Source organism: Cupriavidus sp. 8B, from assembly GCF_054589115.1.
This window is the reverse complement of the sequence record NZ_BAAILO010000101.1, coordinates 36,782-90,836: the sequence shown is the minus strand read 5'-3', so window position 1 is coordinate 90,836 and position 54,055 is coordinate 36,782. Positions and strand designations below refer to the sequence as shown.

The 54,055-nt window shown below is 64.6% G+C and carries 60 protein-coding genes and 3 pseudogenes (1 of these 63 only partly in view); 25 read left to right on the top strand and 38 right to left on the bottom strand.

Annotated features, from left to right (window positions below; translation table 11 throughout):
- Positions 1–779: the 5' portion of an alpha/beta hydrolase gene (locus ACYP5B_RS11465; RefSeq protein ID WP_400102900.1), read on the bottom strand. 145 nt of this gene lie to the left of the window's left edge; only the first 779 of its 924 coding nucleotides appear in the window; the start codon lies at positions 777–779; its stop codon lies off the left edge, out of view.
- 161 nt (positions 780–940) lie between these two features.
- On the opposite strand from ACYP5B_RS11465, the gene ACYP5B_RS11460 reads away from it, so the two are divergent.
- On the top strand, positions 941–1,918 hold the full coding sequence (locus tag ACYP5B_RS11460; RefSeq protein ID WP_400102902.1) for a LysR family transcriptional regulator: 978 nt from the start codon (positions 941–943) through the stop codon (positions 1,916–1,918).
- Between the two features lie 3 nt (positions 1,919–1,921).
- Here ACYP5B_RS11460 and ACYP5B_RS11455 read toward each other — a convergent pair whose 3' ends face one another.
- The 3 genes from ACYP5B_RS11455 to ACYP5B_RS11445 all read right to left on the bottom strand — a co-directional run bounded on the left by ACYP5B_RS11455 (position 1,922) and on the right by ACYP5B_RS11445 (position 3,920).
- Positions 1,922–2,488 (bottom strand): TetR/AcrR family transcriptional regulator, encoded by a 567-nt coding sequence (locus ACYP5B_RS11455; RefSeq protein ID WP_459569673.1) that lies wholly within the window; start codon positions 2,486–2,488, stop codon positions 1,922–1,924.
- A gap of 292 nt (positions 2,489–2,780) precedes the next feature.
- Complete coding sequence (locus ACYP5B_RS11450) at positions 2,781–2,993, bottom strand: hypothetical protein (RefSeq protein ID WP_400103832.1); 213 nt, start codon at positions 2,991–2,993, stop codon at positions 2,781–2,783.
- 342 nt (positions 2,994–3,335) lie between these two features.
- Entirely contained in the window at positions 3,336–3,920 is a 585-nt protein-coding gene (locus ACYP5B_RS11445; RefSeq protein WP_459569710.1) for a TetR/AcrR family transcriptional regulator, read from the bottom strand.
- A gap of 136 nt (positions 3,921–4,056) precedes the next feature.
- Here ACYP5B_RS11445 and ACYP5B_RS11440 point away from each other — a divergent pair, with 136 nt between their 5' ends.
- The 5 genes from ACYP5B_RS11440 to ACYP5B_RS11420 all read left to right on the top strand — a co-directional run bounded on the left by ACYP5B_RS11440 (position 4,057) and on the right by ACYP5B_RS11420 (position 7,622).
- Positions 4,057–4,941 (top strand): NmrA family NAD(P)-binding protein, encoded by an 885-nt coding sequence (locus ACYP5B_RS11440; protein ID WP_459569672.1) that lies wholly within the window; start codon positions 4,057–4,059, stop codon positions 4,939–4,941.
- 101 nt (positions 4,942–5,042) lie between these two features.
- Positions 5,043–5,567 (top strand): MarR family winged helix-turn-helix transcriptional regulator, encoded by a 525-nt coding sequence (locus tag ACYP5B_RS11435; RefSeq protein ID WP_459569671.1) that lies wholly within the window; start codon positions 5,043–5,045, stop codon positions 5,565–5,567.
- 108 nt (positions 5,568–5,675) lie between these two features.
- Positions 5,676–6,176 carry a YybH family protein gene (locus ACYP5B_RS11430; RefSeq protein ID WP_318232132.1) on the top strand — a complete coding sequence of 167 codons (501 nt, stop codon included), beginning with the start codon at positions 5,676–5,678 and terminating at the stop codon, positions 6,174–6,176.
- A gap of 13 nt (positions 6,177–6,189) precedes the next feature.
- Positions 6,190–6,495, top strand: coding sequence for a hypothetical protein (locus ACYP5B_RS11425; RefSeq protein ID WP_400098759.1), 306 nt, complete (start codon positions 6,190–6,192; stop codon positions 6,493–6,495).
- Between the two features lie 65 nt (positions 6,496–6,560).
- The gene (locus ACYP5B_RS11420) at positions 6,561–7,622 is read left to right on the top strand and encodes an alkene reductase (RefSeq protein ID WP_459569670.1); all 1,062 of its coding nucleotides are present in this window, start codon (positions 6,561–6,563) and stop codon (positions 7,620–7,622) included.
- Positions 7,623–8,040: 418 nt separating this feature from the next.
- Here ACYP5B_RS11420 and ACYP5B_RS11415 read toward each other — a convergent pair whose 3' ends face one another.
- Positions 8,041–8,604: a PadR family transcriptional regulator gene (locus tag ACYP5B_RS11415; RefSeq protein ID WP_400098756.1), complete on the bottom strand. Its 564-nt coding sequence runs from the start codon at positions 8,602–8,604 to the stop codon at positions 8,041–8,043.
- Between the two features lie 276 nt (positions 8,605–8,880).
- Between ACYP5B_RS11415 and ACYP5B_RS11410 the strand changes: the two genes are divergently transcribed.
- The 4 genes from ACYP5B_RS11410 to ACYP5B_RS11395 all read left to right on the top strand — a co-directional run bounded on the left by ACYP5B_RS11410 (position 8,881) and on the right by ACYP5B_RS11395 (position 11,986).
- The gene (locus ACYP5B_RS11410; protein ID WP_459569669.1) at positions 8,881–9,786 is read left to right on the top strand and encodes an NmrA family NAD(P)-binding protein; all 906 of its coding nucleotides are present in this window, start codon (positions 8,881–8,883) and stop codon (positions 9,784–9,786) included.
- A 25-nt stretch (positions 9,787–9,811) separates the two neighbouring features.
- Complete coding sequence (locus ACYP5B_RS11405; protein WP_400098753.1) at positions 9,812–10,168, top strand: YciI family protein; 357 nt, start codon at positions 9,812–9,814, stop codon at positions 10,166–10,168.
- Positions 10,169–10,249: 81 nt separating this feature from the next.
- Complete coding sequence (locus ACYP5B_RS11400) at positions 10,250–11,632, top strand: MATE family efflux transporter (RefSeq protein WP_459569668.1); 1,383 nt, start codon at positions 10,250–10,252, stop codon at positions 11,630–11,632.
- 144 nt (positions 11,633–11,776) lie between these two features.
- Positions 11,777–11,986, top strand: coding sequence for a hypothetical protein (locus ACYP5B_RS11395; RefSeq protein WP_400098750.1), 210 nt, complete (start codon positions 11,777–11,779; stop codon positions 11,984–11,986).
- A 109-nt stretch (positions 11,987–12,095) separates the two neighbouring features.
- Here ACYP5B_RS11395 and ACYP5B_RS11390 read toward each other — a convergent pair.
- Positions 12,096–12,443, bottom strand: a pseudogene (locus tag ACYP5B_RS11390) (LysR substrate-binding domain-containing protein); the annotation flags it as partial.
- 54 nt (positions 12,444–12,497) lie between these two features.
- On the opposite strand from ACYP5B_RS11390, the pseudogene ACYP5B_RS11385 reads away from it, so the two are divergent.
- The 3 genes and pseudogenes from ACYP5B_RS11385 to ACYP5B_RS11375 form a co-directional block, all read left to right on the top strand.
- Positions 12,498–12,884 (top strand): annotated as a pseudogene (locus tag ACYP5B_RS11385) (SDR family oxidoreductase); the annotation flags it as partial.
- 232 nt (positions 12,885–13,116) lie between these two features.
- A complete protein-coding gene (locus ACYP5B_RS11380) occupies positions 13,117–13,749 on the top strand; it encodes a glutathione S-transferase family protein (RefSeq protein ID WP_459569667.1) in 633 nt (210 codons plus the stop codon).
- Positions 13,750–13,800: 51 nt separating this feature from the next.
- Entirely contained in the window at positions 13,801–14,229 is a 429-nt protein-coding gene (locus ACYP5B_RS11375) for a nuclear transport factor 2 family protein (protein WP_459569665.1), read from the top strand.
- A 251-nt stretch (positions 14,230–14,480) separates the two neighbouring features.
- Here ACYP5B_RS11375 and ACYP5B_RS11370 read toward each other — a convergent pair whose 3' ends face one another.
- On the bottom strand, positions 14,481–15,065 hold the full coding sequence (locus tag ACYP5B_RS11370) for a TetR/AcrR family transcriptional regulator (RefSeq protein ID WP_459569664.1): 585 nt from the start codon (positions 15,063–15,065) through the stop codon (positions 14,481–14,483).
- Between the two features lie 181 nt (positions 15,066–15,246).
- Here ACYP5B_RS11370 and ACYP5B_RS11365 point away from each other — a divergent pair, with 181 nt between their 5' ends.
- The 3 genes from ACYP5B_RS11365 to ACYP5B_RS11355 all read left to right on the top strand — a co-directional run bounded on the left by ACYP5B_RS11365 (position 15,247) and on the right by ACYP5B_RS11355 (position 18,072).
- Positions 15,247–16,263 carry a zinc-binding dehydrogenase gene (locus tag ACYP5B_RS11365; protein ID WP_459569663.1) on the top strand — a complete coding sequence of 339 codons (1,017 nt, stop codon included), beginning with the start codon at positions 15,247–15,249 and terminating at the stop codon, positions 16,261–16,263.
- Between the two features lie 155 nt (positions 16,264–16,418).
- On the top strand, positions 16,419–17,396 hold the full coding sequence (locus ACYP5B_RS11360; RefSeq protein ID WP_459569662.1) for a zinc-dependent alcohol dehydrogenase family protein: 978 nt from the start codon (positions 16,419–16,421) through the stop codon (positions 17,394–17,396).
- Positions 17,397–17,472: 76 nt separating this feature from the next.
- Positions 17,473–18,072, top strand: a complete 600-nt coding sequence (locus ACYP5B_RS11355) for an NADPH-dependent F420 reductase (RefSeq protein WP_459569661.1) — start codon at positions 17,473–17,475, stop codon at positions 18,070–18,072.
- A gap of 263 nt (positions 18,073–18,335) precedes the next feature.
- On the opposite strand, the gene ACYP5B_RS11350 is transcribed toward ACYP5B_RS11355, so the two are convergent.
- The 9 genes and pseudogenes from ACYP5B_RS11350 to ACYP5B_RS11310 form a co-directional block, all read right to left on the bottom strand.
- Positions 18,336–18,767, bottom strand: a complete 432-nt coding sequence (locus ACYP5B_RS11350) for a hypothetical protein (protein WP_459569660.1) — start codon at positions 18,765–18,767, stop codon at positions 18,336–18,338.
- Between the two features lie 43 nt (positions 18,768–18,810).
- Positions 18,811–19,305, bottom strand: a complete 495-nt coding sequence (locus ACYP5B_RS11345; protein ID WP_459569659.1) for a DUF3237 domain-containing protein — start codon at positions 19,303–19,305, stop codon at positions 18,811–18,813.
- A 177-nt stretch (positions 19,306–19,482) separates the two neighbouring features.
- Positions 19,483–19,803, bottom strand: a complete 321-nt coding sequence (locus tag ACYP5B_RS11340; RefSeq protein WP_459569658.1) for an NIPSNAP family protein — start codon at positions 19,801–19,803, stop codon at positions 19,483–19,485.
- Positions 19,804–19,911: 108 nt separating this feature from the next.
- Positions 19,912–20,325: a DUF427 domain-containing protein gene (locus ACYP5B_RS11335; RefSeq protein ID WP_459569657.1), complete on the bottom strand. Its 414-nt coding sequence runs from the start codon at positions 20,323–20,325 to the stop codon at positions 19,912–19,914.
- Positions 20,326–20,488: 163 nt separating this feature from the next.
- Entirely contained in the window at positions 20,489–21,136 is a 648-nt protein-coding gene (locus tag ACYP5B_RS11330) for a glutathione S-transferase family protein (protein WP_459569656.1), read from the bottom strand.
- Between the two features lie 84 nt (positions 21,137–21,220).
- Positions 21,221–22,471: an MFS transporter gene (locus ACYP5B_RS11325; RefSeq protein ID WP_459569654.1), complete on the bottom strand. Its 1,251-nt coding sequence runs from the start codon at positions 22,469–22,471 to the stop codon at positions 21,221–21,223.
- Positions 22,468–23,217: an SDR family NAD(P)-dependent oxidoreductase gene (locus ACYP5B_RS11320; protein ID WP_459569709.1), complete on the bottom strand. Its 750-nt coding sequence runs from the start codon at positions 23,215–23,217 to the stop codon at positions 22,468–22,470. Before ACYP5B_RS11320 ends, ACYP5B_RS11325 begins: the two co-directional genes overlap by 4 nt.
- A gap of 27 nt (positions 23,218–23,244) precedes the next feature.
- Positions 23,245–24,096: pseudogene (locus ACYP5B_RS11315) on the bottom strand (alpha/beta fold hydrolase); the annotation flags it as partial.
- 164 nt (positions 24,097–24,260) lie between these two features.
- Positions 24,261–25,007, bottom strand: a complete 747-nt coding sequence (locus ACYP5B_RS11310) for an SDR family NAD(P)-dependent oxidoreductase (protein ID WP_400098724.1) — start codon at positions 25,005–25,007, stop codon at positions 24,261–24,263.
- Positions 25,008–25,200: 193 nt separating this feature from the next.
- Between ACYP5B_RS11310 and ACYP5B_RS11305 the strand changes: the two genes are divergently transcribed.
- The gene (locus tag ACYP5B_RS11305) at positions 25,201–26,100 is read left to right on the top strand and encodes a LysR family transcriptional regulator (protein ID WP_459569653.1); all 900 of its coding nucleotides are present in this window, start codon (positions 25,201–25,203) and stop codon (positions 26,098–26,100) included.
- Positions 26,101–26,128: 28 nt separating this feature from the next.
- Here the strand turns inward: ACYP5B_RS11305 and ACYP5B_RS11300 are convergent, their stop codons facing one another.
- Entirely contained in the window at positions 26,129–26,296 is a 168-nt protein-coding gene (locus tag ACYP5B_RS11300) for a hypothetical protein (RefSeq protein WP_400098721.1), read from the bottom strand.
- A gap of 110 nt (positions 26,297–26,406) precedes the next feature.
- On the opposite strand from ACYP5B_RS11300, the gene ACYP5B_RS11295 reads away from it, so the two are divergent.
- Complete coding sequence (locus ACYP5B_RS11295) at positions 26,407–27,228, top strand: CPBP family intramembrane glutamic endopeptidase (protein ID WP_459569652.1); 822 nt, start codon at positions 26,407–26,409, stop codon at positions 27,226–27,228.
- On the opposite strand, the gene ACYP5B_RS11290 is transcribed toward ACYP5B_RS11295, so the two are convergent.
- The 12 genes from ACYP5B_RS11290 to ACYP5B_RS11235 all read right to left on the bottom strand — a co-directional run bounded on the left by ACYP5B_RS11290 (position 27,181) and on the right by ACYP5B_RS11235 (position 37,712).
- Positions 27,181–27,627, bottom strand: a complete 447-nt coding sequence (locus tag ACYP5B_RS11290) for a GTP-binding protein (protein ID WP_400098719.1) — start codon at positions 27,625–27,627, stop codon at positions 27,181–27,183. The two genes, ACYP5B_RS11295 and ACYP5B_RS11290, sit on opposite strands and share 48 nt — an antisense overlap.
- A 204-nt stretch (positions 27,628–27,831) precedes the next feature.
- Complete coding sequence (locus tag ACYP5B_RS11285; RefSeq protein ID WP_459569651.1) at positions 27,832–28,905, bottom strand: FUSC family protein; 1,074 nt, start codon at positions 28,903–28,905, stop codon at positions 27,832–27,834.
- Positions 28,902–29,150, bottom strand: coding sequence for a hypothetical protein (locus ACYP5B_RS11280; RefSeq protein ID WP_400098717.1), 249 nt, complete (start codon positions 29,148–29,150; stop codon positions 28,902–28,904). The genes ACYP5B_RS11285 and ACYP5B_RS11280 overlap by 4 nt, the downstream gene beginning before the upstream one ends.
- A gap of 61 nt (positions 29,151–29,211) precedes the next feature.
- Entirely contained in the window at positions 29,212–29,700 is a 489-nt protein-coding gene (locus ACYP5B_RS11275; protein ID WP_459569650.1) for an SRPBCC family protein, read from the bottom strand.
- Between the two features lie 171 nt (positions 29,701–29,871).
- Positions 29,872–32,010 carry a 3-hydroxyacyl-CoA dehydrogenase NAD-binding domain-containing protein gene (locus ACYP5B_RS11270; RefSeq protein WP_459569649.1) on the bottom strand — a complete coding sequence of 713 codons (2,139 nt, stop codon included), beginning with the start codon at positions 32,008–32,010 and terminating at the stop codon, positions 29,872–29,874.
- A gap of 14 nt (positions 32,011–32,024) precedes the next feature.
- Positions 32,025–33,206, bottom strand: coding sequence for a thiolase (locus ACYP5B_RS11265; protein ID WP_400098711.1), 1,182 nt, complete (start codon positions 33,204–33,206; stop codon positions 32,025–32,027).
- On the bottom strand, positions 33,203–33,592 hold the full coding sequence (locus ACYP5B_RS11260; protein ID WP_400098709.1) for a Zn-ribbon domain-containing OB-fold protein: 390 nt from the start codon (positions 33,590–33,592) through the stop codon (positions 33,203–33,205). Before ACYP5B_RS11260 ends, ACYP5B_RS11265 begins: the two co-directional genes overlap by 4 nt.
- A gap of 30 nt (positions 33,593–33,622) precedes the next feature.
- A complete protein-coding gene (locus ACYP5B_RS11255; protein WP_459569648.1) occupies positions 33,623–34,636 on the bottom strand; it encodes a tripartite tricarboxylate transporter substrate binding protein in 1,014 nt (337 codons plus the stop codon).
- Positions 34,637–35,021: 385 nt separating this feature from the next.
- The gene (locus ACYP5B_RS11250; protein WP_400098706.1) at positions 35,022–35,396 is read right to left on the bottom strand and encodes a CzcE family metal-binding protein; all 375 of its coding nucleotides are present in this window, start codon (positions 35,394–35,396) and stop codon (positions 35,022–35,024) included.
- Positions 35,397–35,531: 135 nt separating this feature from the next.
- On the bottom strand, positions 35,532–36,458 hold the full coding sequence (locus ACYP5B_RS11245; RefSeq protein WP_459569647.1) for a LysR substrate-binding domain-containing protein: 927 nt from the start codon (positions 36,456–36,458) through the stop codon (positions 35,532–35,534).
- Between the two features lie 146 nt (positions 36,459–36,604).
- Positions 36,605–37,030, bottom strand: coding sequence for an organic hydroperoxide resistance protein (locus ACYP5B_RS11240; RefSeq protein WP_318232093.1), 426 nt, complete (start codon positions 37,028–37,030; stop codon positions 36,605–36,607).
- A gap of 184 nt (positions 37,031–37,214) precedes the next feature.
- Entirely contained in the window at positions 37,215–37,712 is a 498-nt protein-coding gene (locus ACYP5B_RS11235) for a MarR family winged helix-turn-helix transcriptional regulator (RefSeq protein ID WP_400098702.1), read from the bottom strand.
- A 92-nt stretch (positions 37,713–37,804) separates the two neighbouring features.
- Between ACYP5B_RS11235 and ACYP5B_RS11230 the strand changes: the two genes are divergently transcribed.
- Positions 37,805–38,038 carry an AbrB/MazE/SpoVT family DNA-binding domain-containing protein gene (locus ACYP5B_RS11230; RefSeq protein ID WP_400098763.1) on the top strand — a complete coding sequence of 78 codons (234 nt, stop codon included), beginning with the start codon at positions 37,805–37,807 and terminating at the stop codon, positions 38,036–38,038.
- A 329-nt stretch (positions 38,039–38,367) separates the two neighbouring features.
- Here the strand turns inward: ACYP5B_RS11230 and ACYP5B_RS11225 are convergent, their stop codons facing one another.
- The 5 genes from ACYP5B_RS11225 to ACYP5B_RS11205 form a co-directional block, all read right to left on the bottom strand.
- Complete coding sequence (locus tag ACYP5B_RS11225) at positions 38,368–38,772, bottom strand: nuclear transport factor 2 family protein (protein WP_400098700.1); 405 nt, start codon at positions 38,770–38,772, stop codon at positions 38,368–38,370.
- 60 nt (positions 38,773–38,832) lie between these two features.
- Positions 38,833–39,657 (bottom strand): hypothetical protein, encoded by an 825-nt coding sequence (locus ACYP5B_RS11220; protein ID WP_400098698.1) that lies wholly within the window; start codon positions 39,655–39,657, stop codon positions 38,833–38,835.
- 213 nt (positions 39,658–39,870) lie between these two features.
- On the bottom strand, positions 39,871–40,389 hold the full coding sequence (locus tag ACYP5B_RS11215) for a BON domain-containing protein (RefSeq protein ID WP_400098761.1): 519 nt from the start codon (positions 40,387–40,389) through the stop codon (positions 39,871–39,873).
- 151 nt (positions 40,390–40,540) lie between these two features.
- Complete coding sequence (locus ACYP5B_RS11210; protein ID WP_400098696.1) at positions 40,541–41,272, bottom strand: SAM-dependent methyltransferase; 732 nt, start codon at positions 41,270–41,272, stop codon at positions 40,541–40,543.
- A 196-nt stretch (positions 41,273–41,468) separates the two neighbouring features.
- A complete protein-coding gene (locus ACYP5B_RS11205; RefSeq protein WP_459569645.1) occupies positions 41,469–43,079 on the bottom strand; it encodes an IclR family transcriptional regulator domain-containing protein in 1,611 nt (536 codons plus the stop codon).
- Between the two features lie 187 nt (positions 43,080–43,266).
- Between ACYP5B_RS11205 and ACYP5B_RS11200 the strand changes: the two genes are divergently transcribed.
- From ACYP5B_RS11200 to ACYP5B_RS11180, 5 genes are all read left to right on the top strand, one after another.
- Entirely contained in the window at positions 43,267–44,088 is an 822-nt protein-coding gene (locus ACYP5B_RS11200; RefSeq protein ID WP_400098692.1) for an RraA family protein, read from the top strand.
- A gap of 27 nt (positions 44,089–44,115) precedes the next feature.
- Positions 44,116–44,568 carry a nuclear transport factor 2 family protein gene (locus ACYP5B_RS11195; RefSeq protein ID WP_400098690.1) on the top strand — a complete coding sequence of 151 codons (453 nt, stop codon included), beginning with the start codon at positions 44,116–44,118 and terminating at the stop codon, positions 44,566–44,568.
- Positions 44,565–46,070 (top strand): aldehyde dehydrogenase (NADP(+)), encoded by a 1,506-nt coding sequence (locus ACYP5B_RS11190; RefSeq protein WP_459569644.1) that lies wholly within the window; start codon positions 44,565–44,567, stop codon positions 46,068–46,070. The genes ACYP5B_RS11195 and ACYP5B_RS11190 overlap by 4 nt, the downstream gene beginning before the upstream one ends.
- Positions 46,064–46,369, top strand: a complete 306-nt coding sequence (locus ACYP5B_RS11185) for a Dabb family protein (protein ID WP_400098132.1) — start codon at positions 46,064–46,066, stop codon at positions 46,367–46,369. Before ACYP5B_RS11190 ends, ACYP5B_RS11185 begins: the two co-directional genes overlap by 7 nt.
- A gap of 144 nt (positions 46,370–46,513) precedes the next feature.
- Positions 46,514–47,614, top strand: a complete 1,101-nt coding sequence (locus ACYP5B_RS11180) for an SMP-30/gluconolactonase/LRE family protein (protein ID WP_459569642.1) — start codon at positions 46,514–46,516, stop codon at positions 47,612–47,614.
- 83 nt (positions 47,615–47,697) lie between these two features.
- On the opposite strand, the gene ACYP5B_RS11175 is transcribed toward ACYP5B_RS11180, so the two are convergent.
- The 4 genes from ACYP5B_RS11175 to ACYP5B_RS11160 form a co-directional block, all read right to left on the bottom strand.
- Positions 47,698–48,879, bottom strand: a complete 1,182-nt coding sequence (locus ACYP5B_RS11175) for an L-talarate/galactarate dehydratase (RefSeq protein WP_459569641.1) — start codon at positions 48,877–48,879, stop codon at positions 47,698–47,700.
- Positions 48,880–48,932: 53 nt separating this feature from the next.
- Positions 48,933–49,928 (bottom strand): Bug family tripartite tricarboxylate transporter substrate binding protein, encoded by a 996-nt coding sequence (locus ACYP5B_RS11170; protein WP_459569640.1) that lies wholly within the window; start codon positions 49,926–49,928, stop codon positions 48,933–48,935.
- Between the two features lie 272 nt (positions 49,929–50,200).
- Positions 50,201–51,751 (bottom strand): UxaA family hydrolase, encoded by a 1,551-nt coding sequence (locus tag ACYP5B_RS11165; protein ID WP_459569639.1) that lies wholly within the window; start codon positions 51,749–51,751, stop codon positions 50,201–50,203.
- A gap of 23 nt (positions 51,752–51,774) precedes the next feature.
- Positions 51,775–53,313, bottom strand: coding sequence for a UxaA family hydrolase (locus tag ACYP5B_RS11160; protein ID WP_459569638.1), 1,539 nt, complete (start codon positions 53,311–53,313; stop codon positions 51,775–51,777).
- 264 nt (positions 53,314–53,577) lie between these two features.
- On the opposite strand from ACYP5B_RS11160, the gene ACYP5B_RS11155 reads away from it, so the two are divergent.
- Positions 53,578–54,055, top strand: a 478-nt coding sequence (locus ACYP5B_RS11155) for a LacI family DNA-binding transcriptional regulator (protein ID WP_459569637.1), incomplete at its 3' end; no start/stop codon positions are given.

Here is a 54,055-nt window from a genome sequence, read left to right as displayed (position 1 = left end):
GCGAGTGCGGGAGCGTGGGTGGCAATCGAGCAATGCGAGGCTTCCGCGTAGCGCGTGGTCTCGGTCGGGACGCCCGCGGCGATCAACCCGCTCGCATAGGTTTCCGCTTCGATATGGCAGACGTCCTGCGCGGCGCTGACGATCAGCGTGGGCGGCAGGCGCGACAAGCGGCGCGATTCAAGTGGCGCCACATACGGATGCAGTTGCTGCAGCACGTCGGGCAGGTAGGCGCGGTACGCCATGGCGCAGTCGCTGGCTGACAGGTCCACGTCATGCAGGCGGGCGATATCGGCCAGCCGCGTCATGCTGGGGTCCAGCAACGGTGCCAGCAAGGCCTGCGCGCGCAGCGTGAAGTCCTTGCGGTCACGCGCCATGGCGGAAATGCCCGCGGCCAGGTTCCCGCCAGCATCGTGACCGGCGATACCCATGCGGCGCGCGTCGATGCCATATTGCCTGGCGTTGGCCTGTGTCCAGAGCGCGGCCAGATAGCCGTCTTCGAGCGGTACCGGGAACGGGAAGCGCGGCGAGAGCGAATAGCCCACGGCCACCACCACGGCCGACGTGGCGCGTGCAAGGGTCGAGGCAGCCACCTCGGCCCAGTCGAGGTTGCCCTCGACAAAGCCGCCGCCGTGCAGGTAAAGGATCACGGGCAACGCCTCGGTGATCCCGTCGGGGACGTGAACGCGCAGGGGAATGCGCTGCGCGTGGCCAATGATGCTCACGCTGTCCACGTGGACCGATGACGTGGAGGAGGATGCCTTGGATGCCTTCTGGGCCATGACTGATTGCGCTGACGTGCAAATGCTGCGATGCACGTAGTCTGGTACATTGCCGCCATCTGGTAAACGCCTATAATCCAGAACACAATTTGGCGTCACCAAACAATCCGCCGCGAAACAGGCTGCAGGTTCCGCGCGGCGCACTAAGGAAGGGCAGTACGATGGACAAGGTCCAGGCCATGGAAGTCTTCACCCGCGTGGTGGAGATGAACAGCTTCTCGCGCGCGGCGGAGGCGCTGGGGCTTTCACGCACCTCCGCCACCACGATCATCCAGAGCCTCGAAGCGCATCTGCACGTGCGGCTCATCAACCGGACCACGCGGCAGCTCCGGCTGACGCCAGAAGGAGCCGACTACTACGAGCGTTGCATGCGGATCCTGGCGGAGATCGCCGAGACCGAGGTGGCGCTGACGCGCTCGGGCCAGGGGCCGATCGGCAAGCTGCGCGTGGAAATGCCGGCGTCGATCGGGCGCACCATTCTCATGCCCCGGCTCCACGCGTTCCACGAGCGCTATCCCGACATCGAACTGGTGGTGGGCTTTGGCGACAGGATGGTGGACTTGATCCAGGACGGTGTGGACTGCGCGATACGCGCGGGCTCGCTACAGGATTCAAGCCTGATCGCGCGTGGCCTGGGCGACATGCACATGGTCACCGTAGCCAGCCCGACCTATATCGCGCGGCAAGGCCTGCCGCGCACACTGGCGGACCTCCAGCATCACACCGCGATCCACTACTTCTCCAACCGCACCGGGCGCACGCTGGACTTGAATTTCATCATCGATGGCAATCCGGTCGAGGTTGGCATGCGCGGCCATATCAGTTTCAACGACGCCGATGCCTACGTGGCCTATGGCCTCAGCGGCGCCGCCATTTTCCAGCCGCCCCGTTTCATGGTGCAGGAACATCTGCGCACCGGCGCACTGGTGGAACTGCTGCCGCAATGGCGGCCACGCCCGTTTCCAATCGCCGCCATCTATCCGCAAAGCCGGCATCTGGCGCCGAAGGTACGCGTCTTTGTCGATTGGGTGGCGCAGATCTTCGAGGACTGCCCGCGGATGGCGGCAGGTGATGGCTGCGAAGCGCTGCGTCGGACGGCCGTGCCCGAAGACGCCGCAATACGCGAGCTGGTGCTTTAGGCTTCAGGGCTGTGGCGTGCCCAGGCGGACAAGACCGTCTGCCACTTGGTCCAGCAGGTCGCGTGACAGCGTGGGATCGTCAGCGGCACGTGCCAGGCCCATCGCGCCGACGCTCGCAGAGAGCTGCAGGACGGCCATCGCGCGCGCGTTGGCATGCCCCTGCGCGGCCAGCAAACCTTCTAGGAAGTCGAGCATGCGCTTGACCTCAGCGGTATAGGCATCGCGGGTCACGTCGTCCGCGCGCGCGGCATCATGCACCAGTGCGACGAGCGGACACCCACTGCCTGGCGTGTCGCGATGCGCCACGCTAAGGTAGTTTCGCACTGCACTGGCAATATCCTGCGACGAGGCCGCCCAGGTATCGAGGCTGCGCGCGGCCTCATGGACCGCCTCGGCCAGTATGGCCTCGCGCGAGGCGAAATGCCGGTAAAACGCGGCCGGTGTGATGCCCGCCTCGCGTGCGATCTCCGCTAGTCCGACGCCAGAAAACCCGCGTTCCCGAAAGCGTCGCGCGGCGATCTCGAGAATACGTTGACGGGTGGATGCTTTGGCGGCCTGCGAATGACCCATGTATGTTCGCTTCCAGTCGTATGAAGAGCGCCGGAGCGCATGGCCGATGCTGGCATGATCCTGCCCGGAATACAATATCCCGGGTTACGCCCCCCTGCAGCCCCTGCGGCCCGCGTGGCGCGCCATGCCCACGTCGCGAGCACGGGTGACAGACAGTGTTATGGTTTGTCCATCGGCGCGCCGGCCTGGACTGGCCCCGCGCCTTGCGCGTTCCAACTGCTCCAATCCTCGGCAGGCCATCATGGCCAGCGCAATCCTTCTCGAAAACATTCACGCCAGCGCCCAGCAAATGCTAGCACGCCACCGGATCGACGTCGCCACGCAAGGCAAGGCAAGGCCCTGGCCGGCGAGCCGCTGCTGCATGCACGAGCGCTGGATTCTTTGCCGCGTAGCCATCCCCAAGGTGCTTATCGATATCCTGCTTGGCCTCGTACAGATAGCTCGCTGCGGTCGAACTGGCTTGGTCCATCAATGTGGTGAAATCGGCTTCGATATAGTGGCTCATGGTCGAGGCCGCGTCCGGCGGCTCTAGCCGATCGCGGCGCCGGGGGAACGGCGGCTATCGGTTCGCAAAGCAGCCATAGCGGCTCTCGATGTTATCGGGCAGCTTTGGGTCGGAAGCGGTCGACTGGTGTGTCAATCAACCACCTCAACCACCTCATCAACCGCGGCCGGCGACAAATTCGGAGAGGTAGACCCAGCCGCCGACCTTCTTGCCCTTGGCGATCACGCTCACGGCATCGACGAGTCGATTCAATAGTTCAACCAGACGACCGCATCATCTAGTCGTTCACCCGGGAATCTAAAGGCATGTGAGTCCGCCGGTTTGAAGGAAAACCAGGCTCGCTCAGCGCGCGCGTGCTGTCGACTTTGTCCTGCTTGACCTTACTTGTGTGTGTGGAGGGGGCGGCCACGCCGACATAGCGATGTCAATCATGCGATCGAGCGCGTCCGTACACGCGCCGGCCTGCGGCAAATTCAAAAGTGCCTGTAAGACCCCAAGGTAGTGCCACGCGAGTGCGTCAACGTCCGTGTCCCTCGGCAATTCACCATTCGCTATTCCGTCGCGCAAAACGCCTGCAATCACCTCGCGCTGAAGACCAGCGCTTGCTCGCGCAGATGCTTTCCCCTCCGCTGTGAGGTCCACCATCTCTGCGCAGCTTCGCGATATCAGGCAGCCCGCTGGGCGCTGTAAGTCTGGGGGCGCTGGCAAGTAGGCACGTAGGATTGCCTGGAGACGGCCTCGCGCAGTATCTGCTTCGACCCCGTTCATCCGCTTGAGCACTCGCTCCGTATATGCTGCAAGTGCCTCCAGGAAGAGACCGCCCTTGTCACCAAATCGTTGGTAGAGGCTGGAACGGGCCAAGCCCGTCGCCTCGGTAAGGTCTTTGATTGAGGCCACCGCATAGCCGTGGCGCCAAAAGACCTTCATGGCCGCATCGATTACGGCCGCTTCGTCGAATTGCGGCTTTCCGCTCATTGATTCCTCACTGAACAACTTGACAAACTGGAACGAAAGTTCCAACATTATTGGACCGTTCGTTCCATGATACATCAAAGGACCCTTCATGACTGTCAATTCAACCGCCAGGTCTCAAAGACCACGCATTGCTATCGCCGGAGCTACCGGCCGCGTCGGTTCCACGTTGATCGGCCTCCTTGCCTCGGAGCCTGCCGACGTCGTCGCTTTGACCCGCAACCCAGATGCGGCAATTCTGCCCGTCGGGATGGCAGCAGCTAAAGTTGACTTCGATGAACCGCGCACACTCGTAGACGCGCTTCAAGGTATTGACCGGCTGTTCGTCTCGCACGGCACATCATTGCAACAGGTGGAACATGAAATTGCACTGATTGATGCCGCGGTCGTCTCGGGCGTCAGTCACATCGTCAAGCTCTCGGCGTTTGGGCCTCCAACCCGCTTGAACCCGATGTCCTGGCACATGCAAATCGAGGCACATCTAGCCATGCAATCTGTCGCGTCGACTGTATTGAGACCATCTGCATTTGCGGACGTCCTCAAACGGTCCGCCGCTTATATCGCTATAGACTCGTGGGCAGGTGCTGCTGGCAATGGGCGGATTAATTTTATCGATACGCGCGACGTCGCCAGAGTGGCACGCGTCGCTTTGCTTGAGCACGTGGAACCTGAGTCTCAGCGGGTCTATCACCTCACGGGCCCACGTGCCATGACTATGCATGAAATTGCGGACGAACTTTCAAAACTGCTGGGCCGCAAAGTCAATTACGGGGAGCGGACCTTTGAGCAGCAGCGAGAGCTTCTGCTGGCAGAAGGGCTGCCGGCGTTCGTCGCAGATTTGCTTGTCGGTCTCGACCAGGTGTTCCGCGACTCAGCACTGGGCGAAACGACCACGACTGTCCAGGAGGTGACGGGAGAAGCTCCTTTGCCTTTGACCCGCTGGCTTGCAGAAAACGTCGCCATTTTCCAGAAGTAGAGCTGCCGCCTGTGCGCTCTGTCCGACAGGGTCGAGGCAGCGCCATATTCGGGCACTGGGCCCGGCCATGCTTCATCAGCCCTTCGCCACATTGAAATCAGTTGACCATAGTCTCATATGCCCATAATGTTGCTTCCAATGCCTTATCCAACATTCGATCCAACATGACTGCGTCTCGGTTCGCAACCAATCCTGGTGTATGTAACAACACTGCTCTGCGCAAAGCCGCGCGGCGCCTGACTCGCTTTTATGATGCCTGCATGGCGGAAACCGGTTTGCGGACCACGCAATACACGATCTTGAGCCTCCTTGCCGCCCGCGGGCCCACGACAATGGCCGCGCTTGCCGACCTGTTGTCAATGGATCGGGCAACGATGGGACACAACCTTCGCCCGCTCGAGCGCGACGGACTGATCACGATACAAGTTGGGCGCGAAGACCGCCGGGAGCGTGAAGTAGCGTTGTCTACCCTAGGCGCCAAAACAGAGGCGCAAAGCAAGCCATCATGGATGAAGGCGCAAACACGCTTTGAAAAGGAGTTTGGTAAGGAGGACGCGTTGGCGATGCGGCGATTGATGGCTCGGATCGCGCAACTGGAGTTGACCATCGATCAAGAGACTTCCTGAGGTCAAGGGCGCCACATCTGCCACTGACGTCCCAGCGACATGCGGCTAGAGTATCCCGTTCTCTCGCCGCAAAAAAATCGCGTATACGGGCATATGAGACTATCTATCATGCGTAATCGAACTTCGTTCGTGCGTCACAACCTCCTTTCTGCATTTTCCTTTTCGTTACTGACTGCCGTGACTTCCGCGCACGCTGCCGAAGTTACCGCAACCGATACGCAGGAGATTCATGACTTGTTCCTGCGTCAGGCCGACGCCGAAACGGCCCATGACATCGACGCCCTGGACGGCATGCTGGCGCACGCTGTTCCAGGTCAACCGGACCCAGTATCGTTCGTGGCTCGCGCATATCGCTTCTGGGGCAGGGATGCCGTCATGGAGCACTTCCGCAAGACCTTCACGGGCACGTGGCGGTTTGAACCGGACCAGAGCGCCATAAGCATCATCCCCTTGAACGGCGACACGGTGCAGATCTATGCACCTACTCGCATCACACTCGGAGCAGCCGGCCAACCCGCCAAGACGGCGACGTTTCTGATCAACGAGTTTGTGATTAGGACGCCATCCGGCTGGAAGATCTCGGCGGTTGTTCCGGTTCCGGCCGAGTGAATGGGAGATGCACATGTGCATACAGAAAACACTCGCTTCATTCATCGCAGTTGTAACCCTTGCGACCGCCAATGCGACTGCGCACGCCGCAGCGACGCATCGTTTCACCGACAAAGACAGGCAAGAGGTCAAAGACGTCGTTCTCCGGCAGGCAGCTGCCGCTACCGCGCATGAAATTGTGCGTATTCCGCGCTTGCTCGAAAGCGATGGGGGCATTTCCCCCGACGACGTATTCGACGCACTCGCCCCTGTACCAAATGAGAGCTTTTCGTTCGGCCGTGGAATCGCGCAAATTGCAGACGCCGCGCCGACATGGTGATCCATTCAGCAATCGAAAGTACGACTCAGATTCGGGCCTATGCCCGTCAGGAACGGAGAACTTGTATGCCTACACTTTTTGACCCCATCCAGATTGGCGACCTCACGTTGCCAAATCGCATTCTCATGGCGCCGCTGACCCGTCAGCGTGCCGGTGACATTCGTGTACCCAATACGCTGATGGCAAAGTACTACGCGGAACGTGCTTCGGCCGGCATGATCATCAGCGAGGCCACGTCAGTGACGCCTCAAGGTGTTGGCTATGCAGCGACACCGGGCATCTGGTCAGAGGAACAGGTCGAAGGATGGAAGCTCGTCAGCGAAGCCGTTCATGCAGCAGGCGGCAGGATTTTCATGCAACTCTGGCACGTTGGCCGTATTTCCGACCCAGTGTTTCTGAACGGCGAATTGCCGGTCGCGCCGAGCGCGGTCGCAGCGCTTGGTCACGTGAGCCTCGTGCGTCCAAAGCGGCCGTACGTTACGCCGCGCGCTCTCGATTTGTCGGAAATTGCCGGCCTCGTCGAGGCCTATCGCAAGGGCGCTGAAAACGCGAAGGCCGCCGGCTTCGACGGCGTCGAGCTTCACGGCGCAAACGGCTACCTGCTCGACCAGTTCCTGCGGGACGGCACGAATCACCGTACCGACGCCTACGGCGGATCAATTGAAAACCGGGCACGCCTGCTTCTTGAAGTCACTGACGCGTGCATCTCCGTATGGGGAGCAAACCGTGTCGGCACGCACCTCTCGCCACATGGCGAAGTGCACTCGATGGGCGAATCCGATCCCGCCGCAACCTTCGGCTATGTCGCGCGCGAACTCGGCAAGCGCAAGATCGCGTTCATTGTTGCGCGTGAACCGCTCAGTGGGAGCCGTCTCGGCCCACAACTGAAGGCAGCATTCGGCGGGCCGCTCATCGCAAACGAGAAATTCACGAAGGAGACCGCACAACAGGTACTCGACGCGGGTGAGGCCGATGCCGTCGCCTGGGGCCAGCTATTCATCGCGAACCCCGACCTACCGCGCCGTTTTGAACTGGGCGCGCCGCTGAACACGCCTGATCCCGCGACCTACTACGGTGATGGCGAAACCGGCTACAGGGACTACCCCTCACTGCAATCAGCTGCCTGATCTCGCGCAGAAGCTCGTGAACTAACGAATAGGGAATTGCAATGAATTCGGATAAGCAAATCATTGTTGCGCCTGCCGGTGCCCAAGGGCTCCAACCGACTCTTGTTTTCATTCACGGGTTTCTGGACGCAGCGATCGCCTGGGACGAAGTCGTAGCAGCCCTCGGCGAACGGGCAACCGATGCAGTATGCGTCGATCTCCCGGGTATTCCACAGCGCATCGCGTGTCCTTTGGGCGATTGCGTATTCCCAGTTACACCGCCGCTGCCTGACTCGAGCAAAGCTTGCTCGGGAGGCGGCCGAGATTCACACGTGAAGTTTGGAAATCACTCATATTCCCATCGTTGTGATTCTTCAAAAAAGGCATCTCTATGTATATGCACACAAAGCCGTTCGCCCGGCCTGAATTCGGCCGGGCATCAGGCCAGCCTGCGAGCAATCATTTCCGCCACCTCGTCACACCACGCGATATAGGCCTGTTCCGCCAGCACGCCGCGGCGTGTCACCAACAGCGGTCCAAGCTGCTGCTCGGTCAGCACGGCCTGCCTTGCGAGAAAGAACTCAAGCTGGGCCTGGTGGTCCGCACGCACCTCGCGGATCTGCTGCAACGCCATCTCGCGCGGCAGCAAATCGAAGCACAACACCCGCAGTATCTGTTCGTCCTTGATGGCCGGGCGCGGTGAGCCCTTCGCCACCCAAGCCGTCAGCTTCTCGCGTCCGGCAACGGTCATGCTGTAGATCGAGCGTTCCGGCCCGCGCGTTCCCGGCAAGCGCTCCGATTTGATGAGTCCATCCGTCTCCAGTTCTCGCAAGGCCGGGTACACCGAGCTGTGCTCAACCGACCAGCAATGCTGGCCCGCCATCTGCAGCCATTTGGTCAGTTCATAGCCGGAACGCGGCTGGCTATGTATCCCGGCAAGAAGAACATGCTTCAGCGGCTTTTCCTTGCTTGCCTTGGCTTCCTTCAGATCACTCACTCGCATTGCTCCTTGATTGTGCATCAGCGCGCACGCGGAATGACTATGTTTTTTTTGACATAGTCAAAAAGGCGTGGCACTATGTATTTTTCCACATACTGAATTTTACCCTATTCCCCGGGCAGCGACTGCGCCAGGCGTCGCAGCGTCGACCGGGTGCGGCCAGTCCGCCGTGTCGCCGCCTCTGAGCGCCAAGGTTGCCTGGTCGAGGCGGCGCCGGCGGGTGCCGACAACATCAGCTACACCGGCTTCATTTTGATCATTGATACAAGGAAGAGAATCATGTCCCAAGAAACCATCCTCGTCACCGGCGCCGCCGGCAGCGTCGGCTCGACCGCGCGCGCGGCTATCGCCATCCTGCTGGAGCAAGGCCATCGCGTACGCGCCATGGTGCGCAAGCTGGACGCGCGTGCCGACATGCTGCGTGACCTGGGCGCCGAAGTCGTGGTCGCCGACATGCTCGACATCGTTACCGTGCACGCGGCCATGCGAGGCTGCTCCGTGGTGTATTTCACGATGTCGGTTACGCCCACATACCTGGAAGCGGCCGCCACCGTCGCGGTCACAGCCAAAAGCCTGGGTGTGAAGGCCTTCGTCAATCTGTCGCAGATGACGCTGTCGCAGATGAGCGAGACAGAGACCACCGGCAGCCCGCAGCAGCAGCAGCACTGGCTCGCAGAGCAGATGCTGCGCTGGTCCGGCCTGCCGGTGGTCTACCTGCGTCCAACCGCATTCTTCGAAGGCTTGTTCCTGCCGGCGGCCAGGGGCATCCGCGACGACAATGCGATCCGCCTGCCGTTCGCCGACGGCAAGACCTCGCCGATCGCCGCCTCCGACGTGGGGGCTGCCGCCGCTGCTGTGCTGGCCAACCCAGCGCCGCATGTCGGCAAGATCTACGAATTGACCGGCCCGCAGTCGCTGACGATGGCCGAGATCGCACAGGAGTTCAGCGACGCTCTGGGCCGCACCATCCAATACGTCAACGTCCCACCGCAGATCTGGGAGGCCAAGCTCCAGGAGTTCCAACAGCCGGCGCATCTGATCGCACACTTGGTCGTCATGGCCCAGCTACATCGCGACAACCGCTACGACCGCATGAGCGACACCTTCGAGCAGTTAGTCGGCCGTGCCCCGATTTCCGCCGCCGAATTCGCTCGCCGCCACGCGGCCGCGTTCACGCCTGCCTGATCCTCCCTTTTAAAAGGAAGCAATGATGGAATTCTTTCTCGCTTTTCAACAGGCACCGAACGTCGATGAAATCCACGCCGATCCGCTCAAAGGGCAGCAAGTCTCGCTCGCGTGGAAACAGTATATGGGCGCCATGGCGGCCGCCGGCGTCATGCGCGCCGGCACGCAACTCGATCCGCGCAACGCCAGCACCGTGCGGGTGCGGGACGGCCAGCGCCAAGTCCAGGATGGCCCATCCCCGGAAGGGCACGCACTGTTTGGCGGCTTTGTGGTGATCAATGTCGAGACGCTGGAAGAGGCTTTGAACTGGGCCGAACGCAGCCCCAGCTCATCGGCCGGATACACGGAAGTGATCCCGGTCCTGCCGATCATCCGCGCGTAGGCGCGCATCAGCGCTTGCATATGGCACTGTCATCGCCCGGCCATTGTCGGGCGGTCTCTTCTTCTTGGCATACCAAAACTCATGTCCGCTACTCTTGCTAGTCAGGCCGAGAAGATTTCTCCGCCTCCTGACAACCTTCCGGCCAACAAACTGCTCCACGGTCCGTTGTTGTCAGCATTGATCCGCCTTGCCTTGCCGACAGTCGTCGTACTGTTCATGACGACCTTACTCAGTGTCGCCGAGACCTATTTTGTCAGCTCACTGGGCCTGGAGGCGATCGCCGCAGCATCGCTCGTGGTTCCCGTCGCGGTACTGATGACCACGGTAGCCAGTGCCGGCATCGGCGGCGGCGTGTCCTCGGCCATCGCCCGCGCCACCGGCGCCCGCCGCCAGGACGAGGCGGAAAGCCTGGCTTGGCATGCGGTGGTCATCGCCGCCATAGCAGGCGGACTGTTCTCCTTGGTCGTGGTGCTGGCCGGCCCGGCTCTGTACCGCAGCCTTGGCGGCAGCGGGGCATCGCTGGACCAGGCGGTGCTCTACTCTAACCTCCTGTTCGGAGGTGCGATCCCGTTCTGGATACTGTTGCTCCTGCAGGCGGCGCTGCGCGGAGCCGGCAACGTGAAGGTGCCAGCGGTGATCATCCTGGGCGGTGCGGTCGCCGGCCTGATACTGTCACCGGTGCTGATTAACGGCTGGCTGAACGCGCCGCGCATGGGGGTGGCGGGCGCCGGCGTCGCCCAAGTGCTGTGCAATATCGCCGCGCTGAGCGTGGTGGTCAGCTACATGCGTTCGCCCTCGTCGACGCTGCGCCTGCGCCGCTATCCGCTACAACGTAAGCATTTCAGCGCGATCCTCGGCGTCGGTTTGCTGTCGGCCATCAACGCCGTCATGTCGGCCATGTCAGTCACCGCGCTGACCGCTGCGGCCGGCGCCGTGAGCGTCGCCGCCATCGCCGGCTACGGCATTGCCTCCCGCCTCGACATGCTGCTGGTGCCGGTGATGTTCGGATTCGGAACCGCGGCCATCACGCTGGTGGGCACGAACCTGGGCGCGGGCAACGTGGCGCGTGCCCGGCGCGTGGCGATGGTGAACGTACTGTTCGTTGCCGGCGTGGTTGGCGTAGTCGGGCTCGTTGTCTCGCTCTTCCCGCAACTGTGGCTAGGCCTGTTTACCAGCGACAGGAGCGTTATGGCGGTCGGCGCAGGATACCTGCATGTGGTAGCGCCTTTCTACGCGGTGATCGGCGTGATCTTCGAGCTCTACTTTGCAGGTCAGGGGGCACAACGCATCCTTTGGCCGATGATCGCAAGCGTGGTGCGCTTCGTATTTGCGCTGGCTGCCACGGTGCTGGTCCTGCAAGGCTACGCGAGCCTGCATACCGCTTTCGTACTGGTGGCCGTCAGCATTGCCGTGGCAGCGACCATCAGCCTGCTTGGATTTCTGCGGACCCGCTGGGACCGTTAGATACCAGGGCATTGGCCAGCCCGCTCAACTGGCCGCGCATGCCCGAGGACGTCGACCAGCGCTTGCAAGTATTCGTGCAGCCGCTGGCCAACTGCTCATGAAACTTGCGTTTTGCATGTTTCCTACTCAACTAAGGGATTTCAGATGATCCGCACACGCATGCTTATTCGGGCGATTGCAGCCGCCGCTTTCTCCGCTGCCGCCAACCTTGCCTTGGCCACGGTCAATGACCACCCGGGCGCACCGCCTGTCGGCGCAGTTCAGCCGAAAGGCAACGCCTGCAGCGAACTTGCGGGCGACCCGCTGGACAACGCGCGCGAAGCCGGCGGCACACTCTACGGGTATCGCGTCTGAGGGCGCGAACCACGCGGTGTATGAACGTGCGTACAAGAGTGACGATGCTATTCGCGCCAGCAACGCGTGGTACCAGACCTTCACGCTGGACATCGCGGAGAACCCGTCCTCACGGCCACCCTCTGCGGTGGCCAGATGATTTCCAATCCAAAAGCGTCTCTGCGCTCCACTCCGCCGCAGTGAGTTTGGAGATGAAGAAATCGGCCAACGCACTAACCTTCGCGGGCCGTGCGCGGGCAGTGGGTGTGACGAAATACAAACCACCTTCAGGCAAGCGCCAATCGGTCAGAACGGGCTCGAGCTGCTTGTCCCGGAAATACTGCGTCGCGACAAACTCAGGAAGCTCGGTGATGGCAAGTCCAGCGAGGACCGTGGGCAGTAATGCCTCCACGCTCGTTCCTCGCAACGCTCCGGTCGGTGTGACGGTGCATTCCTCGCCACTTTCATGGGTAAAGCGCCAGACGTCGCGCTTACTCCTGTTGGTGTAGGTAAGACACTGGTGGGCGCCAAGATCGCGCTGCTGGTCGACGGTGCCTCAGTGATCCTGACCGCCTCCAACGTCAGCATTAAAGGCACACCCGCGTTCAGCGTTTACAGCGCCTCGAAGGCCGCAGTGCGCAACTTTGCACGAAGCTGGACGCTGGATCTCAAGTCTCGCGGCATCCGCGTCAATGTCATCAGCCCGGGCCCGATCAAGACGCCTGGCCTCGTCGACCTTGCTGGCCCCGATGCCGCGCAACAACAGGGCCTGCTCGACTACATGGCCTCCACCATCCCGCTCGGGCGTGTAGGAGACCCCGAGGAGGTTGCTGGCGCCGCCGTCTTCCTCGCGTCCTCCGACGCGAGCTTCATCGCCGGCACCGAACTCTTCGTCGACGGCGGACAGGCTCAGATCTGACGAGAACCTGTTGCGTGGCCGGGTGCGTTCAAACCGGCCACCCAATTCGACACACCGCGAACGTCGCCATAGACGATCAAACACAAAGGACATCCGATGGCTGGCGGTCTGCTGCACGTGATCGCTTTCGGCGGTGGTCGTGCAAGCCTCGATGGCCGCCGGTCCTGACACATCGGCTGGAGCGGCGCAGGTCCCTCCAGCCGAGACTAATAGTAGGAAGTAGGAGATTGTCATGCTTGAAGTTCTCGCATTCGCCACGCCCAACAGCGTCAAAGTCCCTATCGCGCTAGAAGAAATGCGGCTCGATTATCGGCTCGTCCCGGTCAATTTGCGTCAGGGTGAACAGAAGGCCGATGCATTCATGGCGATGAATCCCAACGCGAAAGTCCCGGTTCTTATCGATCGTTCCTCCAAGCCTGGAGAGGGCGATGTGATACTTCGCGAATCCGCCGCAATCCTGGTCTACCTTGCTGAGAAGACCGGGCAACTTCTTCCGAAGGAGGGTGCCCGCCGCGACAAGGTCTTCGAACAACTTTTCTTCCACGCGTCCGGCCTGAGTCCTGCATTCCTTCAGGCATTTTTGGTCGCCATGCAACGGTCACCACAACCTGATGCCCAAGCACGCGCTCTAGCGGAGGTCGACCGGGTGCTAGGCCTGCTCAATTCCGGCCTCGAACATCACCCGTACGTTGCTGGTGACGCATACAGCATCGCGGACATTGCTCATTTCGGGTGGGTCTGGCGCCATCAGGCAATCGATGCGTCCCTTGACAAGTTTCCGTTTGTTACTCGTTGGTATGGCGAGATCTCGGCACGACCCGCAGTCGTCACCGCCGTCACAAAGACCTTGGCCCTCGCTCAGTAGCGCGCCACCACATCCCGCCTCTTCCTGAAGCAGCTGCTACAGGAAATGGACATGCAAGAGATTTCCACACAATGCGACCGCAAAGGTCCGCAGTCATTGATTAAGGAGTGTGTTATGAATGACCGTACCCAAGAACTGCTTTATCGCAACCTCCAGGAGGTCTTCGGTGAAGGCGACGCAACGCGTCGTCGCGCGGCAATCGAGGAGCTCTATACCAAGGACTGCGTGCTCTACGTGCCTCCGGGTGCATTCGTTGGGCACGACGCTCTCGACAAATTCGCAGGGGATCTTCGCGCGACGCACCCGCACTTCGCTTACACACCGCACGGTAAGCCTAAGACTCTCCACAACGCCGGTCTTCTGGCTTGGGGTTCTGGCCCGCGCGGCGAAGCCCCCGACTATACGGGCTGGGATGTGATCATCGTTCGTGATGAGAAGATCGCAGCGCTCTATGTCTTCCTCGATTCCAATCCCACATAACCGTGCGATGGTCTCGCACGCTTTGCCGGCTTCGATAACAAGAGCCACCTGAGTTGCTTTGCCTTTGGAAGCTGCCGCTTGCGCCGCCCCGGGTCGAGCGGCGGCAGCGGGTTGTGGATTCAACCGGTCGATGCAACACACTTCTAAAGGCTGCGCGAGCAGTGAGGGGTGAGATGAAACAAAGGCGGCGTATCTACTACACGGAAAGCCGGAGGGCGCCGGTACTGGACCACTCCGTGCAGCACGGCCGGTCAGACAACGCGAGTCCCCCGGGGCCTTGCAGATCTTACCCGACCGCTTTGCGCAGGCCATGCTTGCATGGCGACGTCTGCGATCGCCTTCAGCTTTTGCGGGCCGCCTCCGTCTCGTGCCTGGACGGCCATTCCGCGGGTCACGGCGCTGTAGAAGGCAGCAATTGCGGGCACGTCGGTGTCAGGCGCTAAGTCGCCGTCTTCGACCCCCTTGCGCAACCGCTGCGCCATCATCTCTTCAGCATTTGCGCGGTGCCCGGCCATCGTCTCACGAATAGAAGCGAGTTCGGGGGGCAGGTGAGTGCCGGCCAGAGAGATCATGCAGCCCGATGGGTGGCTGTTTCGAGTGAATTCCACGACGGTAGCATCGAGAAGCTTCGTGAATGCTTCTCGCGTGTCGGCCGTGCCGAACAGCCTGCCAGCGAACCAGACTTCGGACATGCTCAGGTATGCGTCAGTCGCTTCCTTGTAGAGCTGCTCCTTGCTGCCGAACGAGTTATAGAAGCTCGAGGGGCTGATCCCCATGGCCTGGATCAACTGGTCGAAGGTGGTTCCTTCGTATCCCTGCTCCCAGAAGAGCTTCATGGCTCGGTTCAGCGCTTCCGTACGATCAAAGGTCGAGGGCCTGCCGCGGCCGCGCCGGGGTTGCGTATCTTTTTTTGTAGTCATAGCTCCAAAAATAATTGACATGCTGTAGAGATGACCCTATTCTGCCATAACGGAGCGATCGCTCCAATAAACAAATCCCTGCGGAAAGGAGTCCATAATGCAGCGAATTGTTCACACCAACCATGGCGAGCCCGCCGAGGTGCTCACGCTGGAAGCATTTTCCGATGCCCCTTCTCTTGTGAGCGGAGCGGCGCTTGTGCGTGTATCCGCCGCACCGGTTCATCCGGGCGACTTGCTGGGCGTCTCCGCTTCCCCCGCTTTCGGGGCGGCTCCGCTCATGCCGAGGGGAGGTCGAGTGCCCGGCGTCGAAGGTGTAGGGGTGGTGGAAGCACTGGCCGCTGACATCGACCCTTCACACCGGATTCAGGTCGGCACACGTGTGGCCTTCTTTCCCGCCAATGGCACCTGGAGTTCCAGGATCGCCGCGCCTGTCCAGTCGCTGATACCCGTGCCAGATGAAGTGAGCGATGAGGTCGCAGCGCAGATGTTGGTCAACACGTTGACTGCACGCCTTGCGATGCGGGCTGGCCACAACGCGTTGCCTGAAGACAAGCGCGAAGATGTCACGGTTATTCAGACCGCTGCCAATTCCGCCGTCGGAAGGCTGCTCACTCATCTGCTCGTCGAAGTGGGCGTCAATCCGATCCTGCTCGTCGGCTCCGCGGCGAGCGCGCAAGCGCTTAAAGCTGCTCGCCCCAACCTTTCTGTCATTGTCACGGAGAACCAGGGCTGGAAGGACGAGCTTCGCGATGCGCTTGCGAACAAGCCCGTCTATGTGGCGTTCGATGGCGTCGGCGGCGCGCTATTGCCCGACGTAGCGAGCTTCCTCGCTCGCGGTGGAACGATCGTTAGCTACGGCTCCCTGGGCGGCGCTACGACGGACATTCGTTCCATCGCCCCTCGCGCGCTGACCATCAAGGGTGTGTCGTTGTTCAGTTGGCAATTCGAACCTGCGGCGGTGCACGATGCAGACGTGGCCAAGGCGCTCGAGCTCGCCCGCAACTTCCCGAGCCTTTTTCCCGTAGCGGAACGATATCAGGCGAGCGACTACCTGGGAGCGCTCGAACATGCGTACCGCAGGGGAAGGAACGGCATGGTGCTGCTCGCGTTCTAGCGCAACGCGTCCTGCGCAATGTGAGGCGCTCCTTGTCGTGAGGGGCGGCTTGGTAGCGTTCACCCCGGTTTTTGCACGATTTCGAAATGAGCCCCGAGTGCCGAAGTATTGCCTCTCGGCTTTCCGGCTAAGCATCTTATGAAAGGACGTAAGCCATGCGTGCTATCCAGAACACCGCTTTCGGCGACCCCGTCGAGACGCTGAAACTCGTTGACCTTCCGGAGCCGGCCAACCCCGGCCCGGATGAAGTCCTGATCGCGATGGAGTATGCCCCCATCAACGGCAATGACCTGGCCGTCATCACCAATCGCTTCGCCTACTCGACTCCACTGCCCTCGATCGTGGGCAACGAAGGCGTCGGGCGAGTTCTGCAGGCAGGCTCGAATGTCTACAACGTGAAGGTCGGCGACCGCGTGTTGCCCCCGCTTTATGCGTTGACTTGGCGCGAGCGCCTGGTGATCCCGGCCAAGGGGTTGATCGCGTTGCCTGCCAACGTCGATCCACGTCAACTGGCCATGCTGCGCATCAATCCTCCCACGGCCGTACTGCTGCTCGGGCGCTTCGTTGACCTCAAGGAAGGCGACTGGATCGTGCAAAACGCGGCCAACTCCGGCATCGGCCGCACGGTGATCGCGTTGGCGAAGAAGCGTGGCCTGCGGACCATCAACTTCGTACGTCGTCCGGAACTGGTCAAGGAACTGGAAGAGGCGGGTGGGGACGTCGTTCTCGTCGATGAGCCGGGCGCCATCGACAAAGCCAAGGCCGCGGTTGGCCCGGGCAACGTCCGTCTGGCCATCGACGGCCTGAGCGGTTCGGCTGCAGTGCGCCTGATCGACGTGCTGTCGCAAAACGGTACGCTGGTGAGCTATGCGTTCACAAGCGGCGAGCTGGTCACGCCGCTCAAGGTCGTGGACCTGCATCTGCGCGGCATCGTCGTGCGTGGCATATACATCGACCTTCCCGAATACCTGCCGTACATCATGGACGCAATCAAGGAGTCCGCCGAATTGATGGATCGCGGCGAGCTTGACCTGCCTGTGGCTGCCGTCTATCCGCTTGCGGACTACCAAAAGGCCGTCGCTCATGCAATCAAGGGTGGCAAGGTGCTGCTCGACTTGCGCTCATCGAATTGACCTGGCTGTTCTCCCAAGTGCCGTGCTTCTGGACGAGCATGGCTTCGTTGACTTACGTTGCCACTGAGGTGTCGAAATGAAGATTGGTTTTATTGGAGCCGGTGCTGTAGCGCAGTCCATCGCCAGGAGTGCCATTCAAGCAGGACATGAGGTTGTCTTGAGCGCTCGTCGTGGGCCGCAGGCTTTGGGCGATATCGTGGCCGGACTCGGTCCGAACGCGTCGGCAGATACGGTCCAGGAGGTGGCCCGGCTCGAGCTGGTCATGCTCGCCGTTCCATGGCTTCAAGTCCCGTCGGCCCTGGATGGGCTGCCTGATTGGGCAGGTCGCATTTTGGTGGATACCACCAACCCTTTTGCGCAACTCGAGCCTGAGCTCGTTCTGGCGGACTTGGGGGGCACGGGCGCCAGCGAGATCGTCGCGGCACACGCGCCAGGGGCTCGCGTCGTCAAGGCGTTCAATGCTATCCGCATGGAGCACTACGACAAGGGCCCGAAGTTTCATGACGGAAAGCGCGTCATCTTCGTCTCCGGTGACGACAAGGACGCAAAGGCAGTGGTGATCGGTCTCGTCAAGGAGTTTGGCTACGCGGCAGTGGATCTTGGCGGTCTGGTTGCAGGCGGTCGCATGCAGCAAGCCGGTGGGCCGATTGCTGGCCTCGACTGGGTCGTCGCATAGGACTGCAAAGTATGCAAATCAATGTCGAACAGGCGATAGGAATTCGGGACGTAGAGGTGGGGGCCACGCGCAGGCAATCCGGCTGCGTACATACCGTCCCCCATTAGGCGCGGCGCCTTACCAGTCATTCTTGACTTGAGTGAGATCTTCCATGAGCGGATGACCGTTTGACGTCCCACCCGGAGTGATAGAGCCTTGTTGCCCGCCGACTGCGGCCACCCAAGGAAGTTGGTAGATGCCGCGCCTGGTGCGCCGCATTTGCGCTAACAGACTCCGTCGCTCGCGGGTTTTCCCGGTTGACATCGGGCTGAGCGGCTGGGGTTCCAGAGGCGCGGTGGAATGCGGTCGATCTCGGCGTTGACCCACGACTCGAGCTTCCCTTGCGCGTCCGGGCGGCAGTTGGTGACCTTGCCGTGCTTCGCCAGCACCTCTGCGCGGATGGCCTCGTGGTCGGCTTCCACGCCCGACTCCGTGTACCAGCGCGCGGCGAACTTGTGGAGGGCCGTCTTCTGCTTCCCCCCGGCGTATTCAATCCGGAGCGGGCTGCCGTCGGCGGCGTCGTAGATCGAGGCCACCTTCCGCTTGGCGAGGTAGACGTCGGCTTCGAGGCCGTAGCCGTCGTAGCCGACGAACGTCCGGATGTCCCTTAGCGTATACGAGGGGGCTGTGGCGGGGGGCGTGTTCTTCGCTGTCATCTTCTGCTTCCCCTGTGGGACCGGGGCAGCGCCCGTCCATTGCTCATAGGATTTCAAACACGCTGTAGACGGGTCCGTACACGAACCGATGGCCCACACCGACCGCGATGACCTGGTTCAACCACGCATACTTCCCGGCCGGCGCTTCGAACATCGGGTTGATCCGGAAGTAGTAGCTTGCCGGGTCGACTTCTTCGCCTTTCTCCAGTCGCCGTATGACCTCAGTGGCGCCGTGGCGGATGCCGCGGTAAGACATAGTGACGTTGGTGCCGTCGTCGGTCTGGAGGATCAGGCGCACGTCGAGCATGGTGCTCCCGTCGCTGCGCACGGTTTGCCAGTCGCTCCCGCCGTCCAGCACCTGGCCCGACACTCGCTCGCCGGCGAACGTTCCCGACGACACGATGCCGACGCGTCGAAACGGGCCCGGCGTGTCGCCGACGATGACGATCGGCTTGACGTCCAGGCGCATGACGAACAGAGGCCGCGTTTGCACGCTCGTGAGCGGCGCAGGAAGATCATCGAAAAGGGGGGTGGACATCGTATTCACCATCGCCGTTGATGGCATGGGCCTGGGTCCCACGCCGGTGCATTTGAAAAGTCCCAACCAGAGCAAGGTTTTCCTCGATGGGGGTGATGCGAACTGTTGGTCGCCCGCTTCGCGGTGCTCGTGCTTTCAGGCGGGCGGTATGGCACTGCGGCTGCCTCGTGCTTGCGCCTACTTCAGTGGTGAGAAGTCCGTCGGGCGCATGATCCGCGACTCCATGCTCACCAGGATGTCCAGCGCCTTCACCTTGCGACCGAATTCCTGCCAGCGGCTGTCGGCAGCCATCCTGTCCCGACGCTCAAGCCGATCGTCAAGGCCTTTGTAGGCCCAGATATGAGCGATCTGGCTGATATCGTCGATTTCAGTCGTGAAGAAGCCAATCAGGTCGCCGAGGAATTCCAGCTGAAGCGCCAGCCCCTCGCTCTTGTACAAAGCGAGCCAATCGGCGCCGCGTAGCGGCTTGAAGGTGTAAGTTCGGATTTCGTAGAGCATCGGATATCTCCCCTGACGGCTGACAGGCCTGGAATCTGCCAATCGAGCGTTACGACGCGGCTTTTTCCGTCATTGCCCCCCTGCGCTGCCATGCAGGGGAATCTGCGGTCAGAATTGCGCCTCGCCGTTCGCGCGTTCCTCGATTGCATCGATCCGGTCAGTGTAGAAAGCGAGGTGATCCTTGATCGGCGCGACAGCCGCGTATGGGTCTTCGTAAGTCCAGACCGCATTGACGGAGCGCTCGCCGCCGGACGGAATCGAGAAGTACGCGCAGTCGCCCTTGTAGGGACAATAGGTGGTGTGGTCGGACCGTTTGAGCAGCGTCATGTCCACATCCTTCCTCGGGATATACAGGACGGCTGGGTAGCGGGCCTCGCGAAGCGTCAACGCGTCGCGTGTATCAGCGATGACGTGGCCGGCTAGCGTGACCACCACGCGAGACGGGTTGGGCTCGATGGCGATCGGATGATCGGCATCCGGAACCTTGACGGACCGGGTTGCAGCGGTGGCGTTGCTTGACATGAACACTCTCCTTTGGATTGACGCGTCGGGATACCGGCCCCGCTCCCCTCCTCTTTCCCCTCTTCCCCGGCTCCGGAAAGCCCCGCTTCCCAGACCAAAATGAGGTTGCGGAGGGGGATGCTGGCTGGGCCAGGCTTTTGCGACAAAGGGGCCTTGTCGTGATCTATGCTGACGCGCTGGGGCGCTTCGATACCACGTCGTACCAGCGCCGCAGTGAAGCGTGCTCCTCCGGGATGACGAAGTCGATCGCCTTGGCGGCGAAATCCACGGCCACCATCGCAGTGATGTCGGCAGCGGAGAAGCGATCACCGGCCACGAATGGGACTTGTTCCAGGCGGGCATCGAGATCGGCGAAGAAATTCTCCACCCGCAGCTTGCTGCGCTCCGCCAGCTCAGGAATCTGCTCGTAGTCGTGGGGGCCAGCGATCGCGCGGCCTTTGAGACCTGGCGCGGCATTGCGGATGGCCTCCATGACCGCGGCGAAGCCTTCCAGTTCGGCGCGCCGCTCCCACATCGCCACCAGCGCCTTTTCCTTTGCCGTGTCACCGAGCAGGGGTGTCTCCGGGTGGATTTCTTCGATGTACCTGCAGATCGCCGGCACTTCGCCGATAGCCGTGCCGTCCTCCAGCACCAACGTGGGCACGACCCGGCGAGGGTTGATCGCCCGATATGGCTCGGAATGCTGCTCGCCCTTGCTTAGATCGACGGGAACGAGTGGTATTGACAACCCCTTCTCGGCGAGGAAGATGCGCACGCGCCGCGAGTTGGGTGAGGAAGCTGAGTGGTGGAGCCTGATCGGGTCGGAGGTCATGGTTAATTTCCTTTGTTGAAAATCGAGATGCTCGCGGAGCGAAGGTCGGGACCTGCGCTTTCGTTGAGCGTCGGGATTGCAGGTTCAGTGGGATGCAGGCTCGCCCAGAACGCCCGCCTTTCGTTGCATCATGAGCAGCGCGATCGTTGCGAGACTGAGCAAGGCGATCACGCCGGCGCCAAGATCGACCGCCAGGCCCAGTCCCTCGTGCGTCGCCACGACACCAAGGCCAAGGGCGACGACGCCGAGCGAGAGATAGGCGAACAGGTAGAGGGTCGAGAGCACTCCGCCGCGGTGCTGCGCATGTGTCAAGCCATTGATCAAGGTGAGACCACCCAGAAAAAGCAGGGCATAGCCGATGCCCGTCATCGTCGTGGCCGCCAGGAATATCCACAGTCCGTGCCAAGCTGTGGACAGGGCGAGCAATGCCATGCCGGCCGCCGACGCGATGGCGCCCAAGGTCATGGAAATGCCAGGGCGTAGCCTACGCGCGACGATCCCGAACACACCAGACGTGACGGCGAACAATGCCAGCGCGGCACCGTTGACCAGGGCATTGGGGGAACCCACCAGGTCGCGGGCTACCTGGGCGCCGAGCGACAGGATCAGTACGCCATGCGTATACGCGGTAGTTACCGCGAGCGCTGCGACTGCGAACGCGGGCCGCAAGGCGCAGGGGATGGACGGCGCCTTGGGGCGCCACTTGCCAGCCGCTGGCACACCCGCGTGACGAGGCAAGAGCCAGGCCGCGGCGAATAGCAGCGCAATGAGGACAAACAGCACCCAGAAGCTGAGATGCAGCGGCCATGGCGCGTATTGCGTCAGCGCACCGCCTACGAGCAGCGCCGCCGCGAAACCGAAGGCTTGTGCAGTCGCCATAACGGATGCGGCGCGCTTACCCTGCCCCTGCGAGCCGAACTCCACCATCGCGGCCGTCGAGGCGCCGGCGCTGAGGCCAACGCCGATGCCCATCAGGGCGCGGCCGGCGAACAGCCACGACACGCTCGGTGCAATGGCGAGCAGCAGCACACCGAGCAACGACGCGCCCAGCCCCAGCAACATCGTCGCTCGACGGCCAAGATGGTCGGAGAGGTCGCCGAATGCAATCAGGACGGTCACGACGAAGACCGGATAGATGGCGAATATGCCGGTCGTCACCGTGTGGGTCAGGTGCCACTGCTCGGCATACAGCCGATAGGTCATGGCGGGCGCAGCGCTGGTCCATAGCGTATGTGCGACCACACCCGCCGCCACCCAGAAACTGGTCCGCGGCCCCAACTCGAATGGCCGGGAACCTTCCACGGGATGCTTCGACATCTGGCGCTCGAACGTCACGAAGCGGTCTTGCCGCCGTTGACTCGGATGATCTGGCCCGTAATGAAGGTCGCCTTGCCGGACGCGATGAACACGATGGCATCGGCGATTTCTTCGGGGGCTCCCGCGCGCTTGAGGGGAACACTCGAGAGGAAGGTGGCTTTCCTGTCAGCCGTGCCGGTGAGCCGGTCGAGCATGGCGGTCTGAACCGGGCCCGGGGCAATGGCGTTGACCCGCACGCCGGATGCGGCGCCCTCGAGCGCGGCCGATTTGGTCAGGCCTTCCACCGCGTGCTTGCTGGCGGTGTAGAGGGATGCGTTCGCCGCGCCGCGCTCACCCATCGTCGATGAGATATTGACGATGCTGCCGCTGCCTTGCGCGAGCATCACGCGCATCTCGTGCTTCACGCTGAGCAATGTGCCGAGCACGTTGGTGTCGAAAGTGGCCGCATAGTTCTCGGGCGTCAGTTCCGTCACTGGTCCGGACTGGCCTTCAGTGCCGGCGGCGTTGACTGCCACGTCGAGTCGACCAAAGCGCGCGACCGTGCCATCGACCAAGCTGCTGACTTCGTCTTCATGACGCACATCAGACTTGAGAAACTCCGCTTCGGCACCGAGCTTTCGAAGTTCGGCAGCGAGTTTCTGGCCTTCTTCATCGCGCCGTCCGGAAACTACGACGTGCGCGCCTTCACGAGCGAAGGCCAGCGCGGTAGCGCGGCCTATGCCGGTCAGTGCGCCTGTGATGAGGACTACGGGATGTGTGGACATTGCTTTCTCCTGGTCGGGCGCGCGCCCGCCATCTTGAGACAGGAACAGGGAGACGTCGTCTACGAACCGCTCGGGGTACTGATACTGCGAGCCGTGGTTGGCGTCCGGATAGAGGATCAGTTGCGCGTTCGGGATGTGCTGCTGCAGGATCGAGGAGTTCACCGAGTAGATGATCACGTCGCTGTCGCCGTTGACGACCAGCGTTGGCTGCGTGATCGCCTTCAGGTAGTCGAAGGGATTCTCGCGCGGTGCGCCCCACTTGGTCAGCGCCTCGAGCTGCGCAGGGGCAACCTGGTCGCCAACATCGGGATCGCGGCCCTCGATGCGTTGGCGCAAGCGCTTGAGGTAAGCGCGTCCAGCCGTCTGGCTGGCCTCGGACGGCGTGAAGAAGACCCTGAGCCACAAGTGATCAGGCTCATCGTAGGTCGCGCCGAAAATCTCTTGCGCTTCGGGCGACAGCGAAGCCATGCCTTCGCCGCTGCGCGGGCCGGTGCCCAACAGGATCAGGCGTCGCACGAGGGCGGGCTCGGCCAGCGCCAGTTCCTGCGCAACGAGGCCGCCCAGGGAAAAACCGAGCACATCGACCTGGGAAAGACCGAGCGCCTTGATAAAAGCCGCGGCGTTAGCCGCCATCTTCTCGATCGAGGCCGGTACCTCGCCGGAACTGCTGGAGATGCCTGCGTTGTTGAACAGGATGACTTCGCGCTGCTGCGCAACCCCGTCCGTCACCGCCGGGTCCCAGTGGTCCATGGTGCCGGTGAAGTGCATGTTGAAGACGAGCGGCACGCCGCCGGTCTTGCCAAAGCGGCGATAGGCAAAGCGAATGCCCTGGGCTTCGACATACTGCGTCGGCGCCGTCTGGTGTGTGTATGCGGTCATGTCGAATGTCCTTCGAGGCATGCGGGGCTAAGGCGCCTCGCCAAAGCGACAGGCGTGAGGTTCAGCGGCTGAGGCCGCGGGCGATGCCAGGCTTGTCCCAAGGCGATGCGCCCTCACCCCACTGCGTGTCGATGACGCGCCCCGGGAGAGTGGCGCTGGGACGATCAGCCCGCGGTCTTGCCACCATCGACGGTGACGATCTGGCCGGTCACGAAGGACGAGGCGTCGGACGCGAGGAAGAGCACTGCGTTGGCAATGTCGCCCGGCTTGCCGACGCGGCCCAGCGGTACGGTAGCGGTCAGCGCCGCCTTGTTCTCGGGGGTGCCGGTGAAGCGGTCGAGCATGCCGGTGTCGACCGGGCCGGGGGCAACAGCGTTGACGCGCACACCTGTGGTGGCGACTTCCAGCGCGGCCGACTTGGTGAAGCCATCGACTGCATGCTTGCTGCCGGCGTAGATGGAGGCGTAGGCCGCCCCTTCGTGACCGTAGGTCGAGGAGATATTGATGATGCTGCCGCTCTTCTGGGCCGTCATCACGCGCAGTTCGTGCTTGAGGCTCAGCAGCGTGCCCAGCACGTTGGTATCGAAGGTGGCGGCGTAGCTCTCGGCGGTCTGGTCGACAACCAGCCCCGGCTGCCCTTCCGTGCCGGCGTTGTTGACGGCCACGTCGAGACGGCCGAAGCGGGCCACGGTCTGATCGACCAGATCGCGAACCTGATCGTCGTGGCGGACGTCGGCCTGGATGAAGGCGACCTCGGCGCCGAGTTGCTGAAGCTCGGTTTCGAGGGCCTTGCCTTCGGCCTGCCGGCGGCCGGAGACGACGAGATGGGCACCATTCTTGGCAAAGGCCAGAGCGGTGGCACGGCCGATGCCGGTCAGGGCTCCGGTGATGAGGACTACGGGCTTGGTCATGATTGAACAACTCCGGTGCGATATGATTTTCGGGGTATGGGGAGGTTTAGCCGGCACCTAGATTCCGGCGAGGACAGGACGCCCCAATACGCCGCCACTGGTAAGAATCTAGGGGTTCGTGACAAAATTGGAAAAGACTTTATAAGCTGACGGGCATACCTCGCAGGCATGGGGGGTTCAACATGGAGGAGCAATGGAACTGCGACACCTTCGGTATTTCATCGCGGTCGCCGAGACGGGTAGCCTGACGGTGGCCGCGGAGCGACGGCTGCACACCTCACAGCCGTCACTGAGCCGGCAGATCCGGGACCTGGAAAATCAGGTCGGGGTCGAACTATTGAGCCGCAGCGGGCGCGGCGTGGAGCTGACCGCCGCAGGCAAGGCATTTATCGATCACGCGCGGCTTGCCCTTACCCAGGTGGACGCTGCGGTCGAAGCGGCCCGCAGGGCGGCGCAACCAGCCAAGCAGCGGTTTGCGCTCGGGTTCCTCACCGGGCAGGAAATGACCTGGCTGCCCGAGGCCATGCACATCCTTCGCGACGAATTGCCCAATGTCGATGTCACCGTCTCCAGCGACTACTCGCCGGATCTTGCCGAAGGACTAGCACGGGGCAAGCTGGATCTGGCGCTCCTGCGCGCCGAACCGGGCTTCGATCTCACTTACAGGGTCGTGAGCCAGGAACCGCTTGTGGTGCTGATGCCCAGCGATCATCCGCTGACGTCACGCGAGGCCATCCGCCCACAAGAGCTCGTTGGCGAGCCCTTCATCGCCATGGCGAACAAGGCCAAGGTGCTGCGCGCGGTGATCGACGACTACCTGGAGCGCTCAGGGGTTCGGATCACACCGACCCAATGTGTGGACAACCCTGCGATGGTCATGTCATTGGTGGCATCGACGCGAGGCGTGACGCTGATCCCGGCCTATGTCGAGAGTCTGATGCCCTTGTCGGTCGTCAGCCGCCCCCTTGCCGGCGAGGTGCCGACGATCGACCTCGCCATTGGCTACAGCGAGGCGAACCGTTCCCCCATCCTGAAGCTGTTCCTGTGGCGGCTGGATGAACTGATTGCTCGCGTATCGAAGCGAGCACATTGACACAGACCTGCAGTTAGACGCCTGGATGCTAACTCTCCTTGCCAGGCATCACGTATTCGAGCGGGTCCGCGGCAACCGTTGCCAGCGTGTATCCGATGGATTTCACATCGACCATTTCAGGTTTCCGGGCTGGATGGGCAGTCCCGGCGGCGCCGAGCGCTCCCAGCAGAAATCCAAGGATCTTTCGCAAGTGCATGGCACTCACGTCGTTTTTGAGCAGCCGATTCTACAGATTCGCGCTGCCGTTGCCGTTAATGGAAGCGGCAACCTACGACAAGCCCATCGTCCCGAAAGACCCCGCGATCCATGAATCCGAACCGGCCAGACCAGACCCAACCGATCACTTTCCAATGGGCGCTCGCGCTCACCTTCGTGGCCTGGTTTGTCGAGGTGATATTGACCATGTTGCTGCGCCCGGCCCTGCTGCGCAGCGGCATGCAGCCAATGGCCGCCGCCAGCCTGATTCGCGTGGCCTGCTACGGGCTGGTATTCAGCACCTTGCTGCATGCCAGCGGGTTGAGCTACCGCAAGCTGTTCCATGAGGGCCGCGCCAGCGTGGCGGCCACGCTGGGCGTGTTGGGCCCGCCGATCCTGCTGATGGTGCCGCTGATCTTGCTGCTCGACGGGCTGGCCATGATCGGCATAGAGGCGCTACTCCCCTTTTCCGCCGATGACGCGCGCATGATCACGGAGATGACGAGCGGGGGCATCGGCATCTGGGTGCTGGTGTGCCTGATTGCGCCGCTCGTGGAGGAGATGTTCTTCCGCGGCATCCTGCTGCGGGGCATGCTCAAGCGCTACGTGCGTGCCGACGCCACCGTGTACTCGGCCTTCGTCTTTGGCGTGGCGCACCTGAACATCTACCAGTTCGTGATCGCGTTCGCCATCGGGCTGTTCGCGGCGGCGCTCTATTGCCGCACGCGTTCGCTCTGGCCCGGCATCGTCCTGCATGCGGGCCTCAACACAGGCGTCATGGTCTCCGCCGCAATGGCGCCGGAAAGCACGGTGCTGGAAGCGCCAGTCGGCGTATGGGCGTTCGCCATTCCATTGGGGCTGGCCGGGGCCTGGATGCTGCGCCGGCTACTGTGGCGACGTCACGGCGCGGGCGCGACGCAAGGCCACCCCTGAGTCCCCCGTTTCGCCCTGCAGGCAAGCCACAAGCCCGGCCCGCAAGCCAGTTTCATCCGCGTTGTCGAAGCGCCCGATGAACACCACCGTGGAGAGATCCCCTGCGCTAGCTTGCTCGCAAACCGACAGTGCCACTCGGCGCGCCGCCACCTGACACGCATGCGCACGCGCGTTCCCCGCCAGCCTGACGATACCTTTGGCACGCAGCACATTGCCGGGCACCGACTTGAGAAACGCCTTCAGGCGCTGCTTGTCGAACTGGCCGTGCAGCCGCACGGAGAAGCTGGCGATCTGGGGCGTATCGGGGCGGCCAAACGGCTGAGGCTGGTACTCGCGGATCCGCGTCCGAGGCGCGACACACGCATCGAAGATCAGGCTCAGCGGAATGGCCACAGCCATCGTCCCGCCTGGCATGGCCGGCTGGTCTTCCTTTGCAGTATTGAAGATCGGCCAGGGGAGCGCTAGTACCAGCAAGCACGTATCGATGAGTCCAGCGCCTCCTGTTTTCCCAAGCGAGCTCAGGGTTAACGCCGGTGGGCAGGCAGGCAGGCACCGATGGTGCCGCTGCGAGGGGATCAGGCGGTTGGCGATGTCGAAGCGGGCTTAAATGTTCCAGCGATCGGCGATGGCCGCCAGGCGCTGCCTGAGGTCGTCGAACTCGTCGGACAAGCGCAGCGTCAGCGACACATAGCCTGCCCATCGCGGTGGCACGGTGCCCGCGATTTGCGCGAGCGAACAACTGCCGCGCGGCGCCAGGCGCGCCACCACGCCATGGGTCAGCGCACGCGCCATGCCGATCAGCATGGCGCTGACACGGCGGTTCTCTTCGGCAAGGTGATCGCGCACCAATGCCTTGTCCTCGTCGCCGTCAACGCGCGGGCGCGTGGCCGCGAGCACTTCCAGCAGGCTGATGCACACGCGCATGCCGTGCTGGATGGCCTCGAGCTGCTCCATCGATACGTTGATCTCCTTGGCCACCGACGGCATCAGCGATCGCAGCTGTACCAGCAAGCTGCCTTGCAGCACCATGGCCCGCTGCAGCACGGCCCGGTCGAAGCCTGCGTCGTTGACGATGGCCGTGTGCATCCTGGCGCAGCTGCGCAGGGCCTCGGCCAGCTTGTAGCGCCACGTGTAGGTGGCGTGCAGGGGCAGCGCAAAGGAGAACAGCAGCGCGATCGCGATGCCGATCAGTACATCCGCCGCGCGCCAGAGGCCGTCCGCGATGGCGTTCTCGCCATGGCCGGCGACGATAAAGATGGTGATGGCGGAGAGCAGCGCCACGTAGCCACCCTTGCCGATCGCGTGGTACGCGCAGATGGCGCAAGCGATCACGATCAGCGCGTAGCTGAGCAAAGGCGCGTGAAAATACGATTGCTGCAGGATGATCACCAGCCCCGCGCCCGCGCCGATCAGCGTGCCGAGCGCGCGTTCGGCCGCCTTCTTGCGGATATTGCCGTGGTGCTGCAGGCCGCCGATGACCACCAGCAGCGTGATTGACGCCCACTCGCCATGGGGCAGGTGGATGCCGGTGGTCAGCGCAATGGACGTCAGCAGGCCCAGCGCCACCCTGGCGGCATGAATCACCTTGGCATGGCGGTAGCGGCGCGCCGGATCCAGCACCGGGCGCAGCACGCGCCGCAGCAACGGATGGACGCGAGCGAGCAGCGTGCTGGTCATGCCGGCCCGCCGGCTTGCGCGATGCCTTCGTCCATGCCCTGCAGCCGATACGGCGCCGCCAGCCCGCCATTGCTCGGGCGCATGCGTGGGCCAAGGTGCGCGTCATGGTTCAGGTCGAACAGCACCAGCTCGCTGCCGTTCGCGGGCGGGTTCGCATAGCGCGCATCCACCACCGCGCGCGTGCTGACGAGCACTACGCCGGCCAGCACGGCCCTGCGCTTGAGCAGACGTGTGATTCTTGGCATCATCATCGGCTACCTGGCAGACAACGAAAGACGCGCCCGGCGCGGCCTCCCGGCCGGCGGGTCAACGCATGGTGACAAGGGCAGCCAGCTGGTCGGCGCACTGCCCCCAGCCTGCGTGAAAGCCCATCTGCTCGTGCGCCATGCGATCTTCCACCGTCCAGTGCCGCACGCGTGCCGTGTACCGGGTCTTGCTGCCCGCGTCCTCGTCCTCGAACGTCAGCACGACGGTCATGAACGGTTTCTCGGAAGGCTCCCACGCCGTGACATAGGCATCGGTGAAGACAAGCCGCTTGTTCTCCACCACCTCAAGATAAACGCCACGGTTGGGAAACTCGACCCCTTCCGGGCTGCGCATGACGACCAGGCTCTCGCCGCCGGGGCGCACGTCCATCTGCGCCGCGGAGATCGTCCACGGGCTGGGCGCGAACCACTGCTTGACCAGCTCGGGATCGGTCCATGCCTTGAAGACGGCGGCGCGCGGAGCGTCGATGATGCGGGTCAGCGTCAGTTCGCGATCCGCGACGGTGGACATCTTGTCGGTGACGGCCATGGTTGCCTCTCCCTTGCGTTGGCGTTGGCGTTGGCGTTGGCACTAGCGCTGGCACTAGCGCTGACGGTGGGCCGCATCAGCAAAACCACGCTAGTGTCCTCCGCCTTTCACCGTAAGGCAACCGGTCCCCGGGGTCGACGCGCGGCACGCAGGCGCGCGTCCCGCGCCAGATCAGCCCCCGGCGAAGGTCTGGCGCCCTTCGGCCACCAGCCGGACCAGCAGTGGCGCGGGTGTCCAGTGCTCGCCGTGGATGGCATTCAACGCCCGGATCTTGTCGAGCGTGCGGTCCAGACCGATGGTCTCGGCATGGAACATCGGCCCGCCCCGCCACGCAGGAAAGCCGTAGCCATGCACGTACACCACGTCGATATCCGAGGCGCGCTGCGCGATGCCCTCCTCCAGGATGCGCGCGCCCTCGTTGACCAGCGCGAGCACGCAGCGCTCGACGATTTCCTCGTGACTCACGTCGCGGCGTTCGATGCCGGCCTGCGCCGCGCAGGCGCGGATCAGCGCGTCGACCGCCGGATCGGGCAGCGGCGTGCGGCTGCCGGCTTCGTAGCGGTAGTAGCCCGCATTGGTCTTCTGGCCGAAGCGGCCTTGCTCGCAGATGCGGTCGGCCACCTTGGAGTAGCGCAGGTGCGCGGGCCGAGTCGGCGCGAGCCGCTTGCGCGTGGCCCAGTTGATATCCATGCCGGCAAGATCGGCCATGGCCAGCGGGCCCATGGCCATGCCAAAGCGCGTGAGCGCGCCGTCCACCTGTTGCGGCGATGCGCCCTCCTCCAGCAGGAAGCCGGCCTCGCGCCAGTAGGGCGTGAGCATGCGGTTGCCGACAAAACCCTCGCACACGCGCACCAGCACCGGGATCTTGCCGATGGCCTGGGCCATCTTCATGCAGGTGGCGGTGACCTCCGGCGCGGTGCGCTCGCCCTGCACCACTTCCAGCAGCTTCATGACATTGGCTGGGCTGAAGAAGTGCAACCCGATCACATCCTGTGGGCGCGAAGTGGACGCGGCGATCACGTCGATGCTCAGGCGCGAGGTATTGGTGGCGAGGATGGCGCCGGGCTTGCATAACGCGTCGAGCCGGGCGAACACGGCTTGCTTGACCGCCATGTCCTCGAAGACCGCTTCGATGACCAGGTCGGCATCCGCCAGGGCGGCATCGGCCAGCGTGGGCGTGATGCACGCCATCCGCTGCGCAATGCCCTGCGCCGTGAGCTTGCCCTTGGCGGCCGTGATCTCGTAGTTGCGGCGGATCATGGCCAGCCCGCGATCCAGCGCGGCCTGCTGCTGTTCCAGCAAGGTCACCGGGATGCCGGCGTTGGCAAAGGCCATGGCGATGGCCGCGCCCATGGTGCCGGCGCCGAGAATGCCCACCCGCACCGCCGGGCGCAGCGATGCGCCTGCCGGCAGTGCTGCCACCTTGGGCGCCTCGCGCTCGGCGAAGAAGAGGTGGCGCAGCGCCTTCGACTCCGTGCCCGCCACGAGCTGGCCGAAGCGGGCACGTTCGTCGTCGAGACCGGCTTCAATCGGCAAGCGCGTGGCGGCCTCCACGCAAGCAATGGCGGCGCGTTGCGCCAGCGCATTGCGCGCCTTGGCGCTAACCGCCGCGATGCGCGCGGCAAAGTCCACGCCAGCGGCATCGGCACAAGGCTTGCGCGCGATCACGGGATGGGCGCCCGGCAAACCCACCACGCGCTCGGTGAAAGCCACGGCCGCGGCCAGCGGCTCGCCGTCGATCAACGCGTTGGCCATGCCGAGGGCCACCGCCTTGTCACCGCGCACAGGGTTGCCGCTCTGGATCAGCTCCAGCGCCGCCGGCACGCCGATCAGGCGCGGCAGGCGCTGCGTGCCGCCGCCGCCGGGCACCAGCCCGAGATTGACCTCCGGCAGCCCCAGACTGGCATCGGCGCTGGCGATGCGGTAATGGCAACCGAGGGCCAGTTCCATGCCACCGCCCAGCGCCACGCCATGGATGGCGGCAACCACCGGCTTGGCCGACTGCTCGATGCGCGCGATCACCTGGCGCAGGGTGGGCTGCGCGCTGGCGGCCGGCGTATTGAACTGGCGGATATCCGCGCCACCGCAGAACGCCTTGCCGGCGCCGAGGATCACGATTGCCGTCACGGCATCGTCTTGCCCGGCCCGGGCGATGCCGTCGAACAGGCCAAGGCGTACGGTGTCCCCCAGGCCGTTCACGGGCGGATTGTCGAGCAACAGGATCGCGGTGCGGCCCTGGCGGCCATATTGCACCGTAGGCGCGGTGGCGGTGAGCGGGGTGAAGGCGGACGCCGAAGAACTGGATGTCATGGGATTACGCGAGCTCAAGGCAAGGTGGAGAGAATGGCCGTAGCCTGGCTGGACAGCACGCCGCCATTGCCATGCACCAGCGCGATGTCCGCGTCCTTGACCTGGCGGGCGCCAGCCTCGCGGCGCAGTTGCGTGACGGCCTCGATCACCAGGAAGATGCTGTACATGCCCGGGTGGAGGCAGGACAGCCCGCCGCCATTGGTGTTCATCGGGAACGCACCGCTCGGCTCGATGCGCCCGCCGGAGACGAAGGCGCCGCCCTCGCCCTTGGCGCAGAAGCCGAGGTCCTCCAGGAACAGGATCGGGTTGATGGTGAACGCATCGTAGAGCTCCACCACGTCGATATCGGCCGGCGTCAGGCCCGCCTCGGCGAATGCCCTGCGCCCGGACTCCACGGCGGGCGTGACGGTCACGTCGTCCATGCAGGAGATCTGCCGGTGCCAGTGGGCGTGGCCGCACCCCAGTACATACACCGGGCTGGCATGCAGGCCGCGCGCGCGGTCGGCCCGCGTGACCACGAAGGCGCCGGCGCCATCGGTGACCAGGCAGCAATCACGCACCGTGAGCGGGTCCGAGATCATCTTGGCGTTGATGACGTCATCGACCGTCAGCGGGTCGCGCGAGAACGCATCGGGGTTGAGCTGCGCCCACTTGCGCGCGGCCACGGCCACCTCCGCCAGTTGCGTGCGCGTGGTGCCGTACTGGTGCATGTGGCGCGCCGCGGCCAGCGCATAGCTGCTGGGCGGGTTGAAGGGCTTGTACGGATGCTCGTAGGGCTGCGGGTCAAGCTCGGCTCGCATCTGGTTCTGGCGCGAGCTGCTCGGCACGCTGCGCGGCGTGCTGCCGTAGCAGATCAGTACGTTGTCGCATTCGCCCGCCTCGATCGCCATCGCGGCAATCTTCAGGTCGGCGATAAACGACGAGCCGCCAAACATCGTGCTATCGGAAAACCTCGGCCGGATGCCCAGGTACTCGGCCATGCGCATCACCCACCACGGCGAGGTGAGGCTGGAGGTGATGATGCCGTCGATCTCCTGCATGCTCAGGCCACTGGCCTTGACCGCGGCATGCGCTGCCTGCGCGATGATCTCCTGCTCGGTACGGCCCCCGGCGTGGCCAAGGCCGGCCAGCCCCGTGCCGAGAATGGCGACGGCGCCGCGCTGCGAGCCGGATCTGCCTCTGGTATTGCCTATCATTGCGTCTCTCCCGGAACGAATACCAGCAAGGGCCCGGCTTCCTCGCGCGCGACCTGCGCCTGCACGCGCATGCCGATGCGGACCGCGTCCGGCGCGACGCCGGTGACGCGGCTCATCATCCTTGGCCCTTCGTCCAGGTCGACCAGGCAGACGTTGTAGTCGCCCTCCTTGCGGCGCACCGTGGTGGTGGAGTACACGGTGCCGCCGCCCGCGGGCGCCAGCCATTCCAGCGCATCCGAGCCGCAGTGCGGGCACAGCACGCGCGGGAAGAAATGCCACCGGCCACAATCCGCGCAGCGGGGAATGACGAAGCGGCCCTGGGCCAGCTGGCCAAAGTAGAAGGCGTCCGCGCCCGGGGCGTCCTGCGTGGAGGATTCGTCATGCATCGATATGGCTTCGCGTGCTTGCCGGCCCATTTACTCGTCCACCTTCACGCCGGTGACCTGGACAGTGCGCTGCCACTTGGTCACCTCGGCCTCGACGTACTTGCGGAATTCCGCCGGCCCCAGCGTGCCCGCGGCTTCGGCGCTTTGCTTGCGCAGCTTGGCCGCCATCTCCGGCGAGCGCATGATGCGGTTGGCCTCCTGGTTCAGCCTCGCCACGATCTCCGGCGACGTGCCGGCCGGCGCGTACAAACCCAGCCAGGTGTAGAGGTCATAGTTCTTGAAACCGGCTTCGGCAATGGTCGGCAGATCGGGAAACAGCTTGCTGCGCTCCGCGCTGGTGACCGCGATCGGACGCAGCTTGCCGGCCGCGATAAACGCGGACACGCTCATGGAATCCTGGAACACCATCGGAATCTGCCCCGCCACCACATCGTTGGTCGACGGCGACGCGCCCTTGTACGGCACATGCACCAGCGGCACGCCCGCCACCTGCCGGAACAGCTCGCCGGCAAGGTGCGTGGAGCCGCCAACCCCGGCCGAGCCATAAGGCACGCTGGGCTGCGATCTGGCCCACTTGATGAACTCCGGCAACGTCTTGGCCGGCACCGATGGGTTCACCACCAGCAGGTTCGGCGCCTTGGCGATCAACGCGATCGGCTCGAAATCCTTCACCGGCTGGTAGCGTACGTTCTTCTGCACGGCCGGCCCGATCACATGGCCGGTCGCGCTAAGCAACAGCGTGTAGCCATCGTTGGGCTTGCGCGCCACGTACTCGGTCGCGATCTGCCCGGCCGCGCCGGGACGGTTCTCCACCACAAAGCTCTGCCTGAACGCCTGCGACAGCTCCGCCGCCAGCAAGCGCCCCACGATATCGGTCATGCCGCCGGGCGCGAATGCCACCACGATGGTGACGGGCTTGCTGGGATACGCGTCAGGCTGGGCCAGCGCGGGCGCGGCTGTTGTCAGGGAAATCAGGGAAATCAGGAAACTAAGGGCGCTGCCGCACAAGGCGAGCAGGCGCGCGCGGGCCTGGATGGATTTCACGGTGTCTCCGGTCTTTCGTTCTTGTGTGCCGCCGCCTGGTCGACAAGAGGCGGAGAGATCCGCGATCGATGGCTTGGGGCTGCCGGCCAGTATATTTTTGTGGCCGGAGCCCGGCCATCCGAAAGATTCGAATCACCGGTTCGTGGAATTGGAAGGCTTGGGGGAATACGTCCAGAGTCCACGCTCGTGCGAGTTTCAGCCCTGGCCTACCAGACCTCGCGCTTGAAGCGATCCGCCGCATCTCTTCCCGCACGTTCCGTCACCGCAGCTTTCGCGGCCGGGGTAGGACTCAATACCAGCTCAACGCCCAACACCTGTAACGCCCTGTATAAACGCCCTACGCTCGCCACGCTGGGCGGCAACTGCGGGGCGCCACCGCTCCTGCTTAACCGCCTCTGAATACTTCGCTCGGCGCGATGTACACCCGGATCCCCCTGGCCTGCGCCACATCCGGGAAGATGGTCCTCATATCGACCGAAGTCCCGCCGATGGCCTCCAGGAACGTCCAGCCGACAGTCTTGCCGCCGGCGCGGAAGGCCACCGATTCACCGGATGCCACGTTCACGTAGTTCATGCCCGGGGCCAGCGTGACCGTGCGGGTCGTCGTGCCCACGTCGGCGGGGCTGCCGAACAGGGCGGCGACACGGGCGGCCTTGGCGGCCGGCGTAGGCGCCGTGGCGCTCCAGGCGGAGGTACTGGTGGGGGCGATGCCGAGGAGGGAGAGCGCCAGAGCGGCGGCGAGCGTTTGCTTCTTGTTCATCGTTTTTTTCCTTGTGCCTACCCTTGTCAAGTCTGGGTACACGAGGAAAGTGTAGCGACGATGAATCTATTCGAAAAATGATATATGTAGCGCAGATGCAGTCGCTTTTTTCATGGTTACCGGTGGCGCCAGCAACTACACCACCGGAGCGCCATCCTCCCGCGTGGTGGCAACACGCGGATCATTGAGCAGGAATTGCACGAACGCCGCCGTGAAGGACGGCAGCTTGCCTTCGGCGCGCACGATCAGGTTAAGCTCGCGGCGGGCCCAGGTCTCTGCCAGGCGCACGCCGGCTATCCGCGCCTCGCGCAGGGCCGTTGCGGCCACGCTGCGCGGTACCAGCGCCACGCCCACGCCGGCTTCGACTAGCGACAGTGCAGCCTCGAAGCTATGCGCGTGCAGCCGCAAGTTGGGGCTCTTGCCGGCGCGCTGCGCCATGTCGCGCAAGAAGAGGAAGTTGCTGCTGCCGCGGCTCATGCACACGAAATCGAAATCCAGCGCGGCGCCAAAGCGCAACTCGGCCTGGCGCGCCAGCGGATGGCCGTTGGGCACCGCAAGGATCAGTTCGTCCACCGCGTAGCGCACGGCGCGAACGTCGCTGGCATCGATGTCGCCGGCCAGGATGCCGATATCGGCCTCCTGCGCGGCCACGGCGGCGGGAATCGCCTGGCTGGCACGCTCTTCCAGGTCGATGTTGACATCCGGGTTGGCGGCCAGGAAGCGGCTCACGCTGGGGATGATGAAGCCATTGAGCGAACTGCTGTTGGCCAGCAGCCGGATATGGCCCTTGAGCCCGGCGGAAAAGCGTCCCACCTCGCCATGCATGCGCTCCACGCCGCGCAGCAGTTCGCGCACGTGCACCAGCAAGGTTTCGCCAGCAGGTGTGAGCTCCATGCCGCGCGCGCTACGCACGAACAGGGCCGTGCCCATCGCGTGTTCGAGATTCTTGAGGCGGTAGCTGGCGGCGGATGCCGTGATGTGGATGGCGGACGCGCCGCTGGACAGGCTCTGTGCTTCTGCAATCGCCTGGAACAGGCGCAGGTCGGTGAGTTCGTAGCGCACTGTGTCTCCGGGTCCGTCTTCTTGTTTCGCTGATTGCCACTTGAGGCGGCACGCGAGACAAAGCAGCCGGCCCCGCGCAAGGGATGCTCATTTTAGAGCATTGCGCGGGGCCGGCCCGGGGGAGCCTCCGGGATCCGGATCTACGCTCAGATCAGCGTCAGGCGCACGTCGATATTGCCGCGCGTGGCGTTCGAGTACGGGCAGACCACGTGCGCCTTGTCGACCAGGTCTTGCGCAACGGCGCGATCCAGGCCCGGCAGCGCGATGTTCAGGTCCACCTCGATGCCAAACCCGGTGGGGATGGCGCCGATGCCGACCTGGCCGGTGATGGCGGTGTCGGCAGGCAGTGCCACCTTGTCACGCGCCGCCACGAACTTCAGGGCACCCAGGAAGCAAGCCGAATAGCCAGCCGCGAACAGTTGTTCCGGGTTGGTGCCGGCACCACCCGCGCCGCCCAGCTCGCGCGGGGTGGCCAGCTTGATATCCAGCGCGCTATCGGACGACACGGCGCGGCCGTCACGGCCTCCGGTTGCGGTGGCGGAAGCACGGTAGAGGACTTTTTCGATCGACATGATGACACTCCTGGCTAGTGATAAAAACTGGCTCATCGAGCCTTCGGTTGGAGAAAGCATGCTCGCTTTCCATACTAAATAGCTAGCTATTAAATAGCACGCTATATAATAGACAATCAAAACGGGCTGTCAAGTTGAGCAGCCCGTCTTCAGCCGTCGCTCCAATAGCGCCGGCGCCTTGACCTTACCCGCCAGCCGCTTCTGCAAACCGCTCGCGCAGCTGGTCCAGCTCCGCCTTCACGGCCACCACCTGGTCGACGCTGCAGCCCGAGGCACAGAGCACCGCGCGCGGCACGGCCTCAGCCGGCTCCTTGAGCGCGTGGCCCTCGGCGGTCAGCGAGACGATCACCTGCCGCTCGTCGGCAACCGCACGTTCGCGCCGCAGCAATTGCTGGGCTTCCATGCGCTTGAGCAACGGCGTCAAGGTGGCCGAATCCAGATGCAGGCGTGCGCCGATTTCCGAAACGGTCAGGCCATCGGCCTCCCACAGCACCATCATCACCAGATACTGCGGATACGTCAGGCCCAGCGGCGCCAGCAACTTGCGGTACAGCTTGTTCAGCGCAAGCGACGTGGCGTACACGGAAAAGCAGAACTGCTGGTCCAGCAGCAGCGCCGACGCGGCATTTACCGTGGCGCCGGGTGCTGCCTGCTTGGTCCGGAAGGTGCGTTTCGTGTCCATGGGCTGGAATATACATAGCGCGCGATCTAATTGCAAGCTATTTTTAATATGTCCCTTACTGCACTCATGGTCACGCTTTTCCGACGTCAGCCATCATCAATGCCAAAGGGCAAGTCACCATCCCTGCCGACGTGCGCAATGCGCTAGGCGTGGTCACGGGTGACCGGATTGAATTCGTCATGAATGAGGAGAGTGGTCGCTACGAGATCATTGCAGCCACACAATCGATATCTGCTCTGAAAGGGATCATCGGCACATTGCAACGTCCGGTCTCGGTGGTGGAAATGCACGCGACCATCGCTGAGCGAGGGGCATCGGCACGATGATTGGCCTCAATGCCGACGCGCTTGCTGCCGTTCCTATCCCCAGGCTGCTGACAAACCTGAAGCACTAGCCGAAGCCGCCGAACGGGCCAAAGCCGCCGCGCGCCATGACGACGGCTGTCTCTCCCTCTCCCCTCAGGGGGAGAGGGCCGGGGAGAGGGGTGGCTTAGCTAGGAGCCACTTCAAGTGAAGCCCGTGGTGTTTTCCAGCACGCAGGCGTAACGAGCGCCCGCCCTCTCCCCCAGCCCATCTCCCGCACGCGGGAGAGGGGAGCCCGACAACGCAGATCCGGCCTTGTCAGCAGTCTGAGGAGCCGCTATGCGGCTGCCCGACTACACGGCTTTTTCCGCGAAGCTCTCGGTCGGCGTGCCCTGGTGAAACGACATCTGCCAACCCTTGTCCGTCAGCGTCCAGATCGAGGTGCGAAGCGTGTGCCGCTCCAGCCGGTTGTCCGGCTGCTGGCAGGCTGACCGGTAGTTCAGCATGGCCACGCCTGGCCCGAGGGAACGCAGCGAGAAATCCTGCGCCCAGATCGTGCCCGAGGCGGCTTCGGTGGGAAGCTCGTCCAGCGTGTCGGCCTTGGTGTAGATGCCGCCGGAGCGGCCGAACTCCAGGAAGTCGTCGTGCAGCAGCGCGTCCAGCCGATGGCGGTCACCGCGCGCTGCGGGCCGATGCAGTTCGGTTTCGAGTTGCCGAAGCAAGGGCAGCAAATCGATGTCTTGGTTCTCGTTGTTCATGTCGCGGTGTTCCTTGGCGTTCCCCGGCGCGGCGCTCCTGCCATCGCTCGGTATCCTGCGTCACTGCACGTCGTCGTCCATGCCGATGGCAGTCGTGTCGATTCTTTCGATCTTTCCTTTTTGCCGCACCTCCGTGCGCAGCACGAACGCTTCCGTCGGGCAGTACCAGTCGGTGACGTTCATGATCGCGGGCTCGGTCTGGATGAGGTCGTCGCCCATCATCAAGGGCCCCAGCGAGGTGCGCTTTTCGTAAGTGATCGGCATGCATTCGCGGCGGCCCAGCACGGTCTCGATGGATTGCGCACGGCCGACGCGCCGCTCGCCAACCGAGACCGAGGCCGACGGCGCGCGAATGGTAGTGACCATCTCGTCCGTCGCCAGGCTGCGGATCTCGAGATCCAGGCTGGAACTCAGGGTCTCGCCCGGCAGCACCACGCCCTCCCGTATCGCCAGGCCCGCGTAGGTCAGCACGCCTTTGCCCTGGAACGAGGCTTGCCCGAACAGCCGCGTGTAGCGCGCCTGCGCATTGATGGTGGCGCGCTGGCTGCTCACGCTGCCCACCGAGCCGGCCGTCGCGCCGCGGTCGAACGTCATCTTGTGGACCTGGTCCATCACGACTGGAGGGCCCATCATGGCCGCCAGCGCCGACTTCGAGTGAATCGACAGCCAGGCGCTGCAGCCATTTTCCGTGAGCGTCGGGTGCCGGATGATCATGGTGATCGACATTGGCATGTCGCCACTGGCCTCCATCTGCGCCCGCGCGCCGGACTGGAACCAGGGCGCGTCGCAGATGGTGCCGGGCACGCCCTGCGCCGGACTGTCGGTGCGGCTTTGCTGTGCCATGGCTTCATCGGCGAGCCCGCATAGCAGCAAGGGAAATAGCATCGCACCCAGTCTCCTGAAAGCGGGCTTCGGCCCATGAGGGTGAGCAGACATGTCGTATCCCAAGCGAGAACCTGGCGCTGGTAATGAATGCCCCGGGCGTGGGGCTGGCCCGGACGGGCCCCGCCAGCATGCCCTGAAGGTAGCACTTGGCATGACGCCCCACAACCCGGATTGGCGCCAGCACCACAGAATCTAACCCTTTGAGGAAAATGCTTAATTCGGCCCTCGGCCGGATTGCGGCAGGACGGGCGTCGCCTTGCCCGAATGGCCGCCGAACACGGGGTAAGGCACGCCGCGCACCGGATCCCCCGTGATCTGGTCGACCACGATCTCCACGTCGGCGACTTCGCGTAGCGCGGCCAGAAAGGGCTGCCCTGGAAAGCCCCGCCCCACGCAGCCCTGCACCAGCAGCCAGCGGCCCCGCACGGTGAGCCACAGCGTGGAGTCATGCCAGCCCGGCAGCGCGATCGACAGCGCCTGCAGGCGGCGCTGCGTGCTTTCCACGATCTCCTGCTCGTACTGGTAGGAATTGCCGAGACGGCAGCGGCCTTCCACATAGCAGTGGTTGCCATCCTCGATCCGGTGATGGGCGTCGCGCCGCCACTGCGCTTCGTCCACGCGGGGCCCGAGCGGCTCCGGGCAATTGGCGATGCGCGACGAGATCTGGAAGAAGGGATCGTGGCCACGGTTTTCCTGGTCGCTGTCGGCAGCGCGCGCCGGCCACGCCAGCATGGCGGTGCCGGCGAAGGCCATCACGGCGATCTGCACGGGCAAGGACGAAGGGCGGACGGGCACGGCAAGCTCCTTGATGGCGGCTCTTGTCTGCGTAGGATAGAACCGGCCGTCAACCATGCAAAGCCCGGCCATGCACGGGCGCCCCGGATCAGCCGCCCTGCTTTTGCGCAAGCCACGCGCCCCAGAACAGGCTGCCGAAGAAGCGTTGCGGCGCGGCAAAGCCCGCCTCGGCCAGCAGCGCCTGCACGGCAGCCTCCGACTGCGGCGGGTCCGCGCCCTGCAGGATCTTGCCCAGCTTGGCCTGGACTTCGTCGGCGCTGGCGCCTTGCATGCGCCAGCGTTCGCCCCACGCTGCCAGCAACAGCGGCTCGCTGGCATAGGCGCGGTAATTGCCGGCGAGGATCAGCGGCGCGCCCGGCTTCAGGCGGGCGGCGATAGCGCGCAAGATATCGCGTTTGGCTTCGTCCCCTGCCAGGTGGTGCAGCACGCCGATCAACGTGGCGGCGTCAAAGCGCGGCGTAGCGGGCAGGTCCTCTACCACGCCAGGCACGGCATGCGTGCGCTCGGCCAGCCCGGCCTGGGCGACGCGCGCCATGGCGAGGTCCAGCATCGGCTGCGACGGATCGACTGCCGTGAAGCGCCACGCCGGCTCCAGCCGGGCCGCGCAGACGATCTCCTGCGCCGTGCCGCCGGCGCCGACCACCAGCACTTCGGCCGCGCGCCCGGCGCCGAGCGTTGCCGCCAGCATGCAGGCGGACAGTTCATGGCAGGCGTCGTAGCCCGCCAGCGCGATGCGGCTTTGCTTTTCGTATTCGCCGGCGCGGCTGGGGTCGAACTTGGCAGCTGAATCAGCGGCGGCAGCGGTCGTATTCGTGGTCATTGGTGCGTTCCTGTTCGTTCACTCTGTCTTGTTGCAAGGGATGGGCCTGAACAGCCTAGAGGGCTAGTCCCGAGGCGACAAGATGAGAACTTATGCTGGTATGAGACCTACCAGCACAAGGACGACCACAAGGATGACCACAAGGACGACTACAAGGACAAACACAAGTCCGCAAGAACGCAGTGCCGCAAACCGCTCAGACCTTGACCTCGAACAGGCAGCCGGACTGCGGCGCCTTGGCCAGCGTTTCCAGCGACACCTGCTGGCGCGACGTGGTGATGTAGAGCGTGTCCAGGTTCGCACCGCCGATCGCCACATCGCTGGGGCACGGCACGGGCATGCCCACCACGCGATCGAGCGTGCCGTCGCGCGTGAACCGCACCACGCTCCAGCCCTCGCACAGCGCTGTCCATATGCCGCCGCTGGTGTCCAGCGCAAGCCCGCTCAGCTTGCCCGCGCCCGGCGGCATGCTGGCCAGCCGGCGCACCGCCGCGGAGCCGGGTTGCAGCATCAGGATGGCGCCGGAGGCGGGCGTGGTGGCGTAGAGGGTGCCATCCGCCGCGCTCCAGCACAGCGCCTGCACGGCCTCGCCGATATGCCAGCGCACCTCGAGGCTGCCGTTGTCGCGCAGCAGGCCGACCGACGATCCGCCTTCGGCGGACTCCATGGCGGCCCACACCGCCTGCGTGGCTTGCGCGCCGTTGCCAATATCGCCAACATCGCAAAACGCCTGCAGCGGCGCGCGCGGCCAGCCCTCCAGCGGGCGGCGGCTGCCATCCGCCGCAATGGCCACCGCGCCATCGTCATGCATGGCCCATACCTCCTCGCCGCGCAGCAGCATGCCCGTGACGGGCGCTTCCAGCCGCAGCAACTGTTCATCGCGCGCGGGGTCTTGCGTGGTGTCCAGCATGCGCACCGAGGGCGCCAGCACGTCGGCCCAGTACAGCCGCTGGCGCCGCGCGCACCACAGCGGATGCCCGCCCTGGAAGGCCCAAGGCCCGGGCACTGCAGTCACCGCGGCGTCTCCCGCCGGCGCGCGCACGCCTTCGAGTTGCGCGCCGATGCGGCGGGCGGCCTGTGCCACTTCAGGGCCCAGCAACTCCAGCCGCGCCCGCGTGAGGCGGTAGGCCGGACCGGCCACGCTGATGGCACCGCGCACCACGCCTTCGGGGTCGACGATGGGCGCGCCCACGCAGCGCACGCCCATCACGATCTCCTCATCGTCGATGGAGTAGCCGCGCGCGGCGGTGATATTGAGCTCCGCGTTGAGGCGGCGGCGATCGGTGATGGTGAGCGGCGTGAGCGCCTTCAACGTCAGGTCGCGCACGATGGCGTCGCGTGCCGGGCCTTCCATGGCCGACAGGATGGCCTTGCCCTGGCTGGTGCAGTGCACCGGCTTGCGTTGGCCCAGCACCGCGGCCGAGCGCTCGCTGTGGGCACCGTCGCAGCGTTCCAGCGAGATCACCTCCAGCCCGTCCAGCGTGGCAAGGTAGCAGGTCTCGCCGGTGAGGTCGCGCAGGCCGCGCATCTCGTGCGCGGCGGCGGCCACCAGGTCCGGCATGGTGTAGGCCTGGCGCGCCATCTCGAAGCAGCGAAAGCCCAGCCGGTACACCTTGCGCAGCGGATCGCGCCGCAGCATGCCACGCGCCACCAGCGTGGCCAGCAGCCGGTACACCGTGGTGCGCGGCAGCGCGAGTTGCGCGGCCAGGTCGCTCTGGCTGACGCCGCCGGGGGTGGCGCCTACCGCTTCGAGCACGTCGATGGCTTTCTCGATTGCGCCGGTACCGTCACCGGGATTCGCGGACATGGTGGCTTGTCTCAATATATGGAAAAAACGAAGGAGTCTGGCGGGGCAGGCCCTCTGGTGAGCATTTTAAGTTCTCGGGAAGTTCAATACCATGCAATCAGCCAGCACAGCTGACACGCGGCCAGGTTTGTCCCACCGATTGGGACGAGGGCCGCCCCGACCACTTGCAACCTGGACAGCGCGCATCATGAGCACCAACCCCATCTTCACGCCTCCCCCGCCCCTGGCCAACATCCCGCAGCGCGCACCCGCGCCGCACGTGCCGGATTCCGTACTCGACCGCCTGGCCCAGGTGACCAGCGGCTCGCTGACCACGCAGCTCTACATCAAAGGCTTCCGCCAGCCGGTATTGCATGGGCTGACGCCGCTCAACCCCAAGGTCAAGCCCTTTGCCGGGCGCGCATACACCATGCGCTTCATCCCGGCGCGCGAGGACATCGACGTCTATGGCAACCTCACCACCGAGCCTTCCGCCGACAACCTGCAATGGGTAGGCGTGGAACAGATCGAGCCGGGCCATGTGCTGGTGATCGACAGCAACCGCGACGGCCGCGCCGCATCCATGGGCAATATGCTGATCACGCGGATGATGATGCGCGGCGCCCGCGCGGTCATCACCGACGGCAGCTTCCGCGACGGCACCGAGCTGAGCCAGATGGATTTCCCGGTGTGGAGCACGGGCGTGACCGCCACCACGCGGCTGTCCTACCATCATGTGGCCGACCTGCAAGTGCCGATCGGCTGCGCTGGCGTGGCGATCTATCCTGGCGACGTGATCCACGGCGACGGCGACAACATCACCGTGATCCCGGCCCACCTGGCCGAGGAAATGGCCAACCTGTGCGAGAAGCGCGACGACATCGAAGCCTACCTGGCACTACGCGTGCAGGCCGGTGAAGCGCTGTGGGGCCTGTACCCGCCGAGCGAAGCCACGCGCGCGCAGCATCGCGAATGGGTTGCCGCCGGCCGCCCGCCGATCCCGGCCGCCAAGCCAGCCGGCAGCCGCTGAATCCGCCCAACCGGACACAAGACCAAGATGACCGCCAAATTCACTCCCGAACAACACGCCGCGCTGATCCGCCGCTACTTCGACGCCTGCAACGCGGCCGACTACGACGCGCTGGTGGACTGCTTCACGCCCGACGCCGTGCACTACTTCCCCGCCGGCCTGCCCGAAGTGCCCTGGCGCAGCGCCGACACCATCGCCAAAAAATGGATCTGGTGCGTGGAAACGCTCGGCTCGCAATGGACCATCGAGCGCCTCATCGTCAGCCACGACACCCCGGAGGCGATGATCGAATGGACGCACTGGAAGAACAAGAGCGGCACCGCGCTGCGCGGCGCCGAGTGGTACGACTTTGATCCGCAGACCGGCAAGATCGCCGAGATCCGCGCCTATTACGCCTCGCCCGCCGACAAGGCAACGCCCATCAACGAACTGGTGGCATTCGACTACGCGGGCCGCGGCTATCACCTGAAGAGCGTATGACCATGTCCTCCCTGCTGCAATCCATCGACGCGCGCAGTGGCCAGCCCACCGGCGCAAGCTGGCCGGCATCCACGCCGGCGCAGATCGATGCCGCTGTCGCCGCCGCCGCTGCCGTGGCCGGCCAATGGGGCGCCAGTCCCGCCGCGCAACGCGCCGCCCTGCTGCGCGCGCTGGCCGCCGCGCTCGAAGCCGAACGCGAAACCCTGGTGCCGCTGGCCGACCGCGAGAGCGCGCTCGGCCTACCGCGCCTGAATGGCGAACTGGACCGCACCGCCTTTCAGCTACGCGGCTTTGCCGATGTGCTGGAACGCGGCGACGCGCACGCCAGCCTCGACGATCCCGCCGTAGCCGGCGCGCCACCCGCCGGGCGTCCGCGCTTGACCCGCGTGCGCGTGCCCGTGGGGCCGGTGGCGATGTTCTGCGCCAGCAATTTCCCGTTTGCGTTCTCGGTGCTCGGCGGCGACACCGCCGCGGCACTCGCGGCCGGCTGCCCCGTGGTAGTAAAGGCGCATCCGGCGCATCCGGAACTGTCGCGCAAGACCGCCGCGCTGGCGCAACGCGTGGTGGCCGGGCAAGGCCTGCCTGCCGGCATCTTCGGCTTTATCGAAGGCGCAGCCATCGAGACCGGCGTGCGCCTGGTGCAGGCGGAGGCGATCGCGGCCGTGGCCTTCACCGGCTCGTTCAAGGGTGGCATCGCGCTGGCCAAGGTGGCTGCCGAGCGGCCCCACCCGATTCCCTTCTACGGCGAGCTCGGCTCCGTCAATCCGCTGGTAGTGCTGCCGGCCGCGCTGCACGGCAACAGCGCGGAGCTGGCGCAGAACCTGGCCAGCTCGATCTGCCTGGGCAGCGGCCAGTTCTGCACCAGCCCCGGCGTGATCGTGGTCGGCAAGGACGCCGCCGGCGACGCCTTCGTCGGCGCGCTGGCCGGTGCCCTGCATGCGCTCGCGCCCCACGCCATGCTCAGTGCCGGCGTTCGCTCCGCCTTTGACCAGGGCGTGGCGCGCTGGCGCGCGTCCGACAAGCTCAAGCCGCTGCTCGGCGAAGTGGCGCGCGCGGACGCCGGCGGCCTGCCGCGCCCCTACCTGGCCGAGGTCGACGCCGCGGACTTCATCGCCGATCACAGCCTGCACGAGGAAGTCTTCGGTGCCGCCGCGCTGGTGGTGCGGATCGACTCGCCGGAGCAAGCACAGCAAGTGCTGCGCGTCGTAGGAGGCTCGCTCACCGTGACACTGTGGGGCGTGGATGCCGGCAGCGAAACGCCGGACGCCGCCACGCTGGAACTCGTGCGCGCCGCCACCAAGGTGGCTGGGCGCGTGCTGTTTGCGGGCGTGCCCACCGGCGTGGCCGTGACCGACGCCCAGCACCACGGCGGCCCCTTCCCCGCGTCGACGCAACCGTTTTCCACCTCGGTGGGCTACGCCGCGCTCGATCGCTTCCTGCGCCCGGTGGCGTTGCAAGATGCACCAGCCTGGCTGATTGCACGCGAGGGGGTGCCATGCTGAAGACAAGAATGCGGCATATCGTGTTGTTCCGGCGCAAGCCGGACGTGCCCAAGGACGCCACGCTGGAAGCCGCGCTCACCGCGCGCATGGCGGCCCTCGGCGCGCGCATCCCCGCGATAAGGAGCTGGCGCTTTGCCGCCAACGAGCTGGATCGTGCGATCTGCTGGGACTATGTGCTGGAGTCCGAGGTGGATGACAAGGAGGCGCTGGATGCTTATCTGTTCCATCCCTTGCACCAGGCGCTGGTGGCGGATCTGAAGCCTTACTTTGCGTGGGCTGCGGTGGACTACACGGTTTGAGGCGGCGGGGTTTTCCCGCGCATCGGGCACGACCGTCCCATTTGCTGGGAGTGCGCTGGCGATCCCGCCCCGCGAGCATCGCCAGCGCGCGCAAAGCTTCCTATTGTGTTGATTCTCGCAAGATCAAGACAAAGGAGCCCGGGCATGGAGACACAAAACGATTCGCAGCACCCTGAGCAGCACGAACTTCCGCTTCAGCAAGCCGCTTCTGCGCAGCGTCGCGGCTTCCTGAAGGGTAGCCTCGCACTGGCGGCCAGCACCGCCGCCGGTCATGCCGCAGCACAGTGGACACCTTCGCTGCGCTACCCCGACCCCAGCGTCGTCATCCTCGACCCCTCCTTCGCGAAGTACCGTCTGTTCAACGCCAGCGTGGAACAGCTCGCCACCGGCCTGCGCTGGGCCGAGGGCCCGGTGTGGATCGGCGACGGCGGCTACCTGCTTGTCAGCGACGTGGCGTCCAACCGCATCATGCGCTGGGACGAGGCCGGCGGCCAGCTCACTACCTTCCGCGCGCCAGCCAACTATCCCAACGGCAACACGCGCGACCGCCAGGGCCGGCTCATCACCTGCGAAGGCGCAATCACGCGGCGCATCAGCCGTACCGAGCACAGTGGCAAAGTGGTCACGCTGGCCGACAACTTCGCAGGCAGGCCCTTCAACTCGCCGAACGACATCGTCTGCAAGTCCGATGGCTCCATCTGGTTCACCGATCCGCCCTTCCAGCTCAGCAACAACTACGAAGGCCGCATCGGCAAGCCAGAGCTGCCGCACGCGGCTTATCGAATCGACGGCGAGACCGGCAAGCTCACCCAGGTCATCAGCGACCTGGCCGGGCCGAACGGCCTGTGCTTCTCGCCGGACGAGAAAACGCTCTATGTGATCGAAGGCCGTGCCCAGCCCAACCGGCTGGTGTGGGCCTACAGCGTCGGGCCCGATGGACGCCTGACGAACCGCACCAAACATATCGACGCTAACGGCCCCGGCGCGCTGGACGGCATCAAGTGCGACGAGGACGGCAACATCTGGGCTGGCTGGGGCAGCGGCGGCGCGCCCGGCGTGGACCCGGCACCGCTGGACGGCGTGATGGTGTTCAACCCCAAGGGCAAGCCCATTGGCCATGTCCGCCTGCCGGAGCGCTGTGCCAACCTGTGCTTCGGCGGCCTGGAGAACAACCGGCTGTTCATGGCCAGCAGCCATTCCATTTACGCGCTGTACGTCAATACGCGTGGCGCTGGCGCGGCGTGACGCGAAGCGGGCGTTAAACGCAACCGGCGCGCCCTGGAGCGCGCCGGTTGCGTATGCCTTGGTGCGCTATCGCTAACGACTGCCTACGGCCTCGCCCCAAACTCCACCCTGTCCGCCGTCCAGGCGAGCGCCTGCTCGCTCAGGCTAAACCCAAGCCCCGGCCGGCTGGGCACGATCATCCTGCCGTCGCGCAGCTCCAGCCGTTCGTTGAACATCGGCTCCAGCCATTCGAAATGCTCCAGCCACGGCTCCTGCGGATAGGCGGCAGCCAGGTGCAGGTGGATCTCCATGGCAAAGTGCGGCGCCAGCTTCAGGCCCTTGTAGTCCGCCAGGCTCATGATCTGCAGGAAGGGCGTGATGCCACCCACGCGCGGCGCGTCGGGCTGCACGAAATCGCTGGCATGCGCGGCGATGAGCTGCGCGTGCTCGCCGAAGCTGGTGAGCATTTCGCCGGTGGCGATCGGCGTATCGAGCGAGGCGGCGAGCGCGGCGTGGCCTTCGATGTCGTAGGCGTCAAGCGGCTCTTCGATCCACACCAGGTTGAACTGTTCCAGCACGCGGCCGAAGCGCTGCGCGGTGGTGCGGTCCCATTGCTGGTTGGCATCCACCATGAAGGGAAAGTCGTCGCCCAGCAGTTCGCGCACCGCTTTGACGCGCTTGAGGTCGGTGGCGGTATCGGGCTGGCCGACCTTGATCTTGATGCCGCCGATGCCGTTGGCGCGGGAGGCGTCGATGTTCTTCAGGACCTGGTCCAGCGGCATCGACAGGTAGCCTCCGGAGGTGTTGTAGCAGCGCACGGAATCGCGGTGCGCGCCCAGCAGCTTGGCCAGCGGCAGGCAGGCGCGCTTGGCCTTGAGATCCCACAGCGCGATATCGAACGGGGCGATGGCCTGCGTGGTCAGGCCGCTGCGACCCATCGACGCGCCGGCCCACAGCAGCTTGTTCCAGATGCGGGCGATGTCGTTCGGATCCTCGCCGATCAACTCCGGCGCGATCTCCCTGGCGTGGGCGTACATGCCGGGGCCGCCGGCACGCTTGGAGTAGCCAAAGCCGATGCCTTCGTGTCCGTCGCGGGTACGGATCTCGGCGAAGATGAAGGCGATCTCGGTCAGCGGGCGCTGGCGCCCGGTCAGCACCTTGGCGTCGCTGATCGGGGCCGCCAGCGGCAGGGTCACCAGCGAGACTTTTACCCACGCGATACGATCGCCCGAGGCTTGTGCCGATGGCATTGGCGCAGCGGTTGCTTGATGTGAAACGTTGCTCATGATTCGTCCTTGTCTGCTCGAATTCTGTCTTGCGGCGCAGCGCATGTGCGCCGTTACTCCGGCTTGATACCGGCCTCCTTGATGACCTTGCCCCAGCGCACGGTCTCGGACTGCACGAAGCGCGCGTAGTCCTGCGAGCTGGACGCCACCACCACGAAGCCGCTGGCTTCCAGCCTGGTGCGGACATCCGGCTGGCGGAACGCCTTCATCATCTCAGCCTCCAGCTTGTCGACGATGGGCTTTGGCGTGCCCTTGGGCGCCGACAGGCCAACCCACGATACCGCAGAGAAACCGGGATAGCCGGATTCCGCCACTGTCGGCACATCCGGGAACAGCGCATTGCGCTGCGCGCTGGTGACCGCCAGCGCGCGCAGCTTGCCGGCCTTCACATAGGGAAGCACCGCGTCCTGGTTCACAAACATGGTGGGGATCTGGTTGGCCAGCACATCGGTCAGGGCTGGGCCGCCGCCACGGTAAGGAATGCCGACCATGTTCAGGCCCGCCGTCTGCTTGAGCAGCTCCATCGCCAGGTGGCCGGACGACGCATTGGTCACGCCGTAGTTGACCTTGCCCGGGTTGGCCTTGACGTAGTCGACGAACTCCTTGAAGGTCTTTGCCGGAAAGGCGGGGTTGACCACCAGCACGTTAGGGCCGGCGATCAGCTGCGAGATCTGGATGAAATCGCGGCTCGAATCGTAGTTGGGCTTGGGCGTCATGCCGTGCGCGATGGCGTTGCTGCCGATGCCGGAGAGCAGCAGCGTGTATCCGTCCGCGGGGGCTTTTGCCGCTTGCTCGGAGCCGATGGTGCCGCCGGCGCCGCCCTTGTTCTCCACGATAAAGGGCTGCTTGAGCGCCTTGCCAAGCTGCTCGGCGATCAGGCGGCCCATGATGTCGCTGGTGCCGCCGGCCGGGAACGGCACGATCATGCGCACGGGCTTGGCCGGCCAGGTGTCGCCTTGCGCGTGCGCGGCGGCCATGATGTCTGGCAGTACGCCCGCGAGGGCCAGCGCGCAGCCGGCGAGGAAGGTTCTTTTGCTGATGAGGGTCATGCTGTGTCTCCTGCTTCTTCTAGTGATTCATTGTCCGGTTTGCTCGCCGCTCTCGCGCAGTGAATGAGGGGCGGGGGAGAGGGCGGGCGTTCACTGTGGCGATGAGATGCCAATCAGCCCGTGGACTTGCCATCGCTCCCGGCGCATGAGCCGATCTCGCTTCGGCCTGCGCCCACCCTCTCCCCCGGCCCCTCTCCCATTTCATGGGAGTGGGGAGCAAACCGTTGGTAAGTCCATTTAGTCCACCAAGTTCATCAAGTCCATTGAGCCAATCAATCCACCACGCCGATCGGCCAGGGCACGAACTCGTTCAGCCCGACCCCGAGCGCTTCGCTGCAGGTCTTCTCGCCGCAGGCGTGGCGCAGGATCTGCGCGAAGATCAGCTGGCCCATCTGTTCGATGGTGGCTTCGCCGTCGATCACCACGCCGCAGTTGATATCCATGTCCTTGACCATGCGCTGGTACATCGGCGTGTTGCTGGCCAGCTTGATGGTGGGCGCGGGCACCGAGCCAAAGCAGGAGCCGCGCCCGGTGGTGAAGCAGATCAGGTTGGCGCCGCCGGCGATCTGGCCGGTGGCGGAGACCGGGTCATAGCCCGGCGTGTCCATGAACACCAGGCCGTGCTGCGTCACCGGCTCGGCGTATTTGTAGACTTCCATCAGTGGCGCGTTGCCGCCCTTCTTGGCGCCGCCCAGGCTCTTCTCCAGCACGTTGGCGAGGCCACCGGCGTTGTTGCCGGGGCTGACGCGGCCGTTGATCTGCGTGTCGCGGCCCTTGTTGTACTCGAGCCACCAGTTGATGCGGTCGACCAGTTTCCGGCCTACCTCGGGCGTGACCGCGCGGGCGGTCAGGGTCTGCTCCACGCCGAAGATTTCCGAGGTTTCCGACAGGATCGCGGTACCGCCGTGGCGCACCAGGATTTCCATGGCCGCGCCCAGCGCGGGATTGGCCGAGAGGCCGGAGAAGCCATCGGAGCCGCCGCATTGCAGGCCAACGGTGATGTGCTCCGCCGAGACGGGCTCGCGCGTGACGGCATTGGCCTTGGACAGCATCTGCTGCACCAGCGCGACGCCGGCCTCGATGGCGCGGCGCGTGCCGCCAGCGTCTTCGATCACCAGCGTCTTGAGCATCGGGCCCGGCTGCAGGCCCTGGTCGGCCAGGAAGGCGGGCAACGCGTTGTGCTCGTGCCCGAGCGCAATCACCAGCGCGCCGACGGTGTTTGGATGGCGGATATAACCGCCGAGCGTGCGGCGCAGCAGGTCCATCGGCTCGCCGCTCATCTCCATGCCACTGCCTTGCTCGTGCACATAAGGCACCACGCCATCGACATTGGGGAAATCCACCATGCGCTGCTCGTCGAACCAGTTGGCGATCTTGCGCGCCACCGTCGCGCCGCTATGGCCAACCAGGAACACGCCGATATAGTTGCGCGTGGCCACGCGGCCATCGGCACGCACGATGCCCATGAACTGCGCGCGCTGCGCCGGCGGCACGTAGTCCGTGGGCTTGTAGTCCAGTCCGTGGCGATAGTCCTTCACCAGGTCGCCGAAGGCGATGTTGTGGCTGTGCATCCAGGTGCCGGGCGGCAGGTCCTCGGCCGCGAAACCGATCACCGTGTTGTACTTGAGCACCGGCTCGCCCTTGGCGATAAAGCGCGCGGCCACCTTGTGGCCTGATGGCACGAGCTGCAGCGTGACGAGGCTCTCGCTGGGCACGGCGGTGCCGGCTGGCACTTCCATGCGCGCCACCACCACATTGTCCTGGGGGTCGAGGCGGATAAACGGGTTGCGCGCGCTGTCCTGGCTATTGGGATTGGGATTCATCTTGTTGTCCTTTGCGAGGTGGTTCAGGCGAGCACGCCGATGGGCCAGGGCACGAACTCGTTCTCGCCCACGCCCAGCGCTTCGCTGCGGGTCTTCTCGCCCGAGGCATGGCGCAGCATCTGCGCGAAAATGCGTTGCCCCATCTCCGCCACCGTGGCTTCGCCATCCACCACCGGGCCGCAATCGATGTCGAGGTCGTCCTCCATGCGCGTGAAGGTGCGCGTGTTGGAGGCCAGCTTGATGGTGGGCGCGGGCAGCGCGCCAAAGCCGGAGCCCGTGCCGGTGGACAGGCAGATCAGGTTGGCGCCGCCGGCAATCTGCCCGGTTGCGGAAACCGCTTCATAGCTGGGCGCATCCATGAACACCAGGCCGCGCGCCATGACGGGATGCGCGTACTCGTAGACCGCCGTCACGGGCGAACTGCCGGCGCGGCGCACGCCGCTGGCCGCTTTCTCCAGCGCGTTGCTCAGGCCGCTGGCGCCGCCGTCGGCACGCACTCGGCGGTTAATCTGGGTGTCGCGCCCCGCGTGGTACTGCCGCCACCACGCGATGCGTTGCGCGAGCTGGCTCGCCACCTCCGGCGTGGCAGCCCGCGCGGCGAAGCGTTGCCCCAGGCTTACCAGGTCCACGGTTTCCGACAGGATGGCGGTGCCGCCGTGCGCCACCAGCAGGTCCACCGCCGCGCCCAGCGCCGGGTTGGCCGAGATGGCACAGAGGCCGTCCGGCCCGGCGGATTGCAGGCCCACCACCAGGTGCTCCGCGCAAACCGGCTGCCGCACGTGCGCATTGGCCGCCGGCAGCATCTGCTCGACGATGGCGATGCCCGCCTCGATGGTGTTGGCGGTGCCGCCGATTTCCTGCATCACCAGCGTCTTCAGGCAAGGGCCCGCGGCCAGCTTCTCCTGCTCCAGGAAGCCGTAGATATTGTTGCGCTCGCAACCCAGCGCGATCACCAGCGCGCCGGCGATGTTGGGATTGCGGATGGTGCCCGACAAGGTGCGGCGCAGCAGGTCCATCGGCTCGCCCGTCATCTCCATGCCGCAGCCGATCTCGTGCACGAATGGCACCACGCCGTCGACATTGGGATACGCAGCCAGGCGCGACTCGGTGAACCAGTCGGCCACCTTGCGCGCGGCGGTGGCGCCGCAATTGCCCACCACGAACACGCCGATATAGTTGCGCGTGGCAACGCGCCCGTCGGCACGCACGAAGCCCTGGAAGGTGGCGCGCTGCGCGGCGGGCACGGCTTGCAGCGATGTGCTTGCGCAGGCGGCCGCGCCTGGCGCATCGCTGGCCGCGTCATCCGCCGCGAGGTTGTGCGCATGCACCCAGCCGCCGGCAGGCACGTCTTCGGCCGCGCGCCCGATGGCGATGCCGCACTTGATCACCGGCTCGCCTTTGCGGATGGCCCGCGCGGCGAGCTTGTGCCCCGCGGGGATGTCCTGCAATGCGTTGGCGCCGGCTTCCGGCAGGGCCGTGCCGGCGGCGATCTCGGTGCGCGCCAGCACGACATTGTCGGACTCGGCAAGGCGGACGGTCAGCTTGGATGAGGACTGGATCATGGTGTCTCGGTGAGGCTTGGCGCCAGCGTTTTTCCGGAGGATGGCGGGGCCGCTGCGCGCTCTTATGGATGCGCTTCCATTTTTCGGGATGGTGGCCGACAATACAAGCCTGCCCGGCGCCGCCCGGGCGCCGGTTTCCCATGATCTGGGACAAAGCCACAGGCGAATGCGCCCTGAAGTGGTTCGCACCGATCAAACCAGGGAAAACGTGTAGCCCACGGCACCGCCCCACCTATCACCAATACCGAGACCAATACCGAGCCAATGGCAACCAACAAGGCCGCGCCAGCACAGCAAGACGACCCTGCCCCGGGCGGCGGCCGCATGGTCGACGTGGCGCGCATGGCCGGCGTATCGCGCGTGACGGTCTCGCGCGCCATCAGCCATCCGCACCAGGTCTCTCCCGCCACCTTGGCGGCCGTGCGGGACGCCATCGCCAAGCTGGGCTATGTGCCCAACCTGAACGCCGGCAGCCTCGCCTCGCGGCGCTCGCGCATCGTCGGGGCCATCGTGCCCACGCTGTCCAATGCGTGGTTTGCCGAGACCATGGACGGGCTCGGCGAAGTGCTGGAGGATGGTGGCTACCAGTTGCTGCTGGGCCAGACACGCTACCGGCAAGCGCAGGAAGAAAGCCTGATCGATGCCTTTATCGGCCGGCAGGTGGACGCGGTGGTGCTGACCGGCGTGAGCCACGCTGGCACGGTGCGCGCCAAGCTGCGCCGCTGCGGCATGCCGGTGGTGG

Bases quoted from the DNA above. Each gene is read 5' to 3' on its own strand.
- ACYP5B_RS11460 (WP_400102902.1), top strand. From the start codon at position 941: ATGGACAAGGTCCAGGCCATGGAAGTCTTCACCCGCGTGGTGGAGATG.
- ACYP5B_RS11455 (WP_459569673.1), bottom strand. From the start codon at position 2,488: ATGGGTCATTCGCAGGCCGCCAAAGCATCCACCCGTCAACGTATTCTC.
- ACYP5B_RS11450 (WP_400103832.1), bottom strand. From the start codon at position 2,993: ATGAGCCACTATATCGAAGCCGATTTCACCACATTGATGGACCAAGCC.
- ACYP5B_RS11445 (WP_459569710.1), bottom strand. From the start codon at position 3,920: ATGAAGGTCTTTTGGCGCCACGGCTATGCGGTGGCCTCAATCAAAGAC.
- ACYP5B_RS11440 (WP_459569672.1), top strand. From the start codon at position 4,057: ATGACTGTCAATTCAACCGCCAGGTCTCAAAGACCACGCATTGCTATC.
- ACYP5B_RS11430 (WP_318232132.1), top strand. From the start codon at position 5,676: ATGCGTAATCGAACTTCGTTCGTGCGTCACAACCTCCTTTCTGCATTT.
- ACYP5B_RS11425 (WP_400098759.1), top strand. From the start codon at position 6,190: ATGTGCATACAGAAAACACTCGCTTCATTCATCGCAGTTGTAACCCTT.
- ACYP5B_RS11420 (WP_459569670.1), top strand. From the start codon at position 6,561: ATGCCTACACTTTTTGACCCCATCCAGATTGGCGACCTCACGTTGCCA.
- ACYP5B_RS11415 (WP_400098756.1), bottom strand. From the start codon at position 8,604: ATGCGAGTGAGTGATCTGAAGGAAGCCAAGGCAAGCAAGGAAAAGCCG.
- ACYP5B_RS11410 (WP_459569669.1), top strand. From the start codon at position 8,881: ATGTCCCAAGAAACCATCCTCGTCACCGGCGCCGCCGGCAGCGTCGGC.
- ACYP5B_RS11405 (WP_400098753.1), top strand. From the start codon at position 9,812: ATGGAATTCTTTCTCGCTTTTCAACAGGCACCGAACGTCGATGAAATC.
- ACYP5B_RS11400 (WP_459569668.1), top strand. From the start codon at position 10,250: ATGTCCGCTACTCTTGCTAGTCAGGCCGAGAAGATTTCTCCGCCTCCT.
- ACYP5B_RS11395 (WP_400098750.1), top strand. From the start codon at position 11,777: ATGATCCGCACACGCATGCTTATTCGGGCGATTGCAGCCGCCGCTTTC.
- ACYP5B_RS11380 (WP_459569667.1), top strand. From the start codon at position 13,117: ATGCTTGAAGTTCTCGCATTCGCCACGCCCAACAGCGTCAAAGTCCCT.
- ACYP5B_RS11375 (WP_459569665.1), top strand. From the start codon at position 13,801: ATGCAAGAGATTTCCACACAATGCGACCGCAAAGGTCCGCAGTCATTG.
- ACYP5B_RS11370 (WP_459569664.1), bottom strand. From the start codon at position 15,065: ATGAAGCTCTTCTGGGAGCAGGGATACGAAGGAACCACCTTCGACCAG.
- ACYP5B_RS11365 (WP_459569663.1), top strand. From the start codon at position 15,247: ATGCAGCGAATTGTTCACACCAACCATGGCGAGCCCGCCGAGGTGCTC.
- ACYP5B_RS11360 (WP_459569662.1), top strand. From the start codon at position 16,419: ATGCGTGCTATCCAGAACACCGCTTTCGGCGACCCCGTCGAGACGCTG.
- ACYP5B_RS11355 (WP_459569661.1), top strand. From the start codon at position 17,473: ATGAAGATTGGTTTTATTGGAGCCGGTGCTGTAGCGCAGTCCATCGCC.
- ACYP5B_RS11350 (WP_459569660.1), bottom strand. From the start codon at position 18,767: ATGACAGCGAAGAACACGCCCCCCGCCACAGCCCCCTCGTATACGCTA.
- ACYP5B_RS11345 (WP_459569659.1), bottom strand. From the start codon at position 19,305: ATGTCCACCCCCCTTTTCGATGATCTTCCTGCGCCGCTCACGAGCGTG.
- ACYP5B_RS11340 (WP_459569658.1), bottom strand. From the start codon at position 19,803: ATGCTCTACGAAATCCGAACTTACACCTTCAAGCCGCTACGCGGCGCC.
- ACYP5B_RS11335 (WP_459569657.1), bottom strand. From the start codon at position 20,325: ATGTCAAGCAACGCCACCGCTGCAACCCGGTCCGTCAAGGTTCCGGAT.
- ACYP5B_RS11330 (WP_459569656.1), bottom strand. From the start codon at position 21,136: ATGACCTCCGACCCGATCAGGCTCCACCACTCAGCTTCCTCACCCAAC.
- ACYP5B_RS11320 (WP_459569709.1), bottom strand. From the start codon at position 23,217: ATGTCCACACATCCCGTAGTCCTCATCACAGGCGCACTGACCGGCATA.
- ACYP5B_RS11310 (WP_400098724.1), bottom strand. From the start codon at position 25,007: ATGACCAAGCCCGTAGTCCTCATCACCGGAGCCCTGACCGGCATCGGC.
- ACYP5B_RS11305 (WP_459569653.1), top strand. From the start codon at position 25,201: ATGGAACTGCGACACCTTCGGTATTTCATCGCGGTCGCCGAGACGGGT.
- ACYP5B_RS11300 (WP_400098721.1), bottom strand. From the start codon at position 26,296: ATGCACTTGCGAAAGATCCTTGGATTTCTGCTGGGAGCGCTCGGCGCC.
- ACYP5B_RS11295 (WP_459569652.1), top strand. From the start codon at position 26,407: ATGAATCCGAACCGGCCAGACCAGACCCAACCGATCACTTTCCAATGG.
- ACYP5B_RS11290 (WP_400098719.1), bottom strand. From the start codon at position 27,627: ATGGCTGTGGCCATTCCGCTGAGCCTGATCTTCGATGCGTGTGTCGCG.
- ACYP5B_RS11285 (WP_459569651.1), bottom strand. From the start codon at position 28,905: ATGACCAGCACGCTGCTCGCTCGCGTCCATCCGTTGCTGCGGCGCGTG.
- ACYP5B_RS11280 (WP_400098717.1), bottom strand. From the start codon at position 29,150: ATGCCAAGAATCACACGTCTGCTCAAGCGCAGGGCCGTGCTGGCCGGC.
- ACYP5B_RS11275 (WP_459569650.1), bottom strand. From the start codon at position 29,700: ATGGCCGTCACCGACAAGATGTCCACCGTCGCGGATCGCGAACTGACG.
- ACYP5B_RS11270 (WP_459569649.1), bottom strand. From the start codon at position 32,010: ATGACATCCAGTTCTTCGGCGTCCGCCTTCACCCCGCTCACCGCCACC.
- ACYP5B_RS11265 (WP_400098711.1), bottom strand. From the start codon at position 33,206: ATGATAGGCAATACCAGAGGCAGATCCGGCTCGCAGCGCGGCGCCGTC.
- ACYP5B_RS11260 (WP_400098709.1), bottom strand. From the start codon at position 33,592: ATGCATGACGAATCCTCCACGCAGGACGCCCCGGGCGCGGACGCCTTC.
- ACYP5B_RS11250 (WP_400098706.1), bottom strand. From the start codon at position 35,396: ATGAACAAGAAGCAAACGCTCGCCGCCGCTCTGGCGCTCTCCCTCCTC.
- ACYP5B_RS11240 (WP_318232093.1), bottom strand. From the start codon at position 37,030: ATGTCGATCGAAAAAGTCCTCTACCGTGCTTCCGCCACCGCAACCGGA.
- ACYP5B_RS11235 (WP_400098702.1), bottom strand. From the start codon at position 37,712: ATGGACACGAAACGCACCTTCCGGACCAAGCAGGCAGCACCCGGCGCC.
- ACYP5B_RS11225 (WP_400098700.1), bottom strand. From the start codon at position 38,772: ATGAACAACGAGAACCAAGACATCGATTTGCTGCCCTTGCTTCGGCAA.
- ACYP5B_RS11220 (WP_400098698.1), bottom strand. From the start codon at position 39,657: ATGCTATTTCCCTTGCTGCTATGCGGGCTCGCCGATGAAGCCATGGCA.
- ACYP5B_RS11215 (WP_400098761.1), bottom strand. From the start codon at position 40,389: ATGCTGGCGTGGCCGGCGCGCGCTGCCGACAGCGACCAGGAAAACCGT.
- ACYP5B_RS11210 (WP_400098696.1), bottom strand. From the start codon at position 41,272: ATGACCACGAATACGACCGCTGCCGCCGCTGATTCAGCTGCCAAGTTC.
- ACYP5B_RS11205 (WP_459569645.1), bottom strand. From the start codon at position 43,079: ATGTCCGCGAATCCCGGTGACGGTACCGGCGCAATCGAGAAAGCCATC.
- ACYP5B_RS11200 (WP_400098692.1), top strand. From the start codon at position 43,267: ATGAGCACCAACCCCATCTTCACGCCTCCCCCGCCCCTGGCCAACATC.
- ACYP5B_RS11195 (WP_400098690.1), top strand. From the start codon at position 44,116: ATGACCGCCAAATTCACTCCCGAACAACACGCCGCGCTGATCCGCCGC.
- ACYP5B_RS11190 (WP_459569644.1), top strand. From the start codon at position 44,565: ATGACCATGTCCTCCCTGCTGCAATCCATCGACGCGCGCAGTGGCCAG.
- ACYP5B_RS11185 (WP_400098132.1), top strand. From the start codon at position 46,064: ATGCTGAAGACAAGAATGCGGCATATCGTGTTGTTCCGGCGCAAGCCG.
- ACYP5B_RS11180 (WP_459569642.1), top strand. From the start codon at position 46,514: ATGGAGACACAAAACGATTCGCAGCACCCTGAGCAGCACGAACTTCCG.
- ACYP5B_RS11175 (WP_459569641.1), bottom strand. From the start codon at position 48,879: ATGAGCAACGTTTCACATCAAGCAACCGCTGCGCCAATGCCATCGGCA.
- ACYP5B_RS11170 (WP_459569640.1), bottom strand. From the start codon at position 49,928: ATGACCCTCATCAGCAAAAGAACCTTCCTCGCCGGCTGCGCGCTGGCC.
- ACYP5B_RS11165 (WP_459569639.1), bottom strand. From the start codon at position 51,751: ATGAATCCCAATCCCAATAGCCAGGACAGCGCGCGCAACCCGTTTATC.
- ACYP5B_RS11160 (WP_459569638.1), bottom strand. From the start codon at position 53,313: ATGATCCAGTCCTCATCCAAGCTGACCGTCCGCCTTGCCGAGTCCGAC.